The sequence below is a fragment of the Caldisphaera sp. genome, from assembly GCF_046536515.1.
In the GTDB taxonomy this organism is placed as follows: Archaea; Thermoproteota; Thermoprotei_A; order Sulfolobales; family Acidilobaceae; genus Caldisphaera.
This window is the reverse complement of record NZ_JAWDMQ010000003.1, coordinates 1-51859: the sequence shown is the minus strand read 5'-3', so window position 1 is coordinate 51859 and position 51859 is coordinate 1. Positions and strand designations below refer to the sequence as shown.

The following is a 51859-nucleotide window of genomic DNA, read 5'->3' as shown; positions in this document are numbered from 1 at the left end:
CTCGATTAAAATAATTATATATATTCTTTCTTAAAAATTTCTATAAATTTAATTACTTGGTGAGCAAAATGGCTAGGATAGTGTTGCACGAAAGGGCTGACCTCCTCCCCGCCCTGAAGGGTGAGGGTTTCCTGAGGTCTAGAGGGTTACACCCCTTTTATGGGTGCTACTCTGTTATGTTCTACAATAAAAGATAGGGGTTTCTTTATTGATGATAATACTTTACCTGTTGCTTTCTTTAATATGTTTAAAGCCCCATTTAAATCAGAATGAAGTTTATGTTTTAAGGGACAATTAATGACTCCCCTTGGTCCTCTTTTAACTTCTACATTATGATAAGCACAGTATCTGGACGTATTATATTCTATAACTTCATATACTTTAATGCCATATTCTTGTGCTTTAAGTTCAATTGTATCAATTAATTTACGATAAGACCACATGTTTACCGTAAATTTGTTGCCTTTATCTTGTGCGATGTTAAAAGGGTAACCTAAATAGATAGTTGAAACACCTAATTCATGTAACTTCTTCATTAGATGAAAAGCAAAATTCCTATATAAATGCAAAAGCCTTCTCATTAATTTCTTAAAAAGCCTTTTCTTCTCTTTTAATAATTCATCATATGCTTCATATTCACCAAGGTTTTTTGTATTATCTGCTAAGGATTGTACTTGCGATATCTTATTCTCTAAATAAAAATAGTCCTCCTTAGTCCTAATACCTTTGTAAAGAAACCAAGTTCCATCATTTAATACTACACTTGCTAAATTATTTATGCCTAAGTCAATTGAAGATAATTTGTTACCTTTAGGTGATTCAATTTGTATTTTCTTCCTCTCTCCTCTCACGATATACTTGCTCTCCTTTCCCGTTTTAGTTTTCTCAACACCTACTTCAACTGGTATAGAAGCATACCATGCGTTTCTTGTTTCATCATAGTATATCTCCAGCCTACCTTGTTTTCCATACCATCTAAGTCTACCAGCAAAATCTATTTCTAAATTGAAGTCCTTTAGGACTAACTTATGGTTTTGCTCATTTATAACATATCTATCTTGTCTAATAACAAGTAAAAGCTTTCTCTTTTTAGTATCTTTATCAATCCAATATCCTGGTGGTTTTATATGCTTCATATGTTTTGGTAGTTTTCCTTTTTTCTTTATTAAAGAAAAGAAAGATGACCATGCCTCGTTGTTTTTCTGCATAACTGCTTGAGCATTAACTTTTAGCTCTTCCTTATACTTTTTGTAGTATTTGTCCCATGTTTTATTGAAGTCAACTTTCTTTTCATGAAAGAACTGTTGTCTTCTCTCATAGTTTAACTCGTTGAAGAGCTTTGCTGATATATTAGCTAGCCTTCTGAGCTTCCTTTTCTGAAAACCATTTGGAAGAATGCGGATAACATTTGTTCTCTTATTTGTATAATTAACTTCGTAGATGCCTTCATCTGGTATTGCGGGAGAAATCGGCTCCCGCTCCTCATGTTTTAAGAGTTGACCAGACGAAGGCATCTGGAGAGCATCTCAAATAGAAATAGTATTTTTTGATTTAAAAAATTTTATTCCGCCCCCTAGAAGGGGCGAGGTTTGTTGTTTCTTTATCAAAGAATAAACCTTATTGCGATGGAACTCATAGAAAGACTCAAGACGAAGAGCCCGGAAAAGTTTATTTATATGATGAAGCCAATAATAGAGTAAAGTTGGTCTCATTTTATTACTAAATTTTCATAAAAATTTTTTACATCATAAACCACATTTTTTATAGGTGTTAATATGGCATATACAGGGAAAGAAATTTCAACATTTATTAAAGGCGTAGAAGATGAACAAATACAACCAGCTGGCGTTGATTTAAAACTAGACAAAGTGTTTAGGTTTTTAAATAATGGATTCTTAGGAAAGAATAAGAGAATATTGCCAGAATTTGAAGAAATTTTGCCAACTAATGATGTATATTTATTAAGCAAAGGAAGCTATAAAATAAGATTTTATGATATAGTAGAAATTCCTAAAGAAGCTATAGGTATCTGTTTTCCTAGAAGCAGTCTATTGAGAATGGGAGCATCAATTAATTGCGCTTTGTGGGATCCTGGATATATTGGAAGAGGAGAAGCTTTATTAAACGTTATAAATGATAACGGAGTAAAAATAGAGAGATATGCAAGAATTGCACAAATAACATTTATAAAACTAAGAAATGAACCTGAAAAGACATACAAGGGAATATATAATAATGAGAACTTATGAGTGATAAAATATGGCTTGCAAATCATTAATAATATCATCTCCAACAGTTGATATCATTAATGTAGATAACAACGAAAAATCTTGTGCAGGCGGGCCTCCTCTATATACTGGTTTTACATTAAGAAAAATGGATTGCGATGTATATTTTTTTGGTCCCATTGGATATGAAACTAAGAAAACGGTAAAAATACAGGAAATGCTTGGAATAAATACTTTGGGTATCTTTCAAGATGTAAGAGGGGCTGTTTTTTATCATAAATACGAAGACAATTATAGGATCACTAAATTTATTGGGGAAATTAAAACAATAAGCATTGATGAGCTAAAAAATATGCTATCAAAAACTAAATACGATATATTAATAATTTCTCCCATATTCAATGAAATACCTCCAGATTATATAAAGGAACTCCATAAACCTATAACCTTAGACCCACAAGGATATACAAGAGCTCTAAAAAATTGGACAAAATTAATTCCAATTAATAATATAGATTTAATTCATTTATCTAATGATGATTTGTCCCTAAATGAAATCAAAAATATAGAATTGGGAAATGCTACTTTGATATATACTATGGGTATGCAGAATACAATTATTATTTCTAAAAATAAAAAAATTGAAATAAAACCGAAGGGAAACTTAGTCAAGGATAGAACCGGTGCAGGGGATATAATTACTGGCCTAGTATCATATTATTATTTATATGAAAAGCGTGATATTCTAGATTCTTATTATATGGCTCAAAAACAATTTGAAAAGTTAATTAAAGAAGTTAGCGAAATAAAATATAAAATTAATGAAATGTAATTAAAAACGGTAAAATAAACGGTAAAATAACGGTAATAATTAAACCTTGCATTAATGCTGAGGAACTATTTTCAATACCTGAATATTTTACTATAATTCCAAGTGATGTATCCATTGTAGTAGCTCCACCCATAGCTATAGAAGGAACTCCAAAAATTGAATAAAGAATTGGATAAAGAGATAAGGTATATGCTTCTCTTAATAAATTGGAAACAAATCCTATAACTCCATAATATGGATTATATATTGAAATAAAAGGACCTATTAAGGAATACCACCCCGAACCAATGGATATAGATAAGGCATAATTCAAACTTTGCTTTAATATTAAGGAAATAACAAGACCTGATATAATATCTCCAATGAAGACAGATACCGTTAATAGAACGCCATTTTTTATTCCCCTTATTGCTGTCTTTAAAATATCTTTAGCGGAAATACCTATGACTACTCCTATTAATCCTAACAAAATATACAACCAATATACTGCAATGTTTTCAATATAATTAGTAGGAAGCTTCACAAATAAACCTATTAATAACCCAACAGTAAATACGCCTAATGGAGGTATAAATTCCTTGAATCTATTTTCCATTTTTTCCACCTAGAAGAATAGATGCTATTAAAATACCTATAAAACCAGGCAATAAAGAATACAAAATTATTGAATAAATTAATGATAGACTTTCACTACTAGTTAAGTATTTAGTTATAAATTCTCCAGCAGTAATTGCCATGAAAAATATTAAATCCAAAATGGATATCATTAAAATGATGTTTAAAATTTTAGATGAATTTTTTCCAAACCTATGGCTTAGGTTCATTGTTATTCCTAAAACTATCCCAAATATTAGAAATATATATAATATGAGATCCGAAATCACTTCGCATCACTACTAAGTTTATATTAACATATAAATTTTAAACCTTTTTGATAAAACGATTTGAATGTAATACAGTTAAACTTATAAACTTTGTTTTACTAGTAATACAGGGATGACAAAATGTCTGAGAATAACCAAGAAAATGAGGAAAAGAAGCAAGAAAAAACCTATACAATTAGAGGTATAAATGAAGATCTCTATGAAAGCTTTTCAAAAGCTGCGAAAGAAATGGGAACTACGGTGGGAGATTTAATGAATCAGGCAATGAGTCAATTTTTAGTAACTTTGGAGGCTGGCAAAGATATTGGTAAAAAAATAAGCGAAAAGGCAACTAAAACAGGACAAAATATAATTAAAGGCCCGTTTGATGCATTTAGGCAACTGATCTCTAGTATAGCTGAGTTTGACTTAGTGAGCAATATAAATGAATTAAATGTGACTAAACAAGACCTAGAAAATGCTGAAAAACCTGTTGTATTTTCTAATATAAAAAAATTATCTTTTTCTTCAGACGTTGACATAAATATTTTTGTTAGCAAGGTAAGATCAATAAAAGTTGTAGATGAGCTCATAATACCTCCTAACTTACCATTAATTACAGTAGCTAAAAAATGTCAATTAGTAAAAAAGATAACCCAGAACAAACAATAAAGATTGGTGTGAATGCTTGAATAAAGAAAAGGAAAACCTTATAATTTCAATAATTTTTATTATTTTAACTATTTTTATTGTATCTTATCATTTTTTATTAGGAGGTAACATTACTCAAATTATGCTAAATATTAGCCTTAAAATACTAAACAAAATTGGATATTTGGGTATATTGGCTTTAATGGCTGCAGAAAGCGCTTTAATACCTATTCCAAGCGAAGTAGTTATGCCTCTAGCCGGAATTTTAGCCAAGGATGGTTTCCTTAATCTTTATGCTATAATTGCTTTTGGAACTTTAGGAAATTTGATAGGCTCATTACTCTTGTATTATATAGGTATATATATTAGATTACCTTTTATTAATTTTGCTGTCAAATATTTCAGGCTAAATACTAAATACGTAAACATTTCTGATGATCTATTTAATAAATATGGTAATTCTATAATATTTTTTGGAAGGATTATGCCAGCTATTAGATCAGTAATTTCATTACCTGCTGGTTTTTCAAAAATGAATTTGTACAGGTTTGGACTATATACATTGCTTGGTTCAATACCATGGAATGCGTCTCTTACATTAATAGGATTTTATTTCGGATCTAACAAATTATTAATTCTAAGATTCGATTATATAATAAGTGCTTTAACTTTATTAATTGGCATCTATTATTTAATAAAATATTTCAAATAATTAATAATTAAGTCTTACAACTTTATTTCTCAAAGGATCCAAACCTGAGGCAATAATTTCTATATTATCACCATCTTTTAAATAATACCCCTTGGCATGGCCTACTCCAGGAGGAGTTCCAGTAAATACTAAATCTCCAGGATATAAAGTCATAAGTTTTGATATCTCAACAATTATGTTTGCATAATCATAATACATATCAGATGGACAACCATGTTGAACTACTTCACCGTTAAGCTTTGTAGTTATACATAAATTTTCCATTTCTGAATAGCTTTGTATAATCTTGATATACGGTCCTACGGGTGAAAATGTGTCTAAACTCTTTGCTTGACTCCACGGTAAGCACTCATTATTATTCTCCCCATATTGTAGATCTCTAGCTGTAACATCATTACCAGAAGTATATCCAATTATAGATTCCTTAGCTTCGTTTATGCTTGCATTTTTAACTTTTTTTCCAATTAATAACACTACTTCCCCTTCATAGTCTGGCTTCTTAACAAAATTTGGAATTATAATATTAGAATTTGATCCAATTAAAGCGCTTGTAGCTTTTAAGAAAAATGCGGGTTTTAAACTACCCTTCATTTCTTTTGCATGAGCAATATAATTCTTCCCAATGCCAATTATCTTGCTAGGATATGGATTTGGAGGCAATAAAATAGAATCTAGATTATATTCTGTTTTAATATTAAATAGATCTAAGTTTTTGATTAAGTATTCCAAAGATTGAGGCAGATTGGAGTAAAAATTTTTCGTATCCAAATACTTATTTTTTTCACCTTCTCCTATCTTGTAGAAATATTTGTCACGGAATAACACAAGCTCTTGATTGCCTTGAATTAAAACATTTCCTATTCTTATATCGTCCATAATTATCTCCCGTTTATATTTTATTTTGTTTAATTTTAAATATTACTGAAATAACAAAAACTTAATTTCTTCTTGAGCTTTTAACAAAAATAGAGTGATAAAAATGGTAGAAACAAAAAATTGTTTAGAGTATATTAATCTGAAGTCAATTGATATCAACAAATATAAAGAACATATATTTATAATTCCCGTAGGAAGTATTGAACAACATTGCGATTTACCATTAGGTCTTGACTCTATTATTGTTAGCAAAATTGCATCTGATCTTTGCAAAGTAATGGATAATATAGTGATATTACCAACTATTTATTATGGATTTTCTCCAGAATGGGCTAATACAGAGGGAACTATTACATTAGATATGGAAACTTTTTCAGGACTGATAAAATCTATTTTGAATTCAATAAAAAAATTTGGAGGCAATAAAATTGTTTTTTTAAATGGGCATGGCGGTAATTCATATATTTTAGAAAGTGTGCTAAGGGAATGGGTAAAAAGTAATTTCAACACAATAGTATTGATAATAAATTATTGGAAAGTCATTAACATAAATATAGGACATGCAGGACATGCAGAATACAAAATTGCTAATGCTCTAAACATAAATCTAGAAGAATCTAATTGTAACGGTAAAATAGATCTATATAATGGAAGCGCTAAAATAATTATCAATGGGCCTAGAGAAGGTTCAAAAACGCAAGAAAAAGTTGATATTAATATTAGTCACGACGATATAATTATAAAGATAAAAGACGAAATAATTAATGCATTTAATTTTGCTAACAAAAAAGAGTCATTTATATTATAATGAGCTGAATCATAGTATTAATTAAATAATAAATTAATATAGCTAATACTTAAAAATGTCAATCATAAAAATATATTTAGAAAAATGAAACCATTAGGTGTCAAAAGTGGAAATAAAAAGTAACGATGCTATATCTCTAAACAATGTAGTTAAATTATATGGAAATTACGTCGCTCTAAGAGGGATTACATTTAATATACCAGATGGAGAAAAATATGCTTTGCTTGGTCCTAATGGGGCTGGAAAATCTACTACTTTAAAGCTTATCGCAGGAATATTAAAGCCTGATAGAGGAGAAATTAAAGTATATGGATTGGATCCTTTAATGGATATAAATTCTAAAAAAATAATTGGATACTTGCCAGAAGATGCAACACCTTATAGAAATTTGTCTGTAAGAGAAAATTTAGAATATATTGGAGCCTTAAGAAATATAGAGGACTTAAGTAATAGAGTTGATGAGATGCTAGATACTTTAGGATTGAGAGAGTATGAAAGGGCAAAAGTATCAAAGCTGTCAAGAGGTAATATGCAAAAGCTTGCCATAGCTTTAGCTTTAATACATAGGCCCAAAGTTTTACTGCTTGACGAACCGTTGAATTACTTGGATATACCAACACAAGAAGAAGTAATATCTTTACTTAATAAGATGGGATCAACTATGCTCGTTTCAACTCACATAATGGCCGTTGCGGGAAGACTAACAGACAAAATAGTAATGATATCAAAAGGAACAGTTATATGGAATGGATCCTTTGATAAACTTAAGAGTATGGCAAACGAAGGAGAACCTATAGAAAGAGTTGTCGCAAGATTGATGACAAACAACTTTTAGATGGTGGTAAAATGAGTAAATTCTTTAAATTGCTAAAATTTGTAATAAAAACAAGAGTATCAAATACAATGCTTGCAATCTTATTAATAGTCATTTTGTATTCAATATTTACAGGACTAGAAATTATGAAATCAGGAATTAAGATTGAAACAAAAATACCAGAATACTATGCTGTTGCCTACGCTACATTTTTTATGGTATTTTCTTCATTTTCAGGAGGACTAGCTGTTTTAAAATCCGATAGAGACTATCTATTTATGCTCCCCATAAAAAAATCTCAATTAATAATATCTCTGTTTATTGCGCAAATAGTTATTCTAGGTACTGCTATTATTGCTTTTGTAGGATTTTATTTGCCATTTTTAGAGTTAAACGTATGGGACATTATAATATCTTTTGTACTTTTCATTCTTTTTATAACTTCACTTAGCACATATGTTGGAGATCTGCAAACAACAAGGAGAGCAATAATAGCTGTCTTATTGGCTTTATGGGGAATTTCACCATACTTTGGCTTTAAATTTTCACCAACAGGAATATTTTTTGGATATCCATTATATGGAATTTTGGTCTTATTTCCTGCAACGATAATATCAATGATATTTACAGTAAGAAAATTAGCTAGCGTTAGCTTGGAGTATCAAAGATCTTTGTCGAGAGAAGGAAACGCTGAATTTAAGGATTTATTGAGATTTAGCAAATATTCTGGAATTAAAGCACTATATTATTTAAATATTATGTATATAACAATATCTGGCAGAAGTGGTGGAATGGGATATGGAATTAAATATTTTTCCAATCGAATCAAATTAAGGACTTTATTAGTCTATTTATCTGTATTATCAGCTGTTTATTGTATAGCTGTATGGAAAATTTTTCTTCCTTACGCTCAAACTGCATCAATTATAATAACTATCTTTTCAATATCGTTTTTCTATAGCTTTACCCAATCTTCTATTTCTAACGAAAGGCCTTGGCTTTCATTTACATCAGTTGATCCAGGAGAATATTTATCTCACCTTAGCCTTTCAAAGACTATAGCAACGTTTATAATAACTCTACCTTTAATAATAGCTAATGCCTTATTATATTTTGTTGGAGGGAAAGCGGCTCTATCTCAAGTACCAACATTAGCTATAGCATTTCCATCTATCCTTATAATTTCATTCTATATTGTTTCAAGGTTTAATATAATTCCGCAAATAAAGGAGGAAGGCGTTATGCCTGGACAAATGAGAGGAAGACAGATGTTCTTTGCTATACCTATATATGTTGTTATAATTGTATCATTAATATCATCATTTAACATAGTTTGGGGGTCAATAATATCAATGATATTATTCATTATAGCCATAGCATGTTTTTTAAATAAGAAAATTTGGAGAGAAGCCGCATTTTCATTAGTGGAAAATGGATATACATAATTGCTTTATAAATCTTTAGCTTCATAATCTTATAAAATTAACTCGAAAAATTTATAATCGTTACTACTCATTAATTATCAATCAAAGATTAACGATATTATTGAACTTCATTATTACTAGAAGATAAACCAGATGAACTTATTAATTCCATTATTTTATCGTGAAGTAACGATATAAGTTTTCTTCTGTCTTCCATCAAAATAACATCGCTAAATCCTTTAGCAACTATACTATGGGCAAATGGTGATGGATATGGCATAGGACCTTTTATATGAATTTTAATGTCATTATTTCCTATCCACTCCAAAACCTTTGTTGCAGCCTTTATGTCCATATAATCTTCTAAGATTTCTCTTAATGTTTCTTTAATTATTGGTAAATCTGGGATTTCTTCCAAAAGTAATTCAAGAAGCTTTTGGGCATTAAGTTGCATTCTCTCAGGGCTTCTTTCCCATCCCTTATATCTTCTTAGTATCATAAAGCTCCTTTGAGCGACATGTCTAAACCTTCTTCTCATCATTTCTGTTCTCTTTATAGCATTTTCCAGTATATTTCTAAAATTATCTTTGTTTACGTCTTTTATTAATTCTTTAATCATATTATAATCTGGATCTTTTAGTTTTTCAATACTTTGATATGATAACATGAATCCATTGTCAGTTACTGTTATCTTTACTGGTAATCCAAGAACATTCGACAATACACTTGCATAAGCTCTAGATAATGCATCGTTCGCCCTTCTACCATAAAGCATGTGAAAAACTATATTCCAACCGTCTTCATCTTTAAAATATTCTATTAATATGTTTTTATTACCAGGGACTACGCCTGCATAAGCAAGTTCTTCCCAAATATACCTTACTATTTCATTAGCTGCATGTTCTTCTAATAAGTAGTCTTCAATTAAAATTCTCTTAGCATCATCAAATCTTTTATCAATTAAAAGTTTTCCTATTTTTTCTCTAAATTCACCGACCTTTAACGCACTGTCGAAACTTAAAGGCAGCATTTCGCTAAACCATTCAGGAACCGTTGGCTTTTTTCCTTCAGCACTCTCTACCTTAATTTCCATTCCTTTGCTTTTTAAAAACCTATAGGTTTTTCCTCCAAGTATAAATATATCTCCTTCCTCTAATATTTCTACGAATTCCTCCTCTAGATTTCCTACATATTTTCCATCAGTAGTCATAACCCTTACTTTTGCCTCATCAGGTATTGTACCTGTATTCAGTTGGTATATCATTCTTGCACCTTTCTTTCTTCCAAAAACGTTTTCATTCTCATCATACCATATCTTAGGAAAAACTTTTTCGCTTTCCAAACCATACTTTCCTGACAAATAATCAATAACTGACATAAATTCCTCTTTGCTCAATGAATGGTAATTATATGACCTTTTTATTAATTCATAAGCCTCCTCTAAGTTCCATTTTTGATCTATAGACATTCCTACTAATTGTTGCGCCAAAACATCTAAGGGATTCATAGGGATCCTAACATTATCTATTTGCCTATCCAAGGCACTTTTTGCCAGAACAGTACACTCAACTAAGTCATCTCTATCAACTACTATAATCCTACCCTTACTAATTTGAGAAATGTGATGCCCGGCCCTGCCTATTCTTTGCAATAGCCTGCTCACGCTTTTTGGGCTGCTAAGCAAAACAACCAAATCTATGTAGCCTATATCGATTCCTAACTCTAGACTTGTACTAGATACAACTACTCTCAGTTGACCTTTCTTTAACTTTTCTTCTACATTTAGCCTTACATCCCTAGAGAGACTACTATGATGAGCTTCTATTTCATCTAAATCCAACATTTTTTTACTTGCCAGCAACTTCTTTAATTTATAAGAAACTCTTTCTGTTGCACTTCTAGTATTAGTAAAGATTAAAGTAGTTTTAGAGCTCTTGACTAGATTTGCTAGCGTTTCATATATCTCATTATTAATTTCTTCAGCGCTTCCATGAATTAAATCAGTCTTGGGAGTTATAACCCTTATATCGAATGGTTTAGAAAACCTTGCATCTACTATTTCTACTTCTCTAGGCTTATCATTTTCATAACCGCCCAAGTATTTTGCGACTTCTTCTAATGGCGATATTGTTGCTGAAAGACCAATTCTTTGCAAGCTTCTTCCAGTTTTACTTTTAACCAAATAATCTAACCTTTCAAGACTTAATGAAAGGTGCGAACCTCTTTTGCTTGATGCTATTTCATGTATCTCATCAACAATAACCCATCTTGCTGTAGAAAGTCTCTCTTTGAATTTAGGAGCTGATAAACTGATGCTTAATGATTCTGGTGTTGTTATCAAAATGTGTGGAGGTGATCGGAGCATTTTTTGCTTTATATTTGATGGTGTATCACTTGTTCTAACCCCTACATTTATTTCACTTATATTATAATTTTCTTGACTAGCTATCTGATAAATCTCTTTTAATGGAATTAATAGGTTCTTTTCCATGTCATTATCTAACGCCCTAAGAGGACTTATGTAAATTGCATATATCTGATTTTGAAGTTCTCCATTTTCACTCATTTGAAACAAATCATCAATAATTGCTAAAAAGACTGATAATGTTTTACCAGTGCCCGTAGGACTTGAAACCAATACATTCTTTCCTTGTTTAATGTAAGGTATTGCATATCTTTGAGGATCTGTAAATTGTCCAAATTTATTAGTAAACCATTCTCTGACATATGGTCTTAATAATTTCAGTATTTCTTCGTCTTCCATATTGAATTCCTCATATTTCTCCTATTCGTAAAACCTTTTTAGTTAATGCATCTTATAAAAGAAAGTATGGATTACTGATATTTTTACTTCTTTATAAGAATATTTACATTATTTATTATAATTTTTTGTATTTACATCTTATTATAAAAATTACTTATAAATTTTATTGTATTTAAAATAAATATCCTTCTATGATTTTATTAAAGTGTTTGGTTAATATTAAATCGTCAATCCCACCACACAATTTGTGAGAACAAAAAATTGCAATAACATCTGATCCTTTATTATACATTATAGATGCAATGTCTGACAACGATAAACCTACACTACCATATGCCCCCTCATCAATAGATAAATCTATTAGATTGACTTCCAAGCCCTCCATGCCCATATCTGAATACACCTTTATTATATCTCTCATAGTTATTATTCCTACATAATTGTTCTTATTAACAACTAATACCCCGCTCTTATTCTTATTTACTATATTATCAACTGCATCTACTACCTTACTTTCATTTATATCTAACACAGGATAATCTCTACCTAAAATATCTTGGACAACTACTTCCGAGCGAATCGAAGATATTATGTAAATTATATCATGAGTTGTTAATATACCATAAATTTTTTCTGGATCTCCTACTAATACTGACGTTATATCTTTCTTATTCATTATTTCTATGGCTTCTTTTATTGGGGTAGTTTTACTGACATAAATAGGCGATTCTAATTCAATAGAAGAAAGGGTTAAATTTGCAGGATTCGATCCCTCTAATAATATCTTTAGTAAAGAAACCAAATTAAAAATTCCAACTATTTGATCTCCTTGCTTTACTGCAAGCCTCCTTATCCCCCTATCATACATAAAATTTACTGCATTAGATACATATTCATTAATATCTATTGTAATCAAAGGCTTTGATGCTATTTCATAAATGCTTTCATTTATTGACAATTTCACACCCATTATTTAATATATGAATATTACTATAATATATCTTAATGATTTAAAGTCGATTTAAAAAATTTCCTGGCACCATTCTAGGGGCGGGGTTCGTCGCTCTCTTTATCATGATCAATTTTATATTTATAGATAACAGATTCGTTTACCCTCCTTGTTTTGTAAAGATTTTTGAAATCAATAAAAGGTTTATAAGCTTCAGATAATGATTAAAAATTGATAGGGATTAACGTTGTCAGATATATTATCAAAAGAAGAGAAATTAAAGATTTTGAAATCAATTGAAACCGATGAAGAGTTTAGGTACTCTCTATTGGGAGCATTAGGTTTTACTGAAATATTAAAAAGACTTGATGCTTTTGAAAAAAACCAAGAAATGATACTGTCAGAGATTAGAAAGTTGTGGGAAGAGGTTAAGGAGTTAAAGGAAAGTCAGAATAAGTTGTGGGAAGAGGTTAAGGAGTTAAAGGAAAGTCAGAATAAGTTGTGGGAAGAGGTTAAGGAGTTAAAGGAAAGTCAGAATAAGTTGTGGGAAGAGGTTAAGGAGTTAAAGGAAAGTCAGAATAAGTTGTGGGAAGAGGTTAAGGAGTTAAAGGAAAGTCAGAATAAGTTGTGGGAAGAGGTTAAGGAGTTAAAGGAAAGTCAGAATAAGTTGTGGGAAGAGGTTAAGGAGTTAAAGGCTACCCAAAATGAAATACTTAAAGAAATAGCTAAACTTTGGCAAGCAGTTGGAGATCTAAGGAAAGACGTTAATGAATTAAAAGAAACTACTAAAAACATGCAAAGAACTCTGGAAAGATTAACTCTGTCAGTAGAGGATGAAGGAAGGGAAGTTATAGAATATAGATTAGAAAAGGAGCTGGGTGAAAAAATTAATTTAGATAGAATATTTTTTGATAATGAAGAAATAGATATATATGGCGCATCTAATGAATTATTTGTTATAGGAGAAGCTACCGTAAGATTAGGTATAGGCTTGATAGAAGAATTAGAAAGAAAAATAGAAAAAATCAAAGAAAAAAGACAAGATCTTATTAGGAAAAAGATGATAAAACTAATATATGTAGATATAGCGACGCCTGATTCAATAGAATTAGCCAAGAAAAACGGAGTGTGGCTCTTAACTGTCAAAGGAGATATAACACCTAGAATTATACATGAAATTAACTTATAACTTAACTAACAATATTTTTGATATATAATTATATTAAAATAAAAATTGAGTTTTTTAATCAGAAATAACAATAAGTACTTTAAAATTTATCTTGCTTAGATAAATTTTATAGCATAATTGTAATAATCTCTCTATACAACATTTACATATTATATTAAAATAAAATAATTAACGCTTATTATTTACCATATTAATAGTTACTTATTATATTAATTTAACACTAAAGTATATTTATAAATTTTTGAATTATCTCATAATTCAATTTAAATAAATTTTATAAATGTAAATTATTCTTTATCTTAAAGACTAATGTTTTTACCAATATAATCTCATATGTTAGCAATTTGCCTATATTATTTTCATAATTATATAACTAATAAGCATTTACTCTAATATAATTTAATTTTCGAACTATAAATCTAACTAAACCTTCAAAACATACAAATTATCCTCTATTGCAAATAGCATTCTCTCATCGTTCTTAGCGATTCAGATATGTATAGGAAAATACTTCATTTATTCTTATTTTATTTTTATAAAATTTTTTATAAAATAAAAATAGATTAAAATGTTACCTTCTATAGAACCGTTCAAATTTTACCCTTATTTAATATGAAATTAGAAGTAAATAAATTGGATTTTATTTAACGAAGTAAATAACCGCTTAATTAAAATGAAAAATTTAAAAATAGCAAAATTTTGAAAATAATATGTGATGTGCTATGGAAGACCATAAGAATTTTGGGTTATTAGACAAAATATTTAATCTAAGCTTTTACAATACAAGGCCAAGAACAGAAATCATGGCTGGAATAACTACTTTTTTGGCCATGGCATATATTTTATTTGTCAATCCCTCAATTTTAACATCAGGATTTGTTTATTCAATGAGCTTAGCAACGGGTATGCCAATATCAGATATATCAAATAATTATCCCACACTTATTGAACAGGTCAAATTAAGCTTTACTGTTGCAACAGCGTTAGCTGCAGGAGTTGCAACTTTAATAATGTCACTTTATGCTAGGTTGCCTTTTGCATTAGCACCTGGCATGGGGGAAAATGCTTTCATAGCCTTCACAGTTATACCTACTTTTACAAAGATTTTAGCAAAATCTTCATGGTCTTCATCAATTAATATACCTATGTTTTCAATTTATTTAGCTTTAATATCGGTTCTATTTAACGGAATCCTTTTCATGATATTTTCTATTGGTAAAATTAGAGAACTCATTATAAACTCTGTTCCAGAAAGCATAAAGTTTGGTATTGCTATAGGCATTGGGTTATTTATATCCACAATTGGTTTATCAAACATTGGGTTAATTGCTCCAGGAAATGGATTAGTTACTATAAATTGGAATTCATTTCTTAGTTTACCTCTTTATATAGGTTTTCTTACAATTTTAATAGCAACTGTATTAAACAAATACAAAATATCAGGATCTTATTTAATTGCAATATTTGTAGCTACGGGCATTGGTATTACATTTAAGCTAGTTAGTGTACCGTCCAATATATTGCTGCCGCCAGCCTTTTCTACATCAATATTAAATAACCTTCCCATGTCATTCTATATATATTTTACTTTGTTTGGAATTGGATTCCCAATAGCATTCTCCTTGTTCTTAGTAGATTTTTTTGACGGAGTTGGAACGATAACTGGATTAGCAAGCAAAGCTGGTCTAATAAAAAATGGAAAAGTTATCAATATAAATAAGGCCTTGATTTCCGATAGTCTTGCTTCTATTTTGGCACCATTTTTTGGTACCTCTACAACAGTTGTATACATAGAATCAGCAGCTGGTATAGAATCAGGAGGAAAATCAGGCTTAACTTCTTTTATTATAGGAATTCTGTTTTTAATATCAATACCTTTAGCTCCATTATTTTTAATTGTACCTTCCTTTGCAACTGGTGGAATTTTAGTAATTGTAGGATTATCTTTTCTGACTCTATTTAGAAATTTAATCCAAATTATTGACCCCTTAGAGACCATACCAGCATATCTAACAATATTAGGAATTCCTTTAACTTTCAGTATAACAGCAGGTATAGGAATTGGAATTATAACATACGTGTTATTAAAACTTTTCGCCGGTAAGTTTTCTGAAATAAACCTTAGAATTATCCTAATAGCCTTATTATTTGCATTATACTTCGCATTAACAACCTTTTTAGAAACTCATTAATTTTTATTTAATTTTAAATTTTTTTATTAATTTAAAAGTTTTACTTCAGCATAAATTATAATAATTATACTGTAGTTTTTATTTACACTATCTTAAATTTAATACATAAAACCTTTGTATTTTTGAGACAAAATATATAGGTTTGCAAATATAGTTAAATTTTTAAGAAAACATAATATAAAATTGATGAAAATATTATAATTATTCCGGAAAAAATCCACAAGTCCTTGTAACCAGTATTTAAAATTATATATTGGGATATTATTGGCGAAAATATACCACTACTTTGCCAAAAAAAGTTTGCAAATCCAGTGACACTACCTGCTTTATTTTTACCAACAAATGATACTGCAGTTGAATTGGCAGGGGTAATAATGAACCTTACAAAGCCCATTAGAGTAGCAATAACTGCCAATAAATCAGGTCTCAAAAATACACTTAATAGCATAGTTAATATACCATAAATAAATTCGAATAATACCAATGATATTTTCACCCCAATTTTCCTTATTATATATCCAGCTATTATTGTAGCAGGCAACCCTGCTAAAGCAAGTAATGAGTATAGGTAACCTGAAGTATAGCTCGATATACCTAAATTAATGAAGTACTTATAGGCGTAAAGGGTTATACTCCAATAGGAGAGGAAAAATAAAAAACCTGCCAAACTAATTATTATGATGTTTCTGTCCTTAACAATAAAAAACCTGGTCCTTGTGTCTTCATATGGTATATTCTTTAAGTAGATTAAATATAATAATGAGAAGAATAGAGACAAAATTGATATTAGATAATAAGAATATCTCCAACTAAATTCTATGCTAATTCCTGGTAAAATTACGCCAGCCAATACTATGGATAAAGGCCAAGCCAAACTATAATAACCTATAGCAACGGCCTGCTCGTTTTTATCTTTAAATGCTATTGATAGGGTTTTAATTGTAACAGGATAAATCCAACCAGCTGAAATTCCCATAAAAAAGCTTGATATATATTCAATAAAAATTGAATTGGAAATTGCAGATATAAACGATGCCACTGATAAACCAATTAGAGAAATAAAAGCAATTAATGAAGGTTTTACTTTATCAGAAACTAGTCCAGCTGGTATTTGGACTATAACATAACCTAAAAAGAATAACGAATATATTAAACTATCTTGAATAGTTGTAGGTTTAAGTGTAGAATATGTAGAAACGATGCTCCAAGCTAATCTAGAAAAATAACTCAGAAAAAACGATGATGAAGTTATAAATATTATTAGAGATTTTTTCAAATTGTTCCCCACGTATTTTAAGCAATAAAATATATTTTAATTTTATTGAATGAAATTATTTAACTTTTTTACTAATTTTATTAAGAATTATTTTTTATAATTCAATTACTTTAGTTATAAGTTATTTAATGCGTTCTATAGTTCTAATGGAGTTTATTCTTATGACAAGCTCTCTTTTTGCCCAGTCTAATCCATTAATAAGTTTTTTAACAAGCTTTCTACTACTTTACTATTGATCTTCTGTACAGAATCATGAAAATCAATAACTATACTGTCTGCATTAAGTGTCGTGCTTTTCCTTATCATCTTTTTATTATTTCTAGACACATAAATTTGCGATTCCTTAGAATTATCGCTATTATTTAAATAATCATAAAATTTTAAACTTATCTTATTTTTATTTTGTAATGTAGATATTTTCAAAAATATAATAATAAATCTTAAAATTAATTATCCTGCAATCTTTACTAAAATTCTTCCATTTCTTTCTCTTGAGAATAAAGAACTTATAGCTAATTTTATATCTGATAAACTAAAGACCTTCCATATTATTGGTTTTACTTCATTTTTGTTAGCTAAATTAATTAATCTTAAAAGCTCTCTTCTTGTTCCGCCCGTGACACCGATTATTTTAATCTCTCTAGAATAAATTTCACTTATAATAATGCTTGCAGTTTGACCTGTTAATGCGCCAAAAGTTACAAACCTACCACCGGTATCTAAAAGCTTAATGCTCCTTCCAACAGTTTTAGATCCTATAGAATCTATAACAACATCAGCGAGCTTGCCACCATTAACTCTTTGCAAGGCATTCAATGCTTGATTCATATTTACTACTTCATCTGCTCCTAGCTCCTTAACCCAAGGTTTGGATGAAATTGCTATAACTTTAGCCCCCATCCTTTTGGCTAATTGAACTGCAAATTGCCCAGTATTACCGGATGCCCCAACTATAACAACTGTATCATCGGGTTGAATTTCCGATTCTATTAAAGCATGAAATGCTGTTAAACCGGCTATTGGCAAGCTTACACCTTTTTCCCAACTCAGACTATTTGGTATCTTTATCACATTTTGATGTTTAACAACAACATATTCTGCAAATCCACCATTTGTTATTCCTCCGACTAATCCTCCATTCCTGCAAAGATATTCCTTACCAGATATACATAGATCGCATGTTCCATCAAAAATTCTAGGATATACAATTACTCTATCTCCTTTATTAAAATTTTTAACTTTTGAACCAACCTCTTCTACATAACCACCAAATTCAGAACCTGGTATATGAGGAACAGGGTTTATATTTCTTAACCCACTTATTATATAATAGTCCACGGGATTAATTCCTGCATATGCAACTCTTATCTTAACTTCATCGTCAGATATGTGAGGATCTGGAACATCCATTACAGAGAGATTGTCAAGACCAAAAGGCCTATTAACTACTGCTGCTTTCATTCAATACACCTATCTTATATTGTGTTTATAAGTAAATAAGCATTTATTATTAGCATACAAAAAAGAAACTTATTAAGCTTAAATAATATATATTATTATATTTAGTTATATTAATAGGTAATTTTATTAGACTCTATTGCAAACAAAGAACTGGATAGGCTATCCAGAAGTGGTGGTAAATGAAGATAGCTATACTGACAAGCACAACAGCGGAAGAGTTAGTTAAAGACTTGATTAAAAATGATAACAAAAACAAATATGATATTGATATAATTGCGCTACCTGTACCAGTTATATCTATATTAGATACTAATGTTATATCAAAGATTATTATGAAAAGAACATATTTATTAAATAAGTTAAAGGATTCCAACATAATAATTATTCCAGGATTAGTAAGAGGTAGCACTGAAGTAATTGAAAAAGCAACAAATGTAGAAACTTATAAAGGACCTAAATCTTTGGGCGTATTACCTTATGCTTTAGATTTCATATACAACGGAGGTAAATTGGATAAAATAAAAAGTGCTGATGAAGTTATGGGCTCGGTTATTCCAAAAATAACCTATAAAACTGCATTTAAAATAAATGATAATATAGATATCCCAATGAGAGGTCCACCAACAATAATAATAGCTGAAATCCATCCAGATATAAGGCTTGAAGAAGTTGATGAAATTGCAAAAAGATATGTTAATGATGGAGCTAAAATTCTTATAATAGGCTCAAATCAAAAAACGGATCCAGAAATTGTAAAGGAAAAAATTAAAATTGCAAAAAAATATGCTCCTGTTTTTGTTGAATTGTCTGATATTTCTTTAATAAAAAGCTATCAAGACTTAGGTATTATAGGAATAAGCACCTCTTCTACATTTATACAGAATAATTTAGATCAAATACCAATGGATCTAGCAATAATAATAGGAGATAGAAACATTAAAAGACTTAAAAAAATAGGAAAGGATCTAATTAATAGGGGTTATAAGGTTATAATAGATCCTGTATTAGGTATACCTGGGATCGATTTTGTTAATAGCATAAAAAGATATATAAATGCTATAAAAAGCATAAATGCTCCAATACTATTTTCTGCAGCTGACGTAACAGAGGAAATTGAAGCAGATACTTTGGGAATTCACGGATTATTGGCTATGATATCTATAGAATTAGGTGCATCTCTATACTTAGTCGTTGAAGAAACTTATAAATCAATTAGAGGTGTTTCTGAGGCTAGAGAAGCTATTAGAATTGCTGAAACAGCATATTCACTAAAATCAAGTCCTAGAGGCATATTTAGCAAGTTATTAGTGGTAAAGCAAGAAGATAAGCCAATTAACATTATCGATCAAGCTAAATATGAAGAAGTAAATTATATACCCCCTAGCTATAACTTTAATGATTACATACAAATTAATGTTGATTATAATACAAAAAAAATTAAAGTTTTATTTAAAAGAAATAATGAAATATTAGCTGCATTGCAAGGAAAGCATGCTATGAGCATAGCAAGGGAATTGGTAAAAAGAATTAATATATCTGCAGATCACGCAGCTTATTTGGGATATGAATTGTCAAAAGCTGAAATAGCTTTAAAACTGGGTAAAACCTATGTTCAAGATGAACCTATAATAGTTCCACCGTGGAAAGGCGATAACAGTGACTAAATCTATATCGATTTCTCCCGGTAAAGTAATATTGTTTGGAGAACATTTCGTAGTTAAAGGATCAAAAGCGCTCGTTGCTGCAATAGACCTATACACCAAGGCAGAAATAGAGGAATCGAACTGGCCATCTGAAATTGTTAGTGAAGGAACAGAAATAAGGGGTAAAATTAATGCAGATCTTAAAGTTGTAGGTTCTAAAGAATTAGAACCTTTTGCAAGAATTTTAAGTGTTCTAAAATCATGGGGTTTTCAACTTTCAGGTTTTAAGGCAAAGATATCCAGCGAAATACCCATGTCTGCTGGCTTGGGTTCAAGCGCTGCAAGTGCGGCAGCATTTAGCTTATCTTATACGAATATGTTAGGATATAAGCTCAACGATAAAGAACTGTTTACGCTTTCAAATGAGGCAGAAAAAATAACGCATATAAACCCTAGCGGAGTTGATAGCGCGGCAATAACTTATGGCGGAATACTAATTTTCAAAAAAGACGTGGGAGTAATTTCAAGGCTAAACACTTTGTTTTCAGATAAATATTCCTTCATAATTGCAGATTCTGGAATAAAAAGAAGCACTTCAGTTCCTGTTAAAGATGTCTTAATATTATCGGAAAAATTATGGCCGGCAGTTTCATTAATTTATGATGTTGCAGATAAAATTGTTGATCTTGGAAACGATGCGATAAGCAATGATGACTATGAAACTTTAGGAACTCTTATGAATATAAACCAAGGCCTATTAAATTCAATCGGTGTTTCATCAATAGAATTAGAGGAAATAGTATATAGAAGCAGGCTTGCAGGCGCTATTGGAGCTAAGTTAACTGGTGCCGGAAGAGGAGGTTCTGTTATAATTTTAGCTCCCTCTAATAAAGTTGAAAGCATAATCGATAAAATAAAATGTTGCGTTAGGTGGGCCAGTAAAATAAGGATTAGCCAAAATGGTGCTAGAGTAATATCGGGTTAAAACATGAATATTTATCTGATTTGTTTAACTATTATTATATTTATATTGATAGTAAGTTCATTAATATTAAGCTTTAGAAAATTAAAGAAAAATAGTCATTAAGATATTAATTATTAATTAGTTCAATATAATTTTTATATAATTCTTTTAACTTTTTTAACCTAATAGGTGTTAATGACGCTAAAATCCCTTTCCGTAATATATGGATAACCTCAAAGTTTTTTCATTTATTGCAAAATAATTATATGTAGACTCTGGCTGTAATAGATAGTTATACCCTTGGGAATAAAGAACTTAATGTGAAAAGTACACCTTCTAACCTATCTTCCATAAGAGGCATCACAAAACAGTTCTTTTGATGGAACATCAGCTTTAAGGGGGCCATATCTTTCTAAGAAATAAGAAATATTCATGGTGAGGATTAATGCCTGCTATAAGGGCGGGATAGTTCACTTATCCACCTCCAGTTTCAGGCAACAAAACTATAGTATCGCCACTCTTGACTTTACTTTTTAAATCCGCCCCTTTCCCATTTACTATAATTATATAATCATCCCTTCTAAGCTTTTTGAGAAATGGTAATAAGTTTTCAATAGTCTCTTCTCCATTAATCTCTCTTTCTTCATATTGCTTTCCAGATAAATCAGTTAAATATCCTAAATATTTTATTTTAATTTTGCCATCCATGTTTTATCCCAAATTCCTATAATAAAGCTTATTACATAAAAGTTTTAATTTATATTTTTTAAGATATAGAAAATTTAAATGAGATACAAAACGGAGTTAAATTTTCCCGACAGTATTTTTCTTGCTTCTGAATCTATTAACCATGACATCCATGTTATCCTTACTGGGTTTATATTAATAGATCTAAATATAGCTTCAGTTTCTTTAATATAATTTATGTAATTTTTATAAGAACTCTTTAAAATTATACCTGAACCGCTGAGAATACCATTTACTACCTTTATAACAATCTTATCTGGCATTAGAGTATCAATACCCCCCATAATTCTTAAATATTGATAAGTAACGATTCCTACACCATTTACTCTACTTAAGTCTTCCTTCTTAAAGTTATCAATATTATTTGAGAAAGCCCAATTTCTAATCTTTTCCCTATCATTATTACCGGGATAATTAGAAAATACCCTTGAAATTCCTATTGCTGCTCTCCATGATCTCTCATTTTTCCAAACGCTTTTCAGCTTTTCAATATCATAGTTTATAATATCATTAAATGACCTTATTTCATTGGTATCATAAAATTTCTCTTTGAATTTCATAACTGCAGGTATAACTGTATTAAAATAATTTAAACCAACGCTAGTAAATGATGCATCTAGCACCATAAGAATTCCTATACCTTCCCATCTCATTGATTTCAAACTTCTGTTAACAAATTCATCAAGCATATAAGCCTTCTTCATGTATTCATTTACAATTATTTTAAGTTTTTTTAAGTTCTCTTCGTTATACATACTCCTCACTAACAATTTAATTTCTATACATATGCTTATATTTTCTGTTTTTAATTAAATTGTGGTGATATAATTTGGAATATACAACTTTAGGAAAAACTAATGAAAAGATTTCAAAAATTGGCTTAGGTGCGTGGCAATTTAGTGATGCCTGGGGAGTTACTGAATATAACATTGCTAAACAAGTTGTATCCTCTTCTATAGAGCTTGGTATAAATTTGATCGATACTGCTATGGTTTATGGAAGAGGAATGAGCGAGTCTTTTTTAGGAAAAGCTCTAAAAGAGCTTAATATTGAGAGAAGCAGCGTTTTCATAGTTACAAAAATTCCAGGAGAATTCTTATCATATGATGATGTGTTTAAAGCAGTTGACAGATCTCTAGATAGATTACAAACGGATTATATAGATGCATTGTTAGCTCATTGGCCGCCAGTATGGCATAATCATCCAACATGTGAATACATGAAAGCGTTTGAAAGACTTGTTGAGCTTGGAAAAATAAGGTACCTTGGATTAAGCGATTTTCCCCCAGAATTAGCGGAGTCGGCAAGATATTGCCTATCTAAGAATGATTTACAAATAATGGAAATAAGGTACAATTTAGTTGAAAGACAAGCAGAAAAAGAAATAATACCTTATGTCGAGTCTTCAGAAATGACCATGCTTGCATGGAGCCCATTAGCAAAGGCTGCAATATTAGGTAAATATAGCATGGATGAAATAAATAATTTTAAAGACGTAAGGAGAAATGATGCAGTATTTTTACCAGAAAACTATAAGCAAATACTAAAATTAGCTGATCTTATCAAAGAAGTAGCAAAAAAATATAATAAGACTCCATCACAGGTAGCATTAAACTGGATATCATCATATAGCAAAAACATAGTACCAATACCTGGGGCAAAGAACAAAGAACAAGCAGCTGAAAATGCTGGAAGTGTTGGGTGGAGATTAAGTTATAACGATTGGAGAAAGATTGATGAAATGAGCAAATCAATTAAGTTTACATATGTTAACTTTTAAATTCATTTAACTATAGATAGTATTTTTAAAACCTTTTATATATTAGTTTAAATACTAACTTTAAAACTTATTAATATGTTAAATACAATATTATAATAGGTGAGAATATTGTCTCAATCAGATCATCCTGCTATGACAGAAGGAGCATTGGAGTCTAGTTATGGAGGAGAATCTATGGCCCATATGAGATATTTGATTTTTGCTGATATAGCTGAAAAGGAAGGATTCAAAAATGTAGCCAGATTATTTAGGGCCATTGCTTTTGCAGAACAAGTACATGCTAGAAATCATTTTCAAAGACTAAGCAAATTAAAAGATGGCAAAAAAGTTGTAGCTGATGCCCCATTTGGTCCTGGCAATACATCTAAAAACTTAGAACTTGCAATAATGGGTGAAGAATTTGAAGTAAATGAAATGTACCCAACTTATATAGAAATGGCTAAGTTCCAAAAAGATAAAGAGGCAGAAATTTCGTTTAGATATGCATTAGAGGCAGAAAAAATACATGCCAAACTTTTCAGTGAAGCTAAAAAATATGTTGATGAAGGAAAAGACATGCCTATAGATGGTTTTATATGGATTTGCCCTGTTTGCGGACACACATTAATAGCTAAAGAGCCTCCAAATAGGTGCCCGATATGTGCTGCTTTTGGTAAAGATTTTATTAAATTCTGAATAAATGGTGATCCTATGTATAATGTACACCTCCAAGACCTTCATCAAAAGATAAATGCAAGCTTTGGAGAATTTGCTGGCTGGAACGTACCAATGATATATACTTCTACAATGGAAGAGCATTTAGCTGTTAGGAAATCTGTTGGTATTTTTGATATAAGCCACATGGGTAGACTTAAGATAATAGGAAAAGATTCCTTAAATTTATTAGAAAAAGCATTCACAAAGAAAATTTATAAAACAAAAGAAAACTTCATGAGCGGACCTACACTTGCATTAAATGAATATGCTAGAGTCATTGATGATGAGATGTGGTATAAAATTAATGATGAAGAATGGCTCGCTGTACCAAATGCAGCTACCAGAGAAAGGATTATAAATCATTTTAAATATATTATTGAAAAAAATAAATTTAATGTTGAAATAAAGGATTTAACATTTGATTATGCTCTTTTAGCTTTACAAGGACCTGAAAGCCAAAATATTATGGATAAATTAGGAGCATCATGGACATCAAGCTTAAAACCCTTGGAATTTAGACTAAATGAAAAAATAAAGGATTCAAATATTTTTCTTATAAGCAGGAGTGGATGGACAGGAGAAGATGGCTTTGAAATATGGGCAAGTCCAAAAGATGCCGAAAAATTTTACAACAATATAATAAAAGAAGGCGTTAAACCAATAGGAATTGCAGCAAGAGACACTTTAAGAATTGAAATGGGATTTGTTTTAGGAGGAAACGAATATGGGGAAGACCCTCTAAAATACCCATGCGCATTGAGTCTAAAATATGGTATGGGAGCTATAGATTGGGAAAAAAGCGGATACATAGGAGAAGAAAGCCTTAGATCTTGCCGTAAAGAAGGTCTAAGATGGATTAGAATAGGGATTGAAATGAAAAAAAGCTCTGCTCGTTTTATACCTAGGCATGGATATAGAATAATAATTGATGATATAGATGTTGGATGGGTTACGAGCGGGACTTATAGTCCAATTTTGGAAAAAGGTGTTGGAATGGGTTATATAGATACTAGATATTCAATAACAGGAGAACCGATTACAATAAGTGATGGCAAAGGCAGAACTGGTGAAGCAAAAATATCAGAATTTCCATTAATCAAGAAAAAAAGCTAATGCTTAGCTAAAGCCATCTCTATCATTTTTCTAATTGTTTTTGGATCTATAGCTTTTCCTTTAGCTTTCTTTAAAACTTTGCCAACCAAATAATCAAGAGCCTCTTTTTTGCCTGAAATAAAATCCTCAACTGCTTTTTTCTCTTCATTTATTACAGAAATTATTAAATTTGTGGGCTCTACCTTTTCTGGTAAGACTAAGTCCATATAATTATTATCAAGCAATTTTGACAATATATTATATTTTAATTCATCATATGTATATGATTTGCTGGAGACCAAAGAACTTAATAATTTTAATACCTGTTTGTTTGGCCAGTTGCTCTTTTCATAAATGTTTTTTCCTGATTTTTTTAATAAACCTTTGTAATCTATAGCTAAAATTCTTGCTGTTATTTTAGGATCAGAACCAATTCTAACTGATTCTAAAAATAGTTCTGCTGCAGGCTTTACAGTTATCAAACTCCAAGCTATTCTTTGAGATACTCCATACATAGTTATTCTATTCATAATAGTTTCTGGGGTTATAAAATTATTAGACATAGCTTCCTTTAATAGTTGTTCTGTTTTTATCGCTGGTATATCTGGGTCAGGAAAATACAAGTATTCTTCTTCCATTTCCTTACTTCTCAAAGGTTTTGTTACTCCCCTTATTGAATCCCAATGTCTAGTTTCTCTTTTTATTTTTCCTCCTTCTTCAACTATTTTACTTTGTCTAAAAATTTCATACTTTAAAGCCTTTTCCAAATCTAATGTACTCCCTATGTTCTTAACTTCTACCCTTTCTCCTTCTTCTACGCTTACGTTTGCATCTACTCTAAAAGATCCCTCTAATCTTGGATTAATGGCGCCTATATATTCCATAGTTAATAAAAGATATTCAACAGCTTTTCTTGCATCTCTGGGCGTGGGAATCTCAGGTTCTGTAACAACCTCTAATAAGGGAACCCCACTTCTATTATAATCTAAGTATGCATATTCACTTAAAATAATATTCCCCTCGCTATATTCAGTTTTCCCAGGATCTTCTTCTATGTTCATTCTTCTTAACGTAACATTTTTCCATGTTAAATGATCAGGATCAAAATACTTTAAAATACCTTTCAAACAAACAGGAATACCCCCTGCCTTTTCATATTGAGTTATTTGGTAGTTTTTAGGTAAATCAGGGTAAAAATAATGTTTTCTTGTAAACACCATATATTCTGGTATTTGACAATCAAATGATTTGGAAACTAATAAAGCTAGCTTTAATGGATTTCTTCTAGGAACTGGTAATGCACCTGGTAATCCTAAACAAACAGGGCAGATATTAGTATTAGTTTCATATTTTCTATAATTTGAATCACAATCACAAAAAAGTTTTGTTCCTGCTTCTGTGAGTTGCGTATGTATTTCCAACCCTATTTTGTATTTCATCTTAATCGCCTGCTATTAAATTATACAATCCTGTTTTTTCTTCTATAAATGATCCAAGTGTCAACAATTTTTCTTCTTCAAATGGACCAGCCATAAATTGAATTCCAACGGGCAAATTATTATAAAAGCCAGCTGGCATAGCTAATGCCGGAACACCGGCTAAGTTTGCTACAACAGTATAAATATCCATGGCATATAATTTTAATGGATCTTTAATTCTTTCACCTATTTTAGGGGGTAATATAGGAGAAACTGAGCTCGCAATTATACAGTGCTTTGTCATATTTAAAATTTCATCTCTTATAATTCTCCTTCCTTTCGTCGCAGCTATGTAGTAATCGTTTATAAAACCTTCGCTTAAAGCCAATACTCCCATTAAAATCCTTTTCTTAACCTCAAGACCGAAGTTATGCCTTCTTGTATTTTCACTCATTTCTTTATAACTAAACCCTTCTGATGAAACTGGATACAACTTGCCATCATATCTAGCTAAATTACTTGCCGCTTCCGCAAAAGCAATAGTATAATAAGTTGGTAAGGCATACTTTAACTTTTCGAACCTGCCTTCATATTCAATATCTATCCCCTCATTTTCTATTTTTTCTAGCAATTTATAAATAGTTGATTTGATAGGTTGCTCCGAATCTTCTATAAATTCATTAGGAACACATATCTTAAATTTATTATTAATTGTTTTATTATTAATTGTTTTAAAATCGTAATTTACACTGGTTGCATCTTTTTCATCATAGCCTTTAATAACGTCCCAAATTAAAGCCAAATCTTTTACGCTCCTAGCCATGGGACTTATTTGCTCTAAGCTATTGGCATATGGAATTAACCCGTATCTGCTCACAGTTCCATAAGTAGGTTTTAGGCCTACTGTAGCAGTATAGGAGGCAGGTAACCTTACAGATCCCCCTGTATCGCTTCCTAATGAGAGGTCACAACTTCCATAAGCTAAACTTGCAGCACTACCTCCACTACTGCCTCCTGGAACCCTTGTTATATCCCATGGATTTCTTGTTAAACCATAAGCGCTAAACTCTGTTGTAGAACCCATAGCAAACTCGTCTAGATTTGTTTTTCCTATTATGATTCCACCTTCCTTTAATATTTTTTCAACAACCGTTGCATTATATGGAGGTACATAATTTTCTAATATTTTAGATCCTGCAGTAGTAGGCAAAAAATTGGTTGATATGTTATCCTTAATGCTAACAACTATACCTGGTATTTTCATATTTATTCCCGAAACCATATTTCTTTTTATCTCATTAATTCTTTCTAAAATAAAATCTTCAGAATCAATGGATATATATGCATTTATAACAATGTCTTTTTTTCTAATTATATCAATTTTTTTAAAAACATAATCTTCGATATCTACACTTCCATTCCTTAAGTTCTCTATTATAGTAACAGCTGTCTCCTTCATTTTTCCCCCTTCCACGGTATTTTAATTTTATTTTGAATAATTCTTTCATTTGGTATTAGGTTATCAATGTTTATCTTTTCTATACCAACATGTGATGGAGGATCTAAAATACCGTCCCAAACATTATAGAGAGGCTTAACATCAAGTGAACTTATTGACGAGACCTTGTTTAATAAACTTCTAATCTCATTAATATCATTGCAAAGCTTTTCAAGTTCTTCTTCAGTAATATTAAGCCTCGATAAGTCTAATAATTTATTTATTAAGTCTTCTTCACATTTTTTGCTCAAATTTGCCCACTTTATGAGTTTAACTAATGCATCTTATTATATTTTACGTTCCCATTTATTTCTCTTTCCATATTTAATCCAACTTGAGCCTCAATTATATCTATAGAATATGCCATAGCTCTCCTTAATCCGTCTAATATTGGATAGATTTCATAAAATTGCTTTGACCCCTTTAAGGATTTAATTAATTCGAGCTCTTTTTCAATTAATTCATGAATTCTTGAATATAGCTTAAGAAGCTCGTTTGCTTTTTGGCAAGTTCCTATATTGTCGACAACAGAGATAACTTCTTTAGATACATCTGTTATAAGATTGTCTAACATTTCTGGTATCTGGATTTCGTTTATGTTTTCTAATATCCATGTAGACATAGCTACTATATGATCGGCAATCCTTTCAATACTTTTTATAATTGTATATAGATTAATTGCTTCAGTTGAATTATAAATGCCTAGATCCTCAAGCTTTACAGTTTCTTGTAATGTAAGATTAATTTGTTTATAAATATACAAATATAGTTTATCTATTACATCATCTCTTTTTATTATGCTATTAAAAATTTCTTCATTTCTATTTTTTATTGCATTTCCAAAGTCTTCCAATATAGATTTAAATGTCTTCCTCATATTTTCTATAGCGAGTTTTGTAGGTATTGAACTTAAGTCTACAACAACGTGCAAGGTCACACTGTTCTCATTTTCTTCTAAGACTTCAAGCCCAACCACCTTATTTCTTACAATATTTATTATTTGACCTACCCTGTTTAGTATTAATGGTGAAAAGACAAGCTTTATTGATGTGTATCCAGCTAAATAAGCTGAAATGACTTCCATAATAATGGCAGAATCTAATAAATTTTCATTTATATAAATCTCTTTTATAATATCCCTCGGTTTCTCTTTATATTTTGATGAATAGACTTTTAATGCATTATCTCTTGTTAGTTCCATAACAACATCTAATCCTTTATCTATTCCTAACTCATCTACCCATTCCTTTGGTATAGAAATTATATATGTTGATCCTCCAGTTATTTGAACCTTCCTTATCATTCTTGTTTCTTTTTGATTTTTCTTAGACATCTTTATCACACTATATATATCTATAAATAAAATTTAAAAATATATATTTTATAAAGATTTTGATAAATAATCAAATTTTATCGATATTACTGAACTAAATATCAAAAGACTAATTAATTTGATTTATCATCTACATAATATCATTTTTAGTAATCACTTCCCCTCTTATTGCTCTAGACGAATGTACTCCTAAAACCTTTATTTCATTTATATAACTGAGCCTTGCATAATATCCTTTTATAATTACCATTAAAGGATAGCTCCCTACTTGCCTTGCATAGCAAAAACTTTTATCACACTCCTCAACCCATAAGTCCTTTAATATTGTACCTTGAGGGACAACTAATGATAACATATAAGGATCAAACTTATCCCTAACATAATGAATAAAAGATTTAGTAATGCCTTCATTCTTTCTTCTTATTCCATGGTATAACCTATAAACTTTCGTATTTTCCAATGCAAGCAACTTTCTTACATTTACTCTTCTAACCATTAGTTTTCTTTTAACTATTTCTTCTAAAAATTCTTTATTATATCTATAAGTTTCCTTTGTTTCTCCTGGTAATCCTAATATAAAATTAATACCTGGCAATATTTCTGGCAAACCATTATAGCCTCTAGAGGAACCAACAGAATTAACAATTTCTATGGACTTAATAGCATCTTCAAATGTTACTTTCAAGTTGTTAATTTTAATTACATTTGGGTCTAAAGATTCAATACCAAACGCTGCAACATCTCCTGGTGTGTGATACTTTATTATTTTAATTAAGGCTTTCTTGGATTCTTTTGGATACCTAGATATAGTGCCTGGATTTACATTATCAATATGTAAAACATGTAAATTTGGAGCATTAAACCTTATACCATAAAATAGCCTTTCTAATTCGTTTGGGTTTGGTATAGGCCATTCATCTTCTCCTATCCTGTTTGACCCATAAACAATGATATCTGCCTGTCTCCCTAATCTAAAAGATCTTGCACCATTATCATATAAAGCCTTTACTTCTTTAACTATGCCTTCCACTTTTCTTTGTATTGGTTTCCCTCTTAGCGGTTCAACACAAAAACTACATCCACCTGAAATCCATCTAGAGCAACCTCTATAAGTTTCCAATTCTACTATTAGGTTTTTACCATAATTAGGATGTTGCTTTATTATCTTAGCTCCTAAAACTGAAAATTTATCTACATCATCATAATTTTCTCTTATTTTATGAGGTGAGGCACTGCTTTCGCCAAATTTAAAAAAGTCATAAAAGTAAATTTCCGGATCTCCAGTTACTAATATATCAAACCCTGCTTTTTTGAACACTGAAGGACTTATAGCTTCTCTACCTCCTAACTGACCCATCCCCCACTTTGCAGCTGGACCAACTAGTACTTTAAACGGTTTATTTAAAATCCTTGCATATATTAATAGTTCTTCACCTGTTATGGGTTTACCTCCAATGTATTTACCTGGAACTACAACTCCTGCTGAAAATATAACTAAATCATAACTATTATAATTATTTAATCGACTGTTTCTAAGCTGGTCTATTGTTATATATACTATTTTTATATTATTATCAACACTCCATATAGCCCCTGCTATGTATCTAGGATAAACATCTATATAAGGTGGAACACCAAGACCTCCAGGCTCATCATTATAGCCGTCAACTATTAAGACTTTTCTTATCATTGCTATCTTCCTTTTTTATTTAATAAAAATGAATATAATAAAGCTAAGACTATAATAAATATTATGATAATTATTGAAATATATTCTGGTATAAAATAATTGAGATTCAAAGATTTGCTTATACTATTTATTAATGAAGCAATGCCTATATAACCTAATCCTACAGCAAGAAATCCATCTATATGTTTTAAATTTATCAATGATTTGTTTACATTAAAATATATAGATCTAATCATCATTGTTCCGAATATAGTTGAAGAATATGCTATGATTTCATTTTTTGTAAGTAGAACTATCGCAGGTATTGAATCAAATGCAAAAATTATATCAGAAGCCTCAATTGCCAAAATAACAAAGAAATATTTTGTAGGATAAATTTTACCGTCCTTTTTAATGAAAAAAGAAAATTTTTCGTTAGAGAAATCAGCTTTCATTTTTTTCTTAAAAAATGATATAAGCCTAGATTCTTCACTTTCATTCTTTACTTCATTTTTTCCCAATTCATATGCACTAAATAAAACAAGCAAAGATAATATAACAGATCCTAAATTGAATATATCTATCAATTTGATGCCTGCAAAAACAAAAAGAAACCTAAATATCAATGCAGAATAGCTTCCTATTGCTACAACCTTTTCTTGAGATTCAAAAGATATAGAAAATTGTTTAAATATAAGCAAGAAAACAAGGATATTGTCTATGCTAAGTGAAATTTCTAACAAATAAGATACCAAATATAAGTAAGAGTCACGAGGTCCTAAACTAAAATATAACAAAAAAATGAAAAAAATTGATAATAAAATCCAAATAAAAATCAAATACTTAAAATTTTTCTTAAATAAAAATTCTAAACTAATTCCAAATACAAGCATGAAGAATAAAGAAAACCATAATAAATACATTCATATTCACACTTATGGCGTTATCCTTTCAGTATCTCTCGGCAGTAATCTTGCTTCTCTAACATTATCAAGGTTTAAGAATTGCTTCACTATTCTTTCTAATCCTAGACCAACTCCTCCATGAGGTGGAGTCCCATCTTTGAAGAAATCTAAATAAAACTTAAACCTTTTTTCATCTAATCCTTTATCTTTTAAATTTTTAATTAACATATCATACCTATGCTCTCTTTGACTTCCGGTAGCTACCTCTAATCCTTTAAATAACAAATCAAAACCATAAGTCCATTGATTATCTTCTTGCTTCCTCATAGTATAAAATGGTCTTACCTTCCACGGATATTCAGTTATAAAAACAAAATCGCTATTAAATTCCTTTTTAACATATTCACCTAAAAGTCTTTCTGATTCAGTGTCTAAATCATCACCAATTTCTAAATGCTTCCCATAATAATTTTCTAATATCTTATAAGCTTCTCTTATAGGTATTCTAGGTATTCTCTCTGGCATTGAGACCTCTAAATTGAAAAACTCTTTAACAGGTTTTAAATACTTATCACTTAAAGCCTTTTCCGACATCCTCTTAAAGAATCCCTCTACAGTATTCATAACATCATCAACATTACTTATATATCCCATCTCCATATCTAGTCCATGAAACTCTGATAAATGCCTTACAGTATGATGAGCTTCTGCTCTAAATACTGGTCCTATTTCAAAAACTCTTTCTAAACCTGATATAACTGCCAATTGCTTATAAAATTGCGGGCTCTGAGCTAAATACGCTTCTTTACCGAAATAAATAACAGGAAATACTTCAGCCCCTCCTTCTGTACCTGTTGCAACAATTTTTGGAGTAAATATTTCAACAAAACCATTGTCTGTTAAATATTCTCTAAAAGTCTTCGCAACCCATGATTCAAATATAAATATTGCTGATACTCTCCTGTTCCTTACATCGAGCCATCTATAATCAAGCCTCACATTAAATTGTGCTTCAATACTACTATCAGGATCTAATGGTATTGGTTCATAAGGCTTATTTAATATGTTTAATTTTTTTACTTGTACTTCATATTTCAATGATGATTTACCCTCGGTTAAAATTCCTTCAATACATATAATAGATTCCTTTATCAGATCTTTTGATTTTTCAATTTCTTCTTCAGGGGTTATCCCCTTTTTAAATACAAGCTGCATCACTCCAGTTCTGTCTCTTAACAATACAAATTTAACTCCGCCTAAATCTCTTATATTACTTACCCAACCGCATATCTTAACATCTTTGTTTAAATGGCTCTGGTAATTTTCGTATATGTCTTGGACAAAGTTATTTTTAAGCATTTTATATCTCCCTTCAATTTTAATATTTATCTCAATTTTTAACTCTTTATGTTGAATTATCTCTACTCAATTTTAATATAATTAATTCCCATAATTCATAAGGAATAAGATTAAATATTAATTTGAAGCAATTAAATAATAGGATTTAGATTGAAATGGAAACTATGCGTATCAGATAATATAAGCGTGGCTATGAAAATTGAAAGTATGGGTTACGATATACATGGCCATGATATAAAATTGACCCTATGCATCTGTAATTATGTTACTGATAAGAAACCTATAATAGATATAGAGAAATTGCAAAAATTATTTTCGACTTTTTTAAAAAACATTAATAGAAAAAAACTATGGGAAATAGTAGGAAACGAGGGAACATTTGAGGATTTATTGATATATATAAAAGATAACATTAAAATAAATAATGTGTGTGAAATTAAAGCAGAAATACCTGATAAACAAATTTATTTAGAAGTTTAAACAAAATAAGGGGAGAAAAATGTCAAAAGAATTTAGACCGCCTAGAGGTTTTAGGGATTTTCCCCCTGAAATAATGATATTAAGGAAAAGCTTGATATCAAAGCTAGAAAATGTCTTTAAAAAATACGGATTTGACCCTTTAGATACACCTTCAGTTGAATATTGGGAAACCTTATCCGGAAAATACGGAGAGGAGGCAGAAAATAGATTAATATGGCGTTTTAAAGATCCTTGGAGTGAAAGAGAATATGCTTTGAGATACGATTTAACAGTACCTCTAGCAAGATTTATATCCTCTCATCTGGATTTACAAATGCCATTTAAAAGATATCAAATAGGTCCTGTATGGAGACATGAAGAGCCGCAAAAAGGAAGGTATAGAGAATTCTATCAATGCGATGCTGATATTGTTGGCTCTCCATATCCAGAGGCTGATGCTGAAATGATAAACTTAATTATAGATGCAGTTAAATCTCTTGGTTTTGAGTCCGGATTTGATGTAAGAATAAACGACAGAAGACTTCTATCAGGAATATTTGAACAGGAACTTAATATAAAGTCCCCAATTACAATTTATAGAATCATTGATAAGCTAGATAAGATTGGCATAGATAATGTTAAGAAAGAGCTAAGCCAGCTGCTTAATAATGATGTAGTAGAAAAAATTATTGATTTAATCAGCATGAAAGGAAAACCCAATGAAATAGTTGAAAATATTGATAAAAAGTATGGAAAAAATACGCTCGTAAAAAATGCATATGATCATTTAAATGAAATGCTTGGATTAGTTAATAATAAAGATAAAGTTGTTATCGATCTGAGTTTAGTCAGAGGGTTAGATTATTATACTGGTCCAATTTATGAAGTAGTATTAAAAGAACCAAAAATTGGAAGCGTTTCAGGAGGAGGAAGATATGATAATTTGGCAGGAATTTTTTCAGGAAAGCAAATACCTGCAACTGGTGGAAGCATTGGAATTGAAAGAATAATTGATGCAGGTTTAGAATTAGGAATTTATAATCTAGATAAGAAGACTTTTACTGAAATACAGATAATTTTTATTGAGGAAGAAACGTTTAAATATGCATGGGATGTTGCAAATCTTTTAAGATTTAATGGATATAATGTTAAAATAGATCTGAATAGAAGTAAGGAGGATCAACAAAGGAAAAAGGCAAACAAATTAAAAATACCTTTATTAATTTTTGTTGGAAAGAAAGAAAAAGAAACTAACACCGTTACAATTTACAATACTAAAACCAATGAAAGAATTAATGTTAACATAAGCGAAATCGCCGTTAAGATTAAAAATTTGATATAAATCAGGCCTATCCCCTTCTAAGAGTAGACAATACTTTATAATAACAGTAAAATTAGTTGATATAAATAAAACATATTTATCCGTATTAATGAAAATATATTAACTTAGAGAACAACTGTTTCTTTTGGTGAATTTCATGAAACCTGGCCTCATAATAATTGATATGTTAAACGATTTCATCTCTGGCGCTTTGAAAACTGATGAAGCTATATTAACAGTTAAACCTACAAAGAAGGCTATTGATATTTTTAGGAAAAAGAATTATCCAATATTTTATGTTAATGACTCACACTACTATAATGATTTTGAAATTTCTTTATGGGGACCTCATGCTATGAAAGGAACAGAAGGCGCTAAAGTTTATGATGAAATAAAACCAGATATAAACGATTACGTATTAGAAAAACATGCGTACAGCGCTTTTTATGGCACACCATTGGATTATCTTTTAAGAACTAATAATATCGATACTATTTTTCTAGCAGGCCTAGATGCAGATATTTGTGTAAGACACACTGCTGCAGATGCCTTCTTCAGAGGATACAAAATTTATGTAATTAGGGATGCTGTAGCAGCAAGGATCGACAAAAATTGGGAAATTTACTACAAAAAAGTTTATAATGCAAACATAATAAATTCTGATATTCTCGAAAAAGTAATTTAAGCAAGTTTAATAATTTCTTTCAAAATAAATTATCTAGGGAATAAATTGGAACAAAGAAGCCCGGGATCATTAGATGTTAAACTCTTTTACATTTATACCAATTCAATTGTTGACTATAAGGAATTAAATTTAAAAAATTGCGATTCTTGTCTTTGCTCTGATTTGTCTATTGATAGCAATAATGAACCTTGGATTTTTATAGATATCGATGGAGAAGGCACTCTAGAAATTGAAAATGAAAAATATGCAATATTTGGAAGTAAAGAAATAACTGATGGAAAGTGGATTAAGGCAACTAAATCAGGTTTAATAAGACTATGCCCATCTTATGTTGGTTTATTAGGAGAAAACAAAATATCAATCAACAAAATATATTTAATTTACTTCGAACCTTCTACATTTAGGTTCCTTATAAAAGCAAAACTTATAAATGATGCATCAAAAATTTTGCCATCAATATCAAATGAGTTGCTAAGGATACTTAATGATTCTCTAGACAAGATAACAATAGATTCTATAAAAGGGGATAAAATAGAAATAGCCTTAAAAACACAGCTAATAAAAGCCCCTTGGTATCTAAATAGCCTTGAGAATTATATAAGCATTAGTGATATTGATGGAAAAGAGGTAGATTTTTCAAAATTGAAAAAAAGCGCTGAATTGGCAGAATCAATATTAGAAAAAGGTATGGAAAAACTAAGAAACAAATTTGGTCCGATAGGCAATCTTGATTTAATTGCCCATGCCCACATAGATTTTACATGGCTTTGGGATACAAATGTAACAAAACAAAAAGTTTATAGGAACTTATCTAATGTATTATCTTTAATCAAAAACAATGATTTTTTAAAGTATGGTATATCAAACATGGTATATTTAAAATGGGTAAAAGATGAAAATCCAAGCCTTTATAATGAGATTAAAAATTATGTAAAAGAACATAAACTAATACCTCTTGGAGGCATGTGGGTTGAAAGCGATACAAATCTTCCAGGAGGAGAGTCTTTAGTTAAACAGTTCCTCTATGGCCAAAGGTTTTTATTAAAAGAATTTAATCAAATTTCAACTATAGGCTGGCTACCAGATTCTTTTGGGTTTTCAGGACAGCTACCTCAAATAATGAAGAAATCTGGAATAAATGGATTTTACACACACAAGCTATATTGGAATAATATAAATAAATTTCCTTACTCGGTATTTTTATGGAAAGGAATTGACGGTACTGAGATCACTTCAATAAATTATCCTACATACGGTAGCGACTTGTCTCCAAATCAATTAGTTAACGCTTGGAACGATCATGAAATAAAAGATTTGCCAGCATTTCTAGTATTTGGCCATGGAGATGGAGGAGGAGGACCAACTTGGTTAATGTTAGAAAGATTTTTAATATATAAAAAATTTCCTGGCCTTCCCATACTTACAATTAAATCTCCAGAAGATCATATTATTGAAATCAAAGATCATAAAGAATTATTGCCTACCTGGTATGGTGAGCTCTACTTAGAAACACACAGAGGGGTATATACAAACGGTGTCAAACTAAAAGAGCTGATAAGAGAAGCGGAAATGAAATTAATTCAGATCGAAAGTTGGTCCTCTCTTTTAGATAAGAACATTAACTTGGAAGAATATTGGTTAAGGCTTCTTGAACTTGAATTCCATGACGCAATCTCGGCAACAACAACCTATCAAGTATATGAGAATATGGTTAAGGAACTTATTTCTACAATAAAGCAGCTTAATGAAGTTTTATCGTTAATATTAAAAAGTGTGGTAATAAACGATGATAAATACATAACATTTTTCAACCATTTGCCCTGGAAAAGAAAAGAATTAATTGAAATAGATAATCAGTTAAAAGGCAAGGTATGTCAAAAAATTGGAGAGAAATATTTAACTGAAATAGAGCTACCTCCTTCAGGTTTCGTTTCTTATGAAATTGGTCCTTGTTTAACTCAATCTAACACTGAAATTTCAAACAATAAACATATAGAAAATAAATATTTTGTCATAAGCTATGAAAGGGATAGCTTAAAGATTTATGATAAAGAAAACAAGAGGAATTCCATAAATGATATATATTTGCTTTTATGCGAAGATATGCCAGAAAAATTTGATGGATGGGATATTGATGAGAACTATAAAAGAGTATGCGAAAAAATTAAATTGAATTTTAAATATTCTGAAGAAGGGACTTTAAAGAGTTGCTTGAATTTTATTAATGAAATAAACAACTCTAAAATTGAAACAAAGATTTGCTTAAATAATAAGGTAATAGAGGTAAATCATGATGTAGATTGGAATGAAAATCTTAAGCTACTTAAAATAGTTATTAAAACAAATATCATGGGTCAATATAATCATGCTGAAATACCTTACGGTGTAATAGAGAGACCTACCTTACCTAGCAATAGTTGGGATAGGGCCAAATACGAAGTTCCTATGTGGAAATGGACTGATATTTATGATCCAGACTATGGTATATCAATAATAAACTTTGGAAGGCAGGGATATAGTGTTTCTTCAAATACAATTAGCTTATCTTTATTAAGGTCTCCATTATTTCCTAATCCAAAACTAGACAGAGGAAAGCAAAGCATTAAATATTGGATATATCCTCATAAAAACACTTGGAGAGAATCTCTTACACCTAAACTAGCTATGGAATTAAATAATGAAGTAATTTATATAAAAGGAAAAGCAGATGAAAGAAGCTTTTTAGAGATAGATCCTAGTTTCATAATGTTTGGAACATTAAAAAGGATGGAAGACTCTGAAGATGCTATATTAAGGATATGGGAAACCTATGGAAGGAATGTATGCACAGAATTAAAAAGTGATAACTATCTTATAGTAGGAGAAACTAATCTAATTGAAACAGAAAAAACTGATTTAAATACCAATAAAATCTGCTTAAATCCTTATGAAATCAAAACATTGATATTAAAGAAGGTAAAGTCTTAATATTCTTTTATGCATTATAAAATCTGGTGCAAAGATTGTCAATAGATGTAATAGGGATAGAAGAATTTCACAACACGTTATTGGATGAAGCAAAAAGAGAAAAGAGTAAATATGATCCTAAAGCGATAGATGAAGAAGTAAAAATAATATTAAACGAATTAAAAGAAAAAGGAGCAGAAATAGTTAAAGCCGATGATAAAGAAATTATTAAAGTAAAGCTAAAGAACTCTACATCTTTTATAATTGTTTATCCTCCCTTCTATAAAATCAAAGCCGTTGAGGCAATGAACGATCTTGAAAAAATCTCTTCTATACTAGAAAATTCGTATAATTTACTGGTATTTTATTCTAAAAAAGGGAAATTAACAACTTCTGCATACTTATATTTAGGTAATGTTATGGAAGAAAACGAACTAGGGATATTATTTATTAATGGAAACACAAAGGAAATAATTGAGGTATTCAATATATTAGAGAAAAACGGCTCATATACACCAGAAGAAGAGAATTTTATTAATATAGATTAAGGCTTTTTGATACTGTTTTCTACCAATATTCTTCTCTCAACACTAGCTACATGCCTCCTCACTTTAATCACAGCATCGGGATTTACACTTATAGAATCAATTCCTTTCCTTACAAGGTTTTCAACAATTTCTGGGTATACGCTTGGAGCTTGGCCGCATATGCTTACTGTTGCATTATTTCTATGGGCAGCATCTATGAGCATGCCTATTGATTTCAAAACTGCTGGATCTCTTTCATCAAAATATCCCATTTTAGCTAACAAGGAGCTATCCCTGTCTACTCCTAATGTAAGTTGGGTTAAGTCATTACTCCCAACACTAAACCCGTCTACCATTTTTGCAAATTCATCCGCCAAAATTACCGTACTAGGTACTTCAACCATTATCCAAACTTTAAAGTCCTTACTCCTTTTAAGCCCCTCTTCCTCCATTATTTTCATAGCTCTCTCTAATTCCCAAGTTGTTCTAACAAAAGGAAACATAACATATACATTTCTTAAGCCCATTTCTTCTCTAACTTTTTTAATTGCTCTAACTTCGAGCCTGAAAGCCGGTTCGTATGGTTTTTGTATGTATCTAGATACGCCCCTCCATCCTATCATAGGATTTCTTTCGTCACTTGGTTCATATTTTTCTCCGCCTTTTAGTCTGCTATATTCATTGGTCTTAAAATCGCTAAATCTAACAACTAATGGTCTTGGTGAAATAGCTGCTGCAACTTTTCCTATTCCTTCTGCTAATCCATCGATAAAAACGTCCGGCTTTCCCTGCTCTAGTAAATAAAGTGGATGATAGCCTATCTTACTAGAAATAATGAATTCAACTCTCATTAAGCCAATTCCGTCGAATGGAAGATTAACGTACCTATCAATTTCATCTGGCTCCCCTAAATTCATATAAATTTTTGTTCCTGTAATAGGGTAAAGGTCTGCTAGAAATTCTAAACTTATTTTTTCTTCCTTTTTGCCCTCCTCCTTTTTCTCGGTTATTCCATAAGTGACGACACCTCTACTTCCATCTACAGTTATTAATGTTGAGTCTTTAATAACTGTAGTTGCATTACCAGTACCTACGACAGCAGGCTTACCCAATTCTCTTGCAACTATTGCAGCATGAGCTGTCATACCTCCTTCATCTGTAACTATAGCTGATGCCATTTTCATATATGGCACCCAATCAGGGTCAGTCATTTTTGTAACCAAAACATCTCCTGGCTTCATTTTCTCAACAGCCTCATTAACAGTATGTATTATTTTAGCTGAACCGCTTGCAATACCTGGGCTAGCAGGAAGTCCTCTTGTCAAAATAGTTCCTTCTTTTCCTATTTTTTGCTTTGACCATACGGTTTCAAACCTAGCCTGGACTATCATTACATTTCTTGGAAAAGTTAAATCCATATCTATAGCCCATTCCATGTCTAAAGCATGATTAAATGAGTCTTCTGCCTTCTTTGCAATTTCTGCTAAGTACTTTATCTCCTCATCTTTTAATGATGAGGATTTTGAAGTTATACCAAACATCTTTAACAAATCATACAAAGGTCCTTCCGGATAATCTTCTGGATTATCGAGTAATTCTATATCAACATTTTTCTTATTTATAGGATCGTAAAACCTACCTATCTTTTTTGCAGAAATTCTTCTTTCAATTATATTTAATGTATTTTTATCCAAGACAAAGCTGTCCGGCGTTACAATACCTCCTACAATCAACTCTCCAAGGCCCCATGATGATTCTATAACAATTTTATTTGTTTCCCCAGTAGCTGGATGAACTGTGAACATAACCCCTGAACTTTTACTATTAACCATCTTCTGTACAATAACAGCTATTGATACTTTTCTATGATCTAAACCTAAACTCTCTCTGTAAATTAACGCCCTTGCAGTCCATATGCTCGCCCATACCATCTTTACATGCTTAAGTAACTCCTCTATACCTTGTATGTTTAAGTATGTATCTTGAATTCCAGCAAAGCTTGCCTCTGCAACATCTTCTAAGGTTGCACTACTTCTTACAGCAACTCTAGGATTTTCTATACCTAATTTTTTACCTAACTCAATATATGATTGTTCTATCAAATCCTTTAAATCGTCTGGTATATCTGTAACTTCAAATTTTCTTAATATTTCTTCACTTATTTTTTCAATTTCAGCGGGTTTTAATGAACTTATCTTTTTAACTGTGTCGTTTAAATATTGCTTTATTCCTGTTTTTTCTATAAAATACTTATATGATTTAGAAGTAATAACTAGTCCTGGCGGAACTGGAAAATTATGCTGAGTTAGCTCAACTAGTCCTTTTGCCTTGCCTCCTAATAATTCAATGTCTAAGTTTTTAATTTCATCAAGCCATAATATAAAAGAGTTCCCTTCCACTACTCAGCCCCATATTTCACAAAGTGAAAGGAAACCTATTAAAGTTTTATGCTTTATTTTTTATGAATACTTTTAGGTTTATTATTTGAAAATCTAACAATATATTAGAGGGGAAGAATGGAGGAAGAAACAAATTTAAAATCGGACACCAAAGAAATCATAAAAAAGAAGGCTGAAGAATTAACATTTGATATAAATTTTGATGTGCCAATTGGATTTCTTAGATTTTTAAAAATATTTAAAAAAGCAATATTACAATCGTATAAAAGCAAGAAAAGGGTTATGGTTGTTTTAAGCGGAGAAAATCAAGAGGTAATTGGTGTATTAACATCTAAATTAATTTTATTATATGAAAGTATTTTAAGGGAAGAACAAATTGTTAAAGATTCAAATTTTTTGTACGTCTTTTACGATAGCAGCGATACGTCAAAATTGAAGAAAGAGATAGCGAAGAAAAACGTAAAAGAAAAGGGAGGGAAATTAAAATTATCAATATATAGAATTGAGGATTCGAAAAAGCTAATGGGTCAAACATTTCAAGGGGCTATAATAGATCTTTATGAAGATCTTAGACCAAATTATATTGGAATAATATCAGGACTAGTAGAAAAAGGAGGATTATTAATTTTGCAAACTCCATCTTGGGACAAATGGGATAACAAAGTAACTTTGTTTAAGAGAAACTTGGTTGTTGCAAATTATGAGAATCCCAGAAATGTTTTTATAACATGGTTTAAGAAAAAAATAATGGAGCATAGAGAAAATGTTTTTGTCTATGATGCGGATAACGATAAGATAATAAATGAGCCCGAAATAATATACGACATTCCTAAAGAGAAAGAGGTATCAATACCATCAGATATAACTTTTCCAAAGGAGGTTTATGAACTAGCTTTAACACAAGACCAAATAAACGTTATTAAAGAAAGTGAATCTCTAATAGATTTTAGCGAAAAAAAGAAGGTAATAGTTGTTACAGCCAACAGGGGAAGGGGGAAAAGTTGTGCAATAGGATTAAGCCTATCAGGCTTAGTAAAATCAATTTCTGATAAGAAAAAAGTTAAAATTATCGTAACTTCTCCAAGCCTTGAAAATACGCAAAGCCTTATGGAACTAGCTATAAAAGGATTGGAAAAACAAAACTTTAAGATTAAGGTTGATAAAAACAAAGAAAATCTAATTTATGGTATTACTGGAGAGAACTTTTCTATTTCATATCTGGAACCAAAGGATGCTATTCAGGAATGGTGCGATATACTAGCTATAGATGAGGCTAGCGGGCTTCCCGTTACGCTATTAGTAAAGCTGTGGCAGTCTCATAAAAAAATTCTGATAGCTTCTACCTTACATGGGTATGAAGGCGCTGGTAGAGGATTTAGTTTCAGGTTTTTAAATTATTTAAAAAAGGATGAAAATACAATATTAAAATTATTAGAAATGGTTACGCCAATAAGGTATGCTGAAAATGATCCAATAGAAAAATGGGTGTTCGATGTATTATTATTAGATGCTGAGCCTGCAGAAATAGATGAACAGGATTTAAAAGACATCAATAATGGAAAACTAAATTATTTAATAACAAAACCCGAAGAGTTGTTTTTAAATAATGAGCAACTATTAAGACAAATATTCGGAATATATGTACAAGCCCATTATAGAAATGAGCCGGATGATTTAGCATTAATTGCTGATGCACCGCATTACAGCATTAGAGCAATAACAACACATAAAGGAAAGGTAGTCTCAGCTTCACTTCTTGCAGAAGAAGGAGGACTAAGCTATGAATACAGCAAGTCTTTATTATTAGAGGATAAAACAAGGGGAAATATAATACCGGATAGAATTATAAAGCACTATAGAATTTTCGATTTTGGAAACCTTAGAGGATGGAGAATTGTAAGAATTGCGACGCATCCATTACTTCAAAATAAAGGTTTAGGAAGCAAGCTTATATTGAATTTGATTAATGAAAGCATAGAAAGGAACCTAGATTGGATAGGAAGTGGTTTTGGCATTAATGTAGAATTATCAAATTTCTGGGCTAAAAATGGTTTTTCTATAATTCACATAAGCCCTGATAGGAATCCTATCAGCGGTGAATATACAGTGTTAGTTTTTAAACCATTATCCGAAAAAGTAAAGAAAATAGAAAAAATACTTATAAACATTCTTAAGACAAAACTTATCTATAGCCTTTATGATACTTATAAAACTATGGAGCCAGAATTAGCTTTAGTATTACTAAATTCAACTCCGGTAGAAGAAAGAATGGAAGAATTAAACGAAATTGAGAAAAAGAGGCTTTGGGCATACCTTTATGGAACTATGACATATGAGACAACAAACGATATAATTTTTAAAATTGTTAGTAATTATTTTAAAATTTTACCAATCAATAAAGAATTATTAGATGAATTAGAGAAAAAGATACTTATATTAAAGGTTATGCAGGGAAGGAGCTGGAAAGAGATAAGCAAAGAGATGAAAATTTCAACAGACAAGGCAGAAAATATTATTAAAAAAGCGATTATAAAATTGGCAAATTATTATTATAAAATAGACCAAAATTACCCTCCAGGTATAGAATCTTCATTTCTTTGAATTACTGGTTGACCATTATTAAATGTTTATTAAAGTAAAAAGGAATTTAAAACTAGGCGATATCGATGAATGAACAGGAACTATTAAAGCAATTTATGAGGCAATCCGCACAACAGGTATATGTAGTGACATCAAAAAACAAAAACGACTATTCTGCTATAACTGTATCAAGTCTAACTAGCATAAGCATGGATCCAGCTTTAATGATGATTTCTATAGACAAAAAATCTCATAATCATGAAATTTTAGTGAATTCTGATTATTTTATAATTACTCTATTATATTATGGAGATGAAGAAATATCTAAAATAATGGCAGATAAAATAAGTGCAAAAGAAAAGCTTGAAAAAATTGGATATATTGATAGCATATATGGACCTATACTTAACCTTGAAAGGCCTTACCTAATATTATCAAAATATAAAGTTTATGATGGAGGGGACCATAGTATAATATTAGGGAAAATTATAGATGGAAAGGTCGCAGATATAAAATGTCCGCTAGTTTATTATAATAGAAACTATACTACATTAAAGAATTGCTGATATATTTAAAAATATAAAAATTTAATTAAATATATATGAAATGTGTAAAAGGGAGAAAAAATGAATAAAGAAGTGGAGGGAGCTGAAGAAGAATTAAGGTGGATAGCTATGGCATTCGGTGGTCCGTCGGTACCTTTTGTTCCTACAAGAAAAGAGGTATTTGATTTAGTATTTGAAGCTTTAGATCTTAAGGAAAACGATGTACTATATGATTTGGGTTGCGGGGATGGAAGAATAATTATAGAGGCTGCAAAAAAATACCCCATAAAAAAAGCTATAGGGGTTGAAATGAGAGAAGAACTTGTAAAGGATATTATGAATAAAATAAGGGAAGAAAAGGTAGAAGAAAGAGTACATGTAATACAAGGAGATTTCTTTAAAGTACCTATAAGTGACGCAACAGTAGTATATATGTATTTGCTTACAAGTGTAAATGAAGCTTTAAAGCCAAAACTAAAACAAGAACTCAAACCTGGAACCAGGGTTGTAACGCTTGATTTCCAAATACCTGGTTGGAAGCCTGTTAAGGTTATTGGAGATAAGCTAGGTTGGCAAAAAACCTTATACGTTTATGTAATAGGAGAATCAGATAAATAATTAATAATTATTTAAAATCCTTTGTTTAAGTTCACTTCTTCTTATTTTACCCGTAGTTGTAGTCGGTAACGAATCAACAAATTCTATTATGCTTGGATATGCATATAAAGCAAATTTTTTCCTAACGTAGTTTCTTATTTCCTCTTTAATATCTTCACTACCTTTTACACCTTCTCTTAACACAATGAAAGCAACAATTTTCATTCCCTTCTCTTTATCTTCAATCCCTACTACAGCTGACTCTTTAACATAGGGATGAGAATTAATTATGCTTTCAATTTCTATGGGATTTATTCTATATCCAGATACCTTTATGATTTCGTCTTTCCTACCTATAAAAACAAGATATCCTTCTGAATCTAAGTAACCCATATCTCCAGTTAATATAAACTTATTATTAATAATCTTTTTAGATGTTGATTCAGGGCTTTTATAATATTCTATCATTACACCAGGATCCGGTAGAGTTAAAGCTATTTCTCCAATTTCGTTTCTTCCTAAAATATTGTAATTCTCATCAACTATTATTATGTTATGTCCAGGACATGGAATACCAACAGTGTTAATTTTTTTATTAATTAAAAGAGAGCTTTCACAAGTTATTAGTCCAGTTTCAGTTTGACCATATGTATTATTAATACTTATCCCCATCTTTTTGCCCCATTCATATATATCCGATGTAACTATTTCTGAACCCGTTAATATAGATCTTAACTTTATATCATATTTTTTAAATTCGTCACCTAATTTCATAATCATTCTCAGAGCTGTCGGAACTAATACAGTACCTGTTACTTTATACTTTTCATATTTGCTTAATAGATCAAATACATCTAATTTTCCTTCCCTTTTATAAACAACTAAAGGTATTCCATAGTATAAAGATTGTAGAGCCATATTACCTAGCCCACCAATCCAAGCCCATTCTATAGGGGTCATAAATACATCATTCTCTCTGGGAGCTAGATCCAACGATATTTGAAAAGATGGCAAAATACCTAAAATCCAGCTATGAGGTAATAAAGCCCCTTTCGGCTCTCCTGTTGAACCTGAGGTAAATAATAAATGCGATGGCTTATCTGGTTTTGTGTCATATTCAAAATTAGACGCCTTTGTTATTGAATTTATATCGTAATCACCGCCTTCATCGCTAACAATAATTACATCCTTGCTTACTTCTCTTATTTTTTTCGTTTGAGTATAATCGGAAAAGACAATCTTGGATTTAGTTTTTTCTAATCTTAATTTAATAGATTCTGTTCCTAAAAGAGTTGATAACGACATAAATATGGAATTATTTTTATAAGTTCCTATAATAGATGCTAATAAATTAAAGCTTTGCTGCATTATACCTCCTACAATATCATTACTTTTTATATTTAAATCTGAAAGAAACTTCGCTATGCCGTTACTCTTTTCTTTCAAATGCTGAAAAGAAAATTCTTTTTTCCCTTCTATGACTGCGATTCCTTCTCTTGAATCAATAGTCTTTGGTATGCTAAAATTCTTTGGCCATTCAAAATTTTTTAATATGTCATTTAATTTGTTCCCAAAGTTTCTAATGTCAAACACCTTTATATCCATTTTTTACGCCTCCAGAACTTTCTCTTATTATAATCTAGAATAAAGTTTAAATTTTAATCCCATATAACTTATTATACACAAAAATTTTGATAAAAGAAAAGCATTGCTTTTCAAGATATGGTAGAGATTTAAAATTTGCTATTTTAAATGCTAGCTATTAACAGGGTATGCTTTACTAAACATAAGTACTACTTTACACAAACTAACATTGTTGATGAACACATAATCCTTGGGCAACTCTAATGAGGAGTTATAGTTGACTTTAATCTTACAATACGGATAATAAAAAAGAGTAGCCATAAAGGAGTAAAACCTCTAGACCTCAAGGAATCATATAATAAGGGAGAAGTCGAGTGTAATACTATGTAATCCTCCTAATTAAATTTTAGAAAGTATATATTTAATGGGGTTATATATTGAGCGACCAAGCTACAGATAATAAAGCTATAACAAAAGACGATCTCATTGAGTGGTTAAAGAAGAAGTTGGAAGACCTAAAAGAGGAAACAAAAATTATAGAAACTCTTCTCAATTATATTGAAGACTCTGCGAAGCAAAACATTAATGAAAAAAGTGAGGAAATTAAAATTGGAAGAAAGAAGATCGGAAAAATATATAGGGGAGAAGGTTATGTAAGATTAGTACCAGATTTACCAATACCTTTACCTCAGGAACTTAAAGAATACTTGGAAACCGTTGAGGGAGAATTAAAGTCTGTTCAAATCAAAAACGGTTTACAGGATGAGGATCAGGTAAAACTGATTATTAAAGAAAGGCCGGATGCAAGCATCTCTGAAATAAGATTTGAAAATCTAAACACAACTATTGAAATGCTTAAAGCAAAGGCTGCTTTAAAGTATACAGCAGAGGTATCTTATCAAATTTACAGAGCCCAAAGCAAAGGAGAAGAAAGCGAAGGGACCGATGAGAGCAAGGAAGAATCTTAAATTTTACTTAATGGTTCTCAACAGTACAATAAAACCTGTATGCCCTATAGTCCTTACCGTTGGCCTTAAAGCCTCTTTTCTAGGCTCCCATTCTCTCTTAATAAGCTCGGAGATTTCCTGTATCACATATTTATTGTCTATGTAAGCTAAAAGTTTCTCAATTTGATTTACTGTAGGAATAAATACTATAACAGGGGCACTAGTTTTAATAGATTTATGTATTTTATCTAAAGCATTCCATGGATCAGCCATATCTAAAAAAGCAGAATCAAAGTTTTCTTCATTTATACCTTCTCTAATATCCAAATTATTTATTATAACACAATCCAAAAACTTTACTTTTTCTAAATTTTTCTTTGCTATTTCTATCATATCTTCCCTTATATCATAAGCGTAGACCTTACCATCAGGACAAACATGCTTTGCAATTTCAATAGTTAAGAAACCACTACCAATTCCAGCTTCTAATACTTTCATTCCTTTTCTAATTCCAGATATACTAGCTATATAGCCTGAATCCTTAGGGTATATTACTTGACTTTTCCTTTTCATTTCATACATTATCCTATCATAAAGGCTTGGTTCTATTAAATATAAATAGCCTTTATCTAATTTTATTGTTTCCCCAAAGTTTTTTTCTGCTATTTCTTTTCCTCTAATGCTACCAAGAAACGTAGAATATGACTGCTTAGAGTCTACTGTAAAATAATAAAGCTTTCTTCTCCCCGCTTTATTATCTGCAATGATTAACACTTTTTGGCCGTCTTGAATAGGCATTTAAAACACCGCTATTCTTTTCCCAATGCCTCCCTAACAGCTTTCTTAACCGCTTCATAGCTATTTAATTTTGGTTTCCATCCAACGGACTTCGCCTTTTCGATACTTAAAAGCATATACTTCACATCACCTACCCATCCTCTACCCCCATTAACTCCTCCTGTTAGATATATCTTTGGATTTAATCCCATCTCATTTACAATAATTTTAGCTATATCCATAACAGAAATTTGATCTTCGCTTCCTACATTATATGCATCATATGTTAATCCTTTTTCTTCTGTTTTATTAAATAAATAAAACATACCTTCGATAACATCTTTAACGTGTATATAACTTTTGCTTTGTGTTCCATCTCCTAATATTTCTAGTTTATCTTTATCTTTTTTCAATTTCTCAATAAAATCATGTATTACCCCATGATTTGATCTCTTACCTATTACATTTGCCAAACGGAAAGAAACGGATACCATGTTAAATGTATGAGAATAAGCACTTATAATTGCCTCAGAAGCAAGCTTTGCTCCCCCATAAATACTTATCGGCTCTAATGGTGCATAATTTTCTGGAGTTGGCATTACCTTAGCATCTCCATAAACAGTAGAGGAAGAAGTAAAGGCCAATTTCTTAACTCCATTTTTTCTCATAGCTTCCAATAAAATATATGTCATGTAAACGTTTAAATCATAAAGAGAATCAGGTGATTGCTCTCCAATTCTAACTTCAGGGTTAGCAGCTAAATGATAAACCACATCAACTCCTTTCACAGAATTTAAAGCTATATTTGAATCCCTTAAATCACCTTTTATAAACTCGAAGTTTTTTAAACCGATCAAATGTTTTATGTTTTCTAAACTACCGAAACTCAAGTTATCTACTACTTTAACATCATACCCTTTTTCTACCAAATAATCGGCTAAATGGGATCCAATAAAGCCTGCACCACCAGTTATTAGTATTTTCATTTTAAATCCCTAATTCTAAGTTGTATTGTAGATTTTTATCCTTTCAATTTAAGCAAGGTTACATACAAAAATTTTTTATGGTAATTAAGGTAATTTATAATTAATCTATTATAAAATTTTGATCTTATTTAATTATAAAATTTTTTGACCAAGCTTGTCTTTTACAAATGAAAGCCTCGCCTTTTAGGGCGGGGATGAGAAAAGCTTATAAGGGCTATTTTCTTATTAGTTATCTTGTGGTAAGTAGTGGTAAAACTTAAATGTCCTAGGTGTGGGTATGTATGGGACTACAAGGGCAAAAAGCAATATTATGCAACATGCCCAAATTGCATGAGAAAAGTCAATATAGCCAAATACAAGGTTGAGTAAAAATGACAGATGTAATCCCGAACAGATGAGGGGAACCCTCGCCCTTCAGGGCGGAGAGGAGGTCAGATAATACATAGCTATAAATTAGGCTGTAGCTGTATACAAAAATTGCTCTAAATTCAAAACCTTGTTTCGTATGCGGAGGGTGGGGTTTGAACCCACGCAGGCCTACGCCAACGGGTTCTAGGCCCGTCCCCTTTGGCCAGGCTCGGGCACCTCCGCTCATAGTTTACGTTTATACAAAGGATTAAATATAATTTTTGCTAAATTATTTATTTGTTATAACAGAATTTTCAATTTTTCTTATATCTGTTAATATTTTAATTTTCTCCAAAGCAATCCTAGATCTTGGTGTTAACATATATCTTAAAACATAAAGACCTGATAGGGGGATATAAATCGTCCTAGACTCGTTAAATCCACATAAAGTGCAATTTACTTGATAGCTAATCTCTACATAAGGTTCATTATCTTTCATAATAGGCCCATCTATTTCATATTTATAGTCAGTTGGCGCATTGCAATATGGGCATATACCTGCTTCTATTATCTTTTCTTTCAAAATATATCCCCCTTAATCAATTTGTAATTTAATACGTTTCAGAGTTTAAGGGGTGTAATACTCGCGCTTTTTACTATAAGTTTTTTATATACAATCTTTAATCCTTTAATGCTATTTATTATTGAAATACTGTACGCAAATTAATGTATACATCATAAAACTAAACAGGAATAGCTACAACAAAAATTTCTCCTCCAACAATCACCTAAGCAACTATCTTTTCGAATATCACCTCTGCTAATTCAACATAAACAATATAAATAACTTCTACTAAAAACTCCTATAAATACTAAAAAACAATAAAAGTATGACAACAAGCAATTCCCTTTAGAAGTTCATTAACTTTAGGCTTAGTTATAGCGATTATAAATGTATCTTTAGCTTCTATTATGTTATTGGAAAAAAGGAAATAATTATAACCTATTTATATTT

The 51859-nt window shown here is 30.5% G+C and carries 46 protein-coding genes, 1 tRNA gene and 1 pseudogene; 24 read left to right on the top strand and 24 right to left on the bottom strand.

What is annotated here, in order from left to right:
* Positions 1-146 precede the first annotated feature (146 nt).
* The gene (locus RXO53_RS01130; protein WP_410712441.1) at positions 147-1514 is read right to left on the bottom strand and encodes an RNA-guided endonuclease InsQ/TnpB family protein; all 1368 of its coding nucleotides are present in this window, start codon (positions 1512-1514) and stop codon (positions 147-149) included.
* A gap of 261 nt (positions 1515-1775) precedes the next feature.
* Between RXO53_RS01130 and RXO53_RS01125 the strand changes: the two genes are divergently transcribed.
* Positions 1776-2249, top strand: a complete 474-nt coding sequence (locus RXO53_RS01125) for a deoxyuridine 5'-triphosphate nucleotidohydrolase (protein WP_410712440.1) — start codon at positions 1776-1778, stop codon at positions 2247-2249.
* A gap of 10 nt (positions 2250-2259) precedes the next feature.
* Positions 2260-3060, top strand: a complete 801-nt coding sequence (locus tag RXO53_RS01120) for a hypothetical protein (RefSeq protein WP_410712439.1) — start codon at positions 2260-2262, stop codon at positions 3058-3060.
* Here the strand turns inward: RXO53_RS01120 and RXO53_RS01115 are convergent.
* Both RXO53_RS01115 and RXO53_RS01110 read right to left on the bottom strand, forming a co-directional pair.
* Complete coding sequence (locus RXO53_RS01115; protein ID WP_410712438.1) at positions 3047-3655, bottom strand: lysine exporter LysO family protein; 609 nt, start codon at positions 3653-3655, stop codon at positions 3047-3049. The genes RXO53_RS01120 and RXO53_RS01115 overlap by 14 nt on opposite strands.
* On the bottom strand, positions 3645-3944 hold the full coding sequence (locus tag RXO53_RS01110; RefSeq protein WP_410712437.1) for a hypothetical protein: 300 nt from the start codon (positions 3942-3944) through the stop codon (positions 3645-3647). The genes RXO53_RS01115 and RXO53_RS01110 overlap by 11 nt, the downstream gene beginning before the upstream one ends.
* A gap of 120 nt (positions 3945-4064) precedes the next feature.
* On the opposite strand from RXO53_RS01110, the gene RXO53_RS01105 reads away from it, so the two are divergent.
* Entirely contained in the window at positions 4065-4595 is a 531-nt protein-coding gene (locus RXO53_RS01105) for a hypothetical protein (RefSeq protein ID WP_410712436.1), read from the top strand.
* A 16-nt stretch (positions 4596-4611) separates the two neighbouring features.
* A complete protein-coding gene (locus RXO53_RS01100) occupies positions 4612-5286 on the top strand; it encodes a DedA family protein (protein ID WP_410712435.1) in 675 nt (224 codons plus the stop codon).
* On the opposite strand, the gene RXO53_RS01095 is transcribed toward RXO53_RS01100, so the two are convergent.
* Entirely contained in the window at positions 5287-6162 is an 876-nt protein-coding gene (locus RXO53_RS01095) for a fumarylacetoacetate hydrolase family protein (RefSeq protein ID WP_410712434.1), read from the bottom strand.
* 103 nt (positions 6163-6265) lie between these two features.
* Between RXO53_RS01095 and RXO53_RS01090 the strand changes: the two genes are divergently transcribed.
* From RXO53_RS01090 to RXO53_RS01080, 3 genes are all read left to right on the top strand, one after another.
* Complete coding sequence (locus tag RXO53_RS01090; RefSeq protein ID WP_410712433.1) at positions 6266-6970, top strand: creatininase family protein; 705 nt, start codon at positions 6266-6268, stop codon at positions 6968-6970.
* A 106-nt stretch (positions 6971-7076) separates the two neighbouring features.
* A complete protein-coding gene (locus tag RXO53_RS01085; protein WP_410712432.1) occupies positions 7077-7805 on the top strand; it encodes an ABC transporter ATP-binding protein in 729 nt (242 codons plus the stop codon).
* A gap of 11 nt (positions 7806-7816) precedes the next feature.
* Positions 7817-9229 carry a hypothetical protein gene (locus tag RXO53_RS01080; RefSeq protein ID WP_410712431.1) on the top strand — a complete coding sequence of 471 codons (1413 nt, stop codon included), beginning with the start codon at positions 7817-7819 and terminating at the stop codon, positions 9227-9229.
* Positions 9230-9326: 97 nt separating this feature from the next.
* On the opposite strand, the pseudogene RXO53_RS01075 reads toward RXO53_RS01080, so the two are convergent.
* Together RXO53_RS01075 and RXO53_RS01070 are read right to left on the bottom strand one after the other, a co-directional pair.
* Positions 9327-11990, bottom strand: a pseudogene (locus RXO53_RS01075) (ATP-dependent helicase); the annotation flags it as partial.
* A 154-nt stretch (positions 11991-12144) separates the two neighbouring features.
* Positions 12145-12930: a CBS domain-containing protein gene (locus RXO53_RS01070; RefSeq protein WP_410712430.1), complete on the bottom strand. Its 786-nt coding sequence runs from the start codon at positions 12928-12930 to the stop codon at positions 12145-12147.
* Positions 12931-13168: 238 nt separating this feature from the next.
* Here RXO53_RS01070 and RXO53_RS01065 point away from each other — a divergent pair, with 238 nt between their 5' ends.
* Together RXO53_RS01065 and RXO53_RS01060 are read left to right on the top strand one after the other, a co-directional pair.
* Positions 13169-14110, top strand: a complete 942-nt coding sequence (locus tag RXO53_RS01065) for a hypothetical protein (protein WP_410712429.1) — start codon at positions 13169-13171, stop codon at positions 14108-14110.
* Positions 14111-14832: 722 nt separating this feature from the next.
* Positions 14833-16302, top strand: a complete 1470-nt coding sequence (locus RXO53_RS01060; RefSeq protein WP_410712428.1) for an NCS2 family permease — start codon at positions 14833-14835, stop codon at positions 16300-16302.
* A 154-nt stretch (positions 16303-16456) separates the two neighbouring features.
* Here the strand turns inward: RXO53_RS01060 and RXO53_RS01055 are convergent, their stop codons facing one another.
* The 3 genes from RXO53_RS01055 to RXO53_RS01045 all read right to left on the bottom strand — a co-directional run bounded on the left by RXO53_RS01055 (position 16457) and on the right by RXO53_RS01045 (position 19039).
* The gene (locus tag RXO53_RS01055) at positions 16457-17578 is read right to left on the bottom strand and encodes an MFS transporter (protein WP_410712427.1); all 1122 of its coding nucleotides are present in this window, start codon (positions 17576-17578) and stop codon (positions 16457-16459) included.
* A 186-nt stretch (positions 17579-17764) separates the two neighbouring features.
* Positions 17765-18001 (bottom strand): hypothetical protein, encoded by a 237-nt coding sequence (locus RXO53_RS01050; RefSeq protein ID WP_410712426.1) that lies wholly within the window; start codon positions 17999-18001, stop codon positions 17765-17767.
* A 27-nt stretch (positions 18002-18028) separates the two neighbouring features.
* Complete coding sequence (locus RXO53_RS01045) at positions 18029-19039, bottom strand: alcohol dehydrogenase catalytic domain-containing protein (RefSeq protein WP_410712425.1); 1011 nt, start codon at positions 19037-19039, stop codon at positions 18029-18031.
* Between the two features lie 179 nt (positions 19040-19218).
* Between RXO53_RS01045 and RXO53_RS01040 the strand changes: the two genes are divergently transcribed.
* Together RXO53_RS01040 and mvk are read left to right on the top strand one after the other, a co-directional pair.
* On the top strand, positions 19219-20703 hold the full coding sequence (locus RXO53_RS01040; RefSeq protein ID WP_410712424.1) for a dihydropteroate synthase-like protein: 1485 nt from the start codon (positions 19219-19221) through the stop codon (positions 20701-20703).
* Positions 20696-21667, top strand: coding sequence for a mevalonate kinase (gene mvk / locus RXO53_RS01035; RefSeq protein ID WP_410712423.1), 972 nt, complete (start codon positions 20696-20698; stop codon positions 21665-21667). The genes RXO53_RS01040 and mvk overlap by 8 nt, the downstream gene beginning before the upstream one ends.
* Positions 21668-22120: 453 nt before the next feature.
* Here mvk and RXO53_RS01030 read toward each other — a convergent pair whose 3' ends face one another.
* Positions 22121-22354 (bottom strand): MoaD/ThiS family protein, encoded by a 234-nt coding sequence (locus RXO53_RS01030; RefSeq protein ID WP_410712422.1) that lies wholly within the window; start codon positions 22352-22354, stop codon positions 22121-22123.
* A gap of 74 nt (positions 22355-22428) precedes the next feature.
* On the bottom strand, positions 22429-23148 hold the full coding sequence (locus RXO53_RS01025; protein WP_410712421.1) for a hypothetical protein: 720 nt from the start codon (positions 23146-23148) through the stop codon (positions 22429-22431).
* Positions 23149-23222: 74 nt separating this feature from the next.
* On the opposite strand from RXO53_RS01025, the gene RXO53_RS01020 reads away from it, so the two are divergent.
* The 3 genes from RXO53_RS01020 to RXO53_RS01010 all read left to right on the top strand — a co-directional run bounded on the left by RXO53_RS01020 (position 23223) and on the right by RXO53_RS01010 (position 25982).
* Positions 23223-24173, top strand: coding sequence for an aldo/keto reductase (locus tag RXO53_RS01020; protein ID WP_410712420.1), 951 nt, complete (start codon positions 23223-23225; stop codon positions 24171-24173).
* Positions 24174-24305: 132 nt separating this feature from the next.
* Positions 24306-24848, top strand: a complete 543-nt coding sequence (locus tag RXO53_RS01015) for a rubrerythrin family protein (RefSeq protein ID WP_410712443.1) — start codon at positions 24306-24308, stop codon at positions 24846-24848.
* Between the two features lie 15 nt (positions 24849-24863).
* On the top strand, positions 24864-25982 hold the full coding sequence (locus tag RXO53_RS01010; RefSeq protein WP_410712419.1) for a glycine cleavage system aminomethyltransferase GcvT: 1119 nt from the start codon (positions 24864-24866) through the stop codon (positions 25980-25982).
* On the opposite strand, the gene gatB is transcribed toward RXO53_RS01010, so the two are convergent.
* The 7 genes from gatB to aspS all read right to left on the bottom strand — a co-directional run bounded on the left by gatB (position 25979) and on the right by aspS (position 34143).
* Positions 25979-27400 (bottom strand): Asp-tRNA(Asn)/Glu-tRNA(Gln) amidotransferase subunit GatB, encoded by a 1422-nt coding sequence (gene gatB, locus RXO53_RS01005; RefSeq protein WP_410712418.1) that lies wholly within the window; start codon positions 27398-27400, stop codon positions 25979-25981. The two genes, RXO53_RS01010 and gatB, sit on opposite strands and share 4 nt — an antisense overlap.
* Before the next feature lies 1 nt (position 27401).
* Positions 27402-28838: an Asp-tRNA(Asn)/Glu-tRNA(Gln) amidotransferase subunit GatA gene (gene gatA, locus RXO53_RS01000; RefSeq protein ID WP_410712417.1), complete on the bottom strand. Its 1437-nt coding sequence runs from the start codon at positions 28836-28838 to the stop codon at positions 27402-27404.
* Positions 28835-29128 (bottom strand): Asp-tRNA(Asn)/Glu-tRNA(Gln) amidotransferase subunit GatC, encoded by a 294-nt coding sequence (locus tag RXO53_RS00995; RefSeq protein WP_410712416.1) that lies wholly within the window; start codon positions 29126-29128, stop codon positions 28835-28837. The genes gatA and RXO53_RS00995 overlap by 4 nt, the downstream gene beginning before the upstream one ends.
* A gap of 23 nt (positions 29129-29151) precedes the next feature.
* On the bottom strand, positions 29152-30210 hold the full coding sequence (locus tag RXO53_RS00990; RefSeq protein WP_410712415.1) for a PhoU domain-containing protein: 1059 nt from the start codon (positions 30208-30210) through the stop codon (positions 29152-29154).
* A gap of 130 nt (positions 30211-30340) precedes the next feature.
* On the bottom strand, positions 30341-31900 hold the full coding sequence (locus RXO53_RS00985) for a radical SAM protein (RefSeq protein WP_410712414.1): 1560 nt from the start codon (positions 31898-31900) through the stop codon (positions 30341-30343).
* 2 nt (positions 31901-31902) lie between these two features.
* Positions 31903-32622 (bottom strand): TerC family protein, encoded by a 720-nt coding sequence (locus RXO53_RS00980; RefSeq protein WP_410712413.1) that lies wholly within the window; start codon positions 32620-32622, stop codon positions 31903-31905.
* A gap of 192 nt (positions 32623-32814) precedes the next feature.
* Positions 32815-34143 (bottom strand): aspartate--tRNA(Asn) ligase, encoded by a 1329-nt coding sequence (aspS, locus tag RXO53_RS00975; RefSeq protein ID WP_410712412.1) that lies wholly within the window; start codon positions 34141-34143, stop codon positions 32815-32817.
* Positions 34144-34293: 150 nt separating this feature from the next.
* Here aspS and RXO53_RS00970 point away from each other — a divergent pair, with 150 nt between their 5' ends.
* The 5 genes from RXO53_RS00970 to RXO53_RS00950 all read left to right on the top strand — a co-directional run bounded on the left by RXO53_RS00970 (position 34294) and on the right by RXO53_RS00950 (position 40102).
* Entirely contained in the window at positions 34294-34623 is a 330-nt protein-coding gene (locus RXO53_RS00970; protein WP_410712411.1) for a hypothetical protein, read from the top strand.
* A gap of 19 nt (positions 34624-34642) precedes the next feature.
* Positions 34643-35944 carry a histidine--tRNA ligase gene (gene hisS, locus RXO53_RS00965; protein WP_410712410.1) on the top strand — a complete coding sequence of 434 codons (1302 nt, stop codon included), beginning with the start codon at positions 34643-34645 and terminating at the stop codon, positions 35942-35944.
* A 136-nt stretch (positions 35945-36080) separates the two neighbouring features.
* Positions 36081-36608 carry a cysteine hydrolase family protein gene (locus tag RXO53_RS00960; protein ID WP_410712409.1) on the top strand — a complete coding sequence of 176 codons (528 nt, stop codon included), beginning with the start codon at positions 36081-36083 and terminating at the stop codon, positions 36606-36608.
* A gap of 45 nt (positions 36609-36653) precedes the next feature.
* Entirely contained in the window at positions 36654-39575 is a 2922-nt protein-coding gene (locus RXO53_RS00955) for an alpha-mannosidase (protein ID WP_410712408.1), read from the top strand.
* Between the two features lie 35 nt (positions 39576-39610).
* Positions 39611-40102, top strand: coding sequence for a hypothetical protein (locus RXO53_RS00950; protein ID WP_410712407.1), 492 nt, complete (start codon positions 39611-39613; stop codon positions 40100-40102).
* Here RXO53_RS00950 and ppsA read toward each other — a convergent pair.
* The gene (ppsA, locus tag RXO53_RS00945; protein WP_410712406.1) at positions 40099-42480 is read right to left on the bottom strand and encodes a pyruvate, water dikinase; all 2382 of its coding nucleotides are present in this window, start codon (positions 42478-42480) and stop codon (positions 40099-40101) included. The genes RXO53_RS00950 and ppsA overlap by 4 nt on opposite strands.
* 117 nt (positions 42481-42597) lie before the next feature.
* Here ppsA and RXO53_RS00940 point away from each other — a divergent pair, with 117 nt between their 5' ends.
* The 3 genes from RXO53_RS00940 to RXO53_RS00930 all read left to right on the top strand — a co-directional run bounded on the left by RXO53_RS00940 (position 42598) and on the right by RXO53_RS00930 (position 46223).
* On the top strand, positions 42598-45081 hold the full coding sequence (locus RXO53_RS00940; RefSeq protein WP_410712405.1) for a tRNA(Met) cytidine acetyltransferase TmcA: 2484 nt from the start codon (positions 42598-42600) through the stop codon (positions 45079-45081).
* A gap of 65 nt (positions 45082-45146) precedes the next feature.
* On the top strand, positions 45147-45626 hold the full coding sequence (locus RXO53_RS00935; protein ID WP_410712404.1) for a flavin reductase family protein: 480 nt from the start codon (positions 45147-45149) through the stop codon (positions 45624-45626).
* A 108-nt stretch (positions 45627-45734) separates the two neighbouring features.
* Positions 45735-46223, top strand: coding sequence for a class I SAM-dependent methyltransferase (locus RXO53_RS00930; RefSeq protein ID WP_410712442.1), 489 nt, complete (start codon positions 45735-45737; stop codon positions 46221-46223).
* Here RXO53_RS00930 and RXO53_RS00925 read toward each other — a convergent pair whose 3' ends face one another.
* Positions 46224-47807, bottom strand: coding sequence for an AMP-binding protein (locus RXO53_RS00925; protein WP_410712403.1), 1584 nt, complete (start codon positions 47805-47807; stop codon positions 46224-46226).
* 416 nt (positions 47808-48223) lie between these two features.
* Here RXO53_RS00925 and RXO53_RS00920 point away from each other — a divergent pair, with 416 nt between their 5' ends.
* On the top strand, positions 48224-48754 hold the full coding sequence (locus RXO53_RS00920; RefSeq protein WP_410712402.1) for a hypothetical protein: 531 nt from the start codon (positions 48224-48226) through the stop codon (positions 48752-48754).
* 3 nt (positions 48755-48757) lie between these two features.
* Here RXO53_RS00920 and RXO53_RS00915 read toward each other — a convergent pair whose 3' ends face one another.
* Positions 48758-49531, bottom strand: a complete 774-nt coding sequence (locus RXO53_RS00915) for a tRNA (adenine-N1)-methyltransferase (protein WP_410712401.1) — start codon at positions 49529-49531, stop codon at positions 48758-48760.
* Positions 49532-49542: 11 nt separating this feature from the next.
* Positions 49543-50496, bottom strand: a complete 954-nt coding sequence (locus tag RXO53_RS00910) for an NAD-dependent epimerase/dehydratase family protein (protein ID WP_410712400.1) — start codon at positions 50494-50496, stop codon at positions 49543-49545.
* A 246-nt stretch (positions 50497-50742) separates the two neighbouring features.
* On the opposite strand from RXO53_RS00910, the gene RXO53_RS00905 reads away from it, so the two are divergent.
* Positions 50743-50865 (top strand): hypothetical protein, encoded by a 123-nt coding sequence (locus RXO53_RS00905; protein WP_410712395.1) that lies wholly within the window; start codon positions 50743-50745, stop codon positions 50863-50865.
* 137 nt (positions 50866-51002) lie between these two features.
* Here RXO53_RS00905 and RXO53_RS00900 read toward each other — a convergent pair.
* Positions 51003-51087: transfer RNA gene (locus tag RXO53_RS00900), tRNA-Leu, on the bottom strand.
* A gap of 46 nt (positions 51088-51133) precedes the next feature.
* Positions 51134-51427 carry a hypothetical protein gene (locus RXO53_RS00895; RefSeq protein ID WP_410712399.1) on the bottom strand — a complete coding sequence of 98 codons (294 nt, stop codon included), beginning with the start codon at positions 51425-51427 and terminating at the stop codon, positions 51134-51136.
* Positions 51428-51859 lie beyond the last annotated feature (432 nt).

Coding starts and splice junctions, on each gene's coding strand:
- RXO53_RS01130 (WP_410712441.1), bottom strand. CDS start 1,514: ATGCCTTCGTCTGGTCAACTCTTAAAACATGAGGAGCGGGAGCCGATT.
- RXO53_RS01125 (WP_410712440.1), top strand. CDS start 1,776: ATGGCATATACAGGGAAAGAAATTTCAACATTTATTAAAGGCGTAGAA.
- RXO53_RS01120 (WP_410712439.1), top strand. CDS start 2,260: ATGGCTTGCAAATCATTAATAATATCATCTCCAACAGTTGATATCATT.
- RXO53_RS01115 (WP_410712438.1), bottom strand. CDS start 3,655: ATGGAAAATAGATTCAAGGAATTTATACCTCCATTAGGCGTATTTACT.
- RXO53_RS01105 (WP_410712436.1), top strand. CDS start 4,065: ATGTCTGAGAATAACCAAGAAAATGAGGAAAAGAAGCAAGAAAAAACC.
- RXO53_RS01095 (WP_410712434.1), bottom strand. CDS start 6,162: ATGGACGATATAAGAATAGGAAATGTTTTAATTCAAGGCAATCAAGAG.
- RXO53_RS01090 (WP_410712433.1), top strand. CDS start 6,266: ATGGTAGAAACAAAAAATTGTTTAGAGTATATTAATCTGAAGTCAATT.
- RXO53_RS01080 (WP_410712431.1), top strand. CDS start 7,817: ATGAGTAAATTCTTTAAATTGCTAAAATTTGTAATAAAAACAAGAGTA.
- RXO53_RS01060 (WP_410712428.1), top strand. CDS start 14,833: ATGGAAGACCATAAGAATTTTGGGTTATTAGACAAAATATTTAATCTA.
- RXO53_RS01045 (WP_410712425.1), bottom strand. CDS start 19,039: ATGAAAGCAGCAGTAGTTAATAGGCCTTTTGGTCTTGACAATCTCTCT.
- RXO53_RS01040 (WP_410712424.1), top strand. CDS start 19,219: ATGAAGATAGCTATACTGACAAGCACAACAGCGGAAGAGTTAGTTAAA.
- RXO53_RS01030 (WP_410712422.1), bottom strand. CDS start 22,354: ATGGATGGCAAAATTAAAATAAAATATTTAGGATATTTAACTGATTTA.
- RXO53_RS01025 (WP_410712421.1), bottom strand. CDS start 23,148: ATGTATAACGAAGAGAACTTAAAAAAACTTAAAATAATTGTAAATGAA.
- RXO53_RS01015 (WP_410712443.1), top strand. CDS start 24,306: ATGACAGAAGGAGCATTGGAGTCTAGTTATGGAGGAGAATCTATGGCC.
- RXO53_RS01010 (WP_410712419.1), top strand. CDS start 24,864: ATGTATAATGTACACCTCCAAGACCTTCATCAAAAGATAAATGCAAGC.
- gatB (WP_410712418.1), bottom strand. CDS start 27,400: ATGAAATACAAAATAGGGTTGGAAATACATACGCAACTCACAGAAGCA.
- gatA (WP_410712417.1), bottom strand. CDS start 28,838: ATGAAGGAGACAGCTGTTACTATAATAGAGAACTTAAGGAATGGAAGT.
- RXO53_RS00990 (WP_410712415.1), bottom strand. CDS start 30,210: ATGTCTAAGAAAAATCAAAAAGAAACAAGAATGATAAGGAAGGTTCAA.
- RXO53_RS00985 (WP_410712414.1), bottom strand. CDS start 31,900: ATGATAAGAAAAGTCTTAATAGTTGACGGCTATAATGATGAGCCTGGA.
- aspS (WP_410712412.1), bottom strand. CDS start 34,143: ATGCTTAAAAATAACTTTGTCCAAGACATATACGAAAATTACCAGAGC.
- hisS (WP_410712410.1), top strand. CDS start 34,643: ATGTCAAAAGAATTTAGACCGCCTAGAGGTTTTAGGGATTTTCCCCCT.
- RXO53_RS00960 (WP_410712409.1), top strand. CDS start 36,081: ATGAAACCTGGCCTCATAATAATTGATATGTTAAACGATTTCATCTCT.
- RXO53_RS00940 (WP_410712405.1), top strand. CDS start 42,598: ATGGAGGAAGAAACAAATTTAAAATCGGACACCAAAGAAATCATAAAA.
- RXO53_RS00935 (WP_410712404.1), top strand. CDS start 45,147: ATGAATGAACAGGAACTATTAAAGCAATTTATGAGGCAATCCGCACAA.
- RXO53_RS00930 (WP_410712442.1), top strand. CDS start 45,735: ATGGCATTCGGTGGTCCGTCGGTACCTTTTGTTCCTACAAGAAAAGAG.
- RXO53_RS00925 (WP_410712403.1), bottom strand. CDS start 47,807: ATGGATATAAAGGTGTTTGACATTAGAAACTTTGGGAACAAATTAAAT.
- RXO53_RS00915 (WP_410712401.1), bottom strand. CDS start 49,531: ATGCCTATTCAAGACGGCCAAAAAGTGTTAATCATTGCAGATAATAAA.
- RXO53_RS00910 (WP_410712400.1), bottom strand. CDS start 50,496: ATGAAAATACTAATAACTGGTGGTGCAGGCTTTATTGGATCCCATTTA.